The sequence below is a fragment of the Actinoplanes rectilineatus genome (assembly GCF_000962825.1).
Classification (GTDB): Bacteria; Actinomycetota; Actinomycetes; order Mycobacteriales; family Micromonosporaceae; genus Actinoplanes; species Actinoplanes rectilineatus.
This window is the reverse complement of the sequence record NZ_JZKF01000033.1, coordinates 55,112-97,556: the sequence shown is the minus strand read 5'-3', so window position 1 is coordinate 97,556 and position 42,445 is coordinate 55,112. Positions and strand designations below refer to the sequence as shown.

The 42,445-nt window shown below is 70.0% G+C and carries 32 protein-coding genes (1 of these 32 only partly in view); 14 read left to right on the top strand and 18 right to left on the bottom strand.

Going from position 1 to position 42,445, the window contains the following annotated elements:
- Positions 1-113: 113 nt before the first annotated feature.
- Positions 114-1,073: an Acg family FMN-binding oxidoreductase gene (locus WH85_RS24340; RefSeq protein WP_045744289.1), complete on the bottom strand. Its 960-nt coding sequence runs from the start codon at positions 1,071-1,073 to the stop codon at positions 114-116.
- 68 nt (positions 1,074-1,141) lie between these two features.
- Here WH85_RS24340 and WH85_RS24335 point away from each other — a divergent pair, with 68 nt between their 5' ends.
- The 5 genes from WH85_RS24335 to WH85_RS24315 all read left to right on the top strand — a co-directional run bounded on the left by WH85_RS24335 (position 1,142) and on the right by WH85_RS24315 (position 7,044).
- The gene (locus WH85_RS24335) at positions 1,142-1,696 is read left to right on the top strand and encodes a GNAT family N-acetyltransferase (protein WP_045744288.1); all 555 of its coding nucleotides are present in this window, start codon (positions 1,142-1,144) and stop codon (positions 1,694-1,696) included.
- A 46-nt stretch (positions 1,697-1,742) separates the two neighbouring features.
- Positions 1,743-2,720: a class I SAM-dependent methyltransferase gene (locus tag WH85_RS24330; RefSeq protein ID WP_045744306.1), complete on the top strand. Its 978-nt coding sequence runs from the start codon at positions 1,743-1,745 to the stop codon at positions 2,718-2,720.
- A 64-nt stretch (positions 2,721-2,784) separates the two neighbouring features.
- On the top strand, positions 2,785-3,903 hold the full coding sequence (locus tag WH85_RS24325; protein WP_245674072.1) for an NAD(+)/NADH kinase: 1,119 nt from the start codon (positions 2,785-2,787) through the stop codon (positions 3,901-3,903).
- 12 nt (positions 3,904-3,915) lie between these two features.
- A complete protein-coding gene (locus WH85_RS24320) occupies positions 3,916-5,574 on the top strand; it encodes an NAD(P)/FAD-dependent oxidoreductase (RefSeq protein ID WP_045744286.1) in 1,659 nt (552 codons plus the stop codon).
- A 3-nt stretch (positions 5,575-5,577) separates the two neighbouring features.
- A complete protein-coding gene (locus WH85_RS24315; protein WP_045744285.1) occupies positions 5,578-7,044 on the top strand; it encodes an ATP-binding protein in 1,467 nt (488 codons plus the stop codon).
- A gap of 172 nt (positions 7,045-7,216) precedes the next feature.
- On the opposite strand, the gene WH85_RS24310 is transcribed toward WH85_RS24315, so the two are convergent.
- The 5 genes from WH85_RS24310 to WH85_RS24290 form a co-directional block, all read right to left on the bottom strand.
- Positions 7,217-7,720 carry a mycothiol transferase gene (locus WH85_RS24310; RefSeq protein ID WP_083449225.1) on the bottom strand — a complete coding sequence of 168 codons (504 nt, stop codon included), beginning with the start codon at positions 7,718-7,720 and terminating at the stop codon, positions 7,217-7,219.
- A gap of 208 nt (positions 7,721-7,928) precedes the next feature.
- The gene (locus tag WH85_RS24305) at positions 7,929-8,879 is read right to left on the bottom strand and encodes a hypothetical protein (protein WP_045744283.1); all 951 of its coding nucleotides are present in this window, start codon (positions 8,877-8,879) and stop codon (positions 7,929-7,931) included.
- Positions 8,872-10,227, bottom strand: a complete 1,356-nt coding sequence (locus tag WH85_RS24300) for an MFS transporter (RefSeq protein ID WP_045744282.1) — start codon at positions 10,225-10,227, stop codon at positions 8,872-8,874. Before WH85_RS24300 ends, WH85_RS24305 begins: the two co-directional genes overlap by 8 nt.
- A gap of 275 nt (positions 10,228-10,502) precedes the next feature.
- Positions 10,503-12,629 (bottom strand): SulP family inorganic anion transporter, encoded by a 2,127-nt coding sequence (locus tag WH85_RS24295; protein WP_045744281.1) that lies wholly within the window; start codon positions 12,627-12,629, stop codon positions 10,503-10,505.
- Between the two features lie 178 nt (positions 12,630-12,807).
- On the bottom strand, positions 12,808-13,878 hold the full coding sequence (locus tag WH85_RS24290; protein WP_045744280.1) for an NAD-dependent epimerase/dehydratase family protein: 1,071 nt from the start codon (positions 13,876-13,878) through the stop codon (positions 12,808-12,810).
- A gap of 199 nt (positions 13,879-14,077) precedes the next feature.
- Between WH85_RS24290 and WH85_RS24285 the strand changes: the two genes are divergently transcribed.
- From WH85_RS24285 to WH85_RS24275, 3 genes are read left to right on the top strand one after another with little or no spacing between them, the layout of a single operon-like run.
- A complete protein-coding gene (locus tag WH85_RS24285) occupies positions 14,078-16,660 on the top strand; it encodes a carboxylate--amine ligase/circularly permuted type 2 ATP-grasp protein (RefSeq protein ID WP_045744279.1) in 2,583 nt (860 codons plus the stop codon).
- Between the two features lie 23 nt (positions 16,661-16,683).
- Positions 16,684-18,450 carry an N-acetylglutaminylglutamine amidotransferase gene (locus tag WH85_RS24280; protein ID WP_045744278.1) on the top strand — a complete coding sequence of 589 codons (1,767 nt, stop codon included), beginning with the start codon at positions 16,684-16,686 and terminating at the stop codon, positions 18,448-18,450.
- Between the two features lie 9 nt (positions 18,451-18,459).
- Complete coding sequence (locus WH85_RS24275) at positions 18,460-20,382, top strand: S9 family peptidase (RefSeq protein ID WP_045744277.1); 1,923 nt, start codon at positions 18,460-18,462, stop codon at positions 20,380-20,382.
- 315 nt (positions 20,383-20,697) lie between these two features.
- Here WH85_RS24275 and WH85_RS24270 read toward each other — a convergent pair whose 3' ends face one another.
- From WH85_RS24270 to WH85_RS24240, 7 genes are all read right to left on the bottom strand, one after another.
- Positions 20,698-21,645 carry an endonuclease domain-containing protein gene (locus WH85_RS24270; RefSeq protein ID WP_045744276.1) on the bottom strand — a complete coding sequence of 316 codons (948 nt, stop codon included), beginning with the start codon at positions 21,643-21,645 and terminating at the stop codon, positions 20,698-20,700.
- Positions 21,646-21,925: 280 nt separating this feature from the next.
- Entirely contained in the window at positions 21,926-25,198 is a 3,273-nt protein-coding gene (locus tag WH85_RS24265) for a CARDB domain-containing protein (protein WP_045744275.1), read from the bottom strand.
- Positions 25,199-25,256: 58 nt separating this feature from the next.
- Positions 25,257-26,789, bottom strand: a complete 1,533-nt coding sequence (locus tag WH85_RS24260; protein WP_083449222.1) for a glycoside hydrolase family 13 protein — start codon at positions 26,787-26,789, stop codon at positions 25,257-25,259.
- An 11-nt stretch (positions 26,790-26,800) separates the two neighbouring features.
- A complete protein-coding gene (locus tag WH85_RS24255; RefSeq protein ID WP_045744273.1) occupies positions 26,801-27,670 on the bottom strand; it encodes a carbohydrate ABC transporter permease in 870 nt (289 codons plus the stop codon).
- The gene (locus WH85_RS24250) at positions 27,667-28,611 is read right to left on the bottom strand and encodes a carbohydrate ABC transporter permease (protein WP_045744272.1); all 945 of its coding nucleotides are present in this window, start codon (positions 28,609-28,611) and stop codon (positions 27,667-27,669) included. The genes WH85_RS24255 and WH85_RS24250 overlap by 4 nt, the downstream gene beginning before the upstream one ends.
- A complete protein-coding gene (locus WH85_RS24245) occupies positions 28,611-29,984 on the bottom strand; it encodes an ABC transporter substrate-binding protein (protein ID WP_045744271.1) in 1,374 nt (457 codons plus the stop codon). The genes WH85_RS24250 and WH85_RS24245 overlap by 1 nt, the downstream gene beginning before the upstream one ends.
- A gap of 181 nt (positions 29,985-30,165) precedes the next feature.
- Entirely contained in the window at positions 30,166-31,155 is a 990-nt protein-coding gene (locus WH85_RS24240; protein WP_045744270.1) for a LacI family DNA-binding transcriptional regulator, read from the bottom strand.
- Positions 31,156-31,320: 165 nt separating this feature from the next.
- Here WH85_RS24240 and WH85_RS53795 point away from each other — a divergent pair, with 165 nt between their 5' ends.
- The 5 genes from WH85_RS53795 to WH85_RS24215 are packed head-to-tail and all read left to right on the top strand — an operon-like array spanning position 31,321 to position 35,408.
- Positions 31,321-31,800, top strand: a complete 480-nt coding sequence (locus WH85_RS53795) for a methyl-accepting chemotaxis protein (RefSeq protein WP_045744269.1) — start codon at positions 31,321-31,323, stop codon at positions 31,798-31,800.
- 14 nt (positions 31,801-31,814) lie between these two features.
- Positions 31,815-32,222, top strand: coding sequence for a YchJ family protein (locus tag WH85_RS24230; protein WP_045744268.1), 408 nt, complete (start codon positions 31,815-31,817; stop codon positions 32,220-32,222).
- Positions 32,223-32,233: 11 nt separating this feature from the next.
- The gene (locus WH85_RS24225) at positions 32,234-33,085 is read left to right on the top strand and encodes a tryptophan 2,3-dioxygenase (protein ID WP_045744267.1); all 852 of its coding nucleotides are present in this window, start codon (positions 32,234-32,236) and stop codon (positions 33,083-33,085) included.
- Entirely contained in the window at positions 33,082-34,308 is a 1,227-nt protein-coding gene (gene kynU / locus WH85_RS24220) for a kynureninase (RefSeq protein ID WP_045744266.1), read from the top strand. The genes WH85_RS24225 and kynU overlap by 4 nt, the downstream gene beginning before the upstream one ends.
- Positions 34,305-35,408: an amidohydrolase family protein gene (locus WH85_RS24215; protein WP_245674071.1), complete on the top strand. Its 1,104-nt coding sequence runs from the start codon at positions 34,305-34,307 to the stop codon at positions 35,406-35,408. The genes kynU and WH85_RS24215 overlap by 4 nt, the downstream gene beginning before the upstream one ends.
- 567 nt (positions 35,409-35,975) lie before the next feature.
- Here WH85_RS24215 and WH85_RS24210 read toward each other — a convergent pair.
- Positions 35,976-36,995, bottom strand: a complete 1,020-nt coding sequence (locus WH85_RS24210; protein WP_045744265.1) for a Gfo/Idh/MocA family protein — start codon at positions 36,993-36,995, stop codon at positions 35,976-35,978.
- Between the two features lie 223 nt (positions 36,996-37,218).
- Here WH85_RS24210 and WH85_RS24205 point away from each other — a divergent pair, with 223 nt between their 5' ends.
- Positions 37,219-38,052: a methyltransferase domain-containing protein gene (locus WH85_RS24205; protein WP_052720764.1), complete on the top strand. Its 834-nt coding sequence runs from the start codon at positions 37,219-37,221 to the stop codon at positions 38,050-38,052.
- On the opposite strand, the gene WH85_RS24200 is transcribed toward WH85_RS24205, so the two are convergent.
- The 4 genes from WH85_RS24200 to WH85_RS24185 form a co-directional block, all read right to left on the bottom strand.
- Positions 38,042-39,529 carry a glycoside hydrolase family 130 protein gene (locus WH85_RS24200; RefSeq protein WP_045744264.1) on the bottom strand — a complete coding sequence of 496 codons (1,488 nt, stop codon included), beginning with the start codon at positions 39,527-39,529 and terminating at the stop codon, positions 38,042-38,044. The genes WH85_RS24205 and WH85_RS24200 overlap by 11 nt on opposite strands.
- A 1-nt stretch (position 39,530) precedes the next feature.
- Positions 39,531-40,613 carry a glycosyltransferase gene (locus WH85_RS24195; RefSeq protein ID WP_211275433.1) on the bottom strand — a complete coding sequence of 361 codons (1,083 nt, stop codon included), beginning with the start codon at positions 40,611-40,613 and terminating at the stop codon, positions 39,531-39,533.
- Positions 40,610-41,767, bottom strand: coding sequence for a glycosyltransferase (locus tag WH85_RS24190; protein ID WP_045744263.1), 1,158 nt, complete (start codon positions 41,765-41,767; stop codon positions 40,610-40,612). The genes WH85_RS24195 and WH85_RS24190 overlap by 4 nt, the downstream gene beginning before the upstream one ends.
- A gap of 130 nt (positions 41,768-41,897) precedes the next feature.
- Positions 41,898-42,445, bottom strand: partial view of a glycosyltransferase family 4 protein gene (locus tag WH85_RS24185; RefSeq protein WP_045744262.1) — the 3' portion only. It continues 460 nt past the right edge of the window; only the last 548 of its 1,008 coding nucleotides appear in the window; the start codon falls outside the window, past its right edge; it ends in the stop codon at positions 41,898-41,900.

Here is a 42,445-nt window from a genome sequence, read left to right as displayed (position 1 = left end):
GGCGCGCTGGACGCCCCAAATCACCACGCTGTTGTGGGTGTGGTGAATTCGGGCGTGCTGAGCGCCCGAAATCACCACAGAGGCAGACCCTGACTGCGAAAGGTGTCCAGCGGCTAGGCGACGACCTCGATGACCTGGTCGGTGTCGAGGCGGGGGGTGTGCGGCGGGGCCGACTCGGCCGGGTCGAGCACCCCCAGGCGCAGGGCCAGGAACGGGTGGCCGATGCCACCCAGCATGCGGCGCAGCTCGTGGCGGGTGAACGGGATCTCCACCGGACCGCTCAGCGGGAGCAGGTTGACGGCCTTCTCGGTGGCGGCCAGCCAGAGGCGGCTCAGCGCCTCGCCGCCGCGCAACCAGTCGGCGGCTTCGTCACCCGTACCGTAGAGAACGCCGTAGGCCGCACCCCGGCCGTGCCCCTCGCCGGCCTTGAGTGTCCCGCTGGTCTGGAAATCGCGTTCGGCGACGGTGGAGAGCGGGACCTCCTCGGGCAGTACCGAGGCCGGGATGCCGGTGCCGTCCGGGCGTTCGCCGCCCACCCAGGTCGCCAGTTCGGCGCGCAGCCGCTCGTCGGTGTCCTCGGCCTTCTGCGCCCGGTCGACGGCCGCCGCCAGCTCCAGGACCTGGTCGGCGCCGAGCAGGTGCAGCGCGGCGCCACCCTGTTCGGTCTCGGTCACCAGGTGGCGCAGCGTCTCCTCGGGAACGGTCTCGTCGGTGACGATCCGCCGGTCGGTGCGCCGCACCCGCAGCATCTGGAAGTGCCGGGTGGCCTCCGCGGGCGCCGGCTGCCGTCCGGTGATCCGGATCACCGCGATCGGGTCGCCGGCCGGCCGCTCCACCTCGTGCTCCCAGCCCTCGGCGGTCAGCGCCACCCGGGCGTGGTGCAGGGCGGTCCCGCAGCTCAGCAGCAGCATCCGGCCGTCCGGGTCCTGTTCGCGCAGTTGCCGCTCGGCGACGCCGTGCAGCTCCAGACGGTCGCCCCGGACCACCCAGCGCCACGGCTGGGTGTTGTGGATGGAGGGGGCGAACCGGGCCGCGTCCGCCGCTTGAGCCAATGCCCGTGCTTGTTCGCTCATGATTTCATCGTGCCCGGTACACGCCCGGTCATGTACGGCCTTTCGCCCCTAGGTCCTAGGCTTCGCGCATGTTCTCGATCTCTCTGGGTGGGGGCGCCGAGCTGCGCCCGCTGGAACCGTGGAACGCCGTCGAGTTTCTGGAACACATGGACCGCGCCCGGGCCACCGTCGACCCGTGGATTCCGTGGGCGAGTGTCAGCACCGACCTGCCGAGTGCCACGGCGACCCTCCAGCGGTACGCGGACAAGCGTGCCGCGGACACCGGTGGCCTGTTCGGCATCTGGCTGGACGGCACCCTGGTCGGCGGCACGATGTTCACCTCGTTCGACACCGGCTCCGGCAACTGCGAGGTCGGCTGCTGGCTGGAGCCGGCCGGCACCGGCCGCGGACTGATCACCACGGCGGTCCGGGTCCTGATCGACTGGGCGATCCGGGAGCGGGGCATGCACCGGGTCGAGTGGCTGTGCGATCCGGACAACACGGCCAGTGCGAACGTGGCCCGCCGGCTCGGGATGACCGCCGAGGGACGCAAGCGGGAGTCGTACCCCTGGCAGGGACGCCGTCGGGACACCGAGATCTGGGCGCTGCTCGCACCGGAGTGGTTGGCGGACAAAACAGTCTAAAAACCAGGCGTTGCGCGGGTCACACCCGTCCCGGCATGCTGTGGGCGTGCCGGAACGCATCGCCGAAGTCACCGCATTGCTAGCCGAGGTGCTGGCGCCGCGGGCCCCCCTCACCGTGATCGTGGACGGAGGTGATCCCGGCGCCGCCGCGGTGTTCGCCGCCCGGCTGGCCGCCGCCTTCCCGCCGGCCGCGCGGGCCTGGAGCGTCGACGCGGTCCTCGGTCTGAGCGGCCCCGGCCGCGGTGGCTTCGACTCCGCGCTCAACGTGCTCGAGCCGGCCACCGACCGGGTCCTGGTCTACCTGCGCGGCGGCCCCCGGCACCGGTTCGCCGAGGGCGACGGCGAGCGCCGCGCCCAGGTGGTGATCGACCACCGGGACCCGGAGTGGCCGGTGATCCGGCACCTGCACCCCGACCTCGCCGACCCCGACCGGTGGTATCTGTCGGAGAGCCGGGCGTTCTTCACCGCCCGGGCCGCGGGCTGGGACAGCAGGTTCGGCGACGACATCCCGCGATACACCGAAGCCGTTCGGCTGGCCGGCGTCCGCCCGGGGCAGGTCGTGCTGGACGTCGGCTGCGGCACCGGCCGGGCGCTGCCCCCACTGGCCACCGCGGTCGGGCCGGCCGGCCGGGTGTTCGGGTTCGACATCACCCCGGACATGCTGGACGCGGCCCGCAAGGCCGGCCGCGGCGACTACGCCACCCTGGCGGTGGCCGACGCCCGCCGGCTGCCGGTCGGTGCCGGCAGCGCCGATGTGATCTTCGCCGCCGGACTGGTCCACCACCTGCCCGACCCCGCGGCCGGCCTGGCCGAACTGGCCCGGGCCACCCGTCCCGGCGGCACGCTGGTGATCTTCCACCCGACCGGGCGGGCCGAGCTGGCCGCGCGGCACGGGCGCACGCTGCGACCGGGCGAGCCGCTCAGCGAGGAACGACTGGGGCCGCTGCTGGACGGTTCCGGCTGGCGCCTGCGGTCGTACGAGGACGTCCCCGACCGGTTCCTGGCCCTCGCCGACCGCCGGTGACGGGCGGTTCTCGCCGATTTCATCGTCGCGTGCAAGGCTGACGGCCATGGGCATGGTGAGAGTAGTGGGACTGGTGCTGCATCCGCGGCGGGACTGCGGGTCGGCGGTCGACACCATCGTGCGCTGGGCGGCCGACCGGGACGTGACCGTCCTCGGACTGCCCGAGGAGATCACCCGGATCGACTGCAACGCGGTGCCGGTCTCCGCCGACGAGATGGTGGAACGGGCCGGGCTGCTGGTCAGCCTGGGCGGTGACGGGACCATGCTGCGTACGATGCGGCTGGTCGAGGGACGGAAGACGCCGGTGCTCGGGGTGAACGTGGGACGGCTCGGCTTCCTCGCCGAGGTGGACCTGCCGGACCTGCCCGAGTCGCTGTCGGCGATCGACGAGCACCGTTACACGGTCGAGTCGCGGACCGCGGTGCGGGTGGAACTGCCGGACGGCAAGACGGTCACCGCGTTCAACGACATCGCACTGGTCCGGGTGCCGGGACACGGTCTCGCCGCGGTCGGGATCCGGGTCGAGGGCCGCGGGTTCGTCAACTACGCGGCCGACGCGGTGATGGTCTCCACGCCGACCGGGTCGACGGCGTACAGCTTCTCGGCCGGTGGTCCGATCGTCTCGCCGAACGTGGAGGCCCTGATCGTCAGTGCCGCCGCCGCGCACTCGTCGTTCAACCGGTCCCTGGTGCTGGACACCTCCGAACACGTCGCCCTGGACGTGCTGCCGACCAGCGGGCGGCTCGCCATCGAGGTCGACGGGATCATCGAGGGCTACGCCGAACCCGGCGCCCGGCTCGAGATCCAGCCGCTGCCGGCCGCCGCCCAGGTGATCAGGTTCGGTCGCACCTCGTTCTACGAGCGGGCCCGCCGCAAGCTGCGGGTGGAGGGCAGCGCCCAGGTCGGTGCGGCCGACCCGGCCGAGGCGGTGGTGGTCGACAGCTTCGAGAGCCGGCGCTACGAGGTGCTGCTCGGCGGTGAGGTGGCCGGGTTCCTGCACTACGTCCGGCACGACGACCGGCTCGAACTGCTGCACACCGAGATCGATCAGGCCTTCTCCGGCCGAGGGCTCGCGAGCCGGCTCGCCGCGGCCGCCCTCGGCGACGCCCGGTCCCGTTCCCTGCCGGTCGTCGCCACCTGCCCGTTCGTGGCCGGATATCTGGAACGCCACCCCGAGAGCTGAGGACTTTCAAGCATGGGACACCCCGCGATCCTGACCGTCGACGACGACCCCTCCGTCTCCCGGGCCATCGCGCGCGACCTGCGCCGCCGTTACGGCGACAGGTACCGGATCGTCCGGGCCTCTTCGGCATCCGAGGCGCTCGACGCGCTGCGTGAGCTGAAACTGCGCGGCGGCCGGGTGGCCGTGATGCTCGCCGACTACCGGATGCCGCAGATGAACGGCATCGAGTTCCTCGAGCAGGCGATGGACCTGTTCCCGCACGCGCGGCGGGCGCTGCTCACCGCGTACGCGGACACCGACGCCGCCATCCAGGCGATCAACGTGGTCGACGTCGACCACTACCTGCTCAAGCCCTGGGACCCGCCGGAGGAGAAGCTCTACCCGGTGCTGGACGCGCTGCTCGACGCGTGGCAGGCGACCGGTGACAAGGAGATGCCGGACATCCGGGTCGTCGGCCACCGGTGGAGCGAGCCGTCGTTCCAGATCCGCGACTTCCTGGCGCGCAACCTGGTCCCGTACCGCTACTTCGGCGCCGACGAGCCGGAGGGACGCCGCCTGATGGAGGCGGCCGACGCCGGGCCGGAGGCGATCCCGCTGGTGGTGACCGCCGACGGGCGGGCGCTGGTCCGGCCGACCGTGCAGGAGGTGGCCCAGGCAGCCGGCCTGTCCACCAGCCCGGACCGGGACTTCTACGATCTGGTCATCGTGGGCGGCGGCCCGGCCGGTCTGGGCGCCGCGGTCTACGGCGGATCGGAGGGTCTCAAGACGCTGCTGGTGGAACGGCAGGCGGTCGGCGGGCAGGCCGGCCAGAGTTCCCGGATCGAGAACTACCTGGGTTTCCCGGACGGCATCTCCGGCGCCCAGCTCACCGACCGGGCACGCCGGCAGGCCGACAAGTTCGCCGCCGAGACGCTGAACACCCGGGAGGTCACCGGGCTGCGCACCGACGGCTCCGCGCACACCCTGATGTTCTCCGACGGCAGCGAGATCTCGTCGCGGGCGGTGCTGCTCTCGACCGGCGTCTCGTACCGTCCGCTGCTCGCCGACGGCGTGTCCGGGCTGACCGGTTCGGGGGTCTTCTACGGCTCGGCGTCCACCGAGGGACCGGCGTGCGCCGGCACCGACGTCTACATCGTGGGTGGTGCGAACTCCGCCGGTCAGGCCGCGCTCTTCTTCTCCCGGTACGCCCGGAAGGTCACGTTGCTCGTCCGCGGCGACTCCCTCGAGGCGTCGATGTCGTACTACCTCATCCAGCAACTCGCGCGGATCGACAACATCGCGATCCGGACCCGGTGCGAGGTGGTCGGGGCACACGGCGACGGCCACCTGCAGGCGATCACCATCTGTGACAGCAAGGACGGCACGAAGGCCACCGTCGAATGCGGTTATCTCTTCGTGTTCATCGGGGCGGAACCGCGGACCGAGTGGCTCGGCGACGTGGTGGCCCGCGACGCGAAGGGATTCATCCGGACCGGCTCGGATCTGCTCGCCAACGGGGAACGCCCGCGGGGATGGGATCGCGACCGGGATCCGTTCTATCTGGAGAGCAGTGTCCCCGGCATCTTCGCCGCCGGCGACGTCCGGGCCAACTCGATCAAGCGGGTGGCCTCGGCGGTCGGCGAGGGAGCCATGGCCGTCGCGCTGGTCCATCGCTACCTGGAAGCGGAGTAAACCATGCCCGACACCGAGGAGATCCGGCTCGAACCGTGCGAGCCGGGCGCGCTCACCACCGAGGAACTGCGCGGTCTCTTCCTCTTCGAGAAACTCACCGACGACCAGCTCGCCTGGATCGCCGCACACGGCTGCACCATGCGGGTCCCGGCCGGTGGCCTGGTACTGCGCGAGGGCGACCCGGCCGAGAAGTTCTTCGTGCTGCTCAGCGGGACGATCGCGCTCACCCGGCGGGTCGGCGCCGACGACGTGGAGACCAACCGCACCGAGCAGCGCGGCGTCTACATGGGCGCCACCCAGGCGTACATCCGTGACGACGGGGTGCCCCGCACCTACATGCAGTCCATGCGGGCGCTCTCCGACAGCGAGTTCTTCGTGCTCTCGTCCGCCGACTTCGGCGCCCTGATGCGCGACTGGTTCCCGATGGCCATCCACCTGCTGGAGGGCCTCGCTCTCGGGATGCGCAGCTCGCAGGCGGCGATCGGGGAACGCCAGCGGCTGGCGGCACTCGGCGCGCTCTCCGCCGGCCTGATGCACGAGTTGAACAACCCGGCTGCGGCCGCCTCCCGGGCCACCGGTGCGCTGCGTCAGCGGGTCGCCGCGATGCGGATGAAGCTCGGCAAGCTGGCGGCCGGCAAGGTCGCCCCGGACCGGCTGACGGCCCTCCTCGAACTGCAGGAGGAGGTCATCGAACGGGCCGCGAAGGCCCCGGTGCTGACCGCGATGCAGACCGCCGACCTGGAGGACGAACTCGGCGACTGGATGGAGAGCCGCGAGGTCACCGCGCCCTGGGACGTCGCCCCGGTCTTCGCCCAGGGTGGCATCGACGTGGACTGCCTCGCCGAGATCGAATCCCGGCTGGCCTCGCCGGAACTGCTCGATCAGGCGATCCACTGGATCGGGTACGCCCTGGAGACCGAACAGCTGATGAGCGACATCGAGGACGCCACCAGCCGGGTGTCGTCGCTGGTCCTCGCCGCCAAGCAGTACTCGCACGTGGACCGGGCCGCGCACCAGTGGATCGACGTACACACCGGCCTGGACAGCACCCTGGTGATGCTGTCCCACAAGATCGGCGACGGGGTACGCGTGGTGAAGGAGTACGACCGTTCCCTGCCGCAGATCCCGGCGCACCCGGCCGAGCTGAACCAGGTGTGGACGAACCTGATCGACAACGCGATCCAGGCGATGGAGCACACCGGCACGCTGACGATCCACACGTCCCGCGAGGGCGATCATGTGCTCGTCTCGCTCCGGGACACCGGCCCGGGGATGACACCCGAGGTGCGCAAACGCGTCTTCGAGCCGTTCTTCACCACGAAGCCGGTGGGGCAGGGGACCGGTCTCGGCCTCGACATCTCCTACCGGATCGTGACGAACGGGCACGGCGGTGACATCACGGTCGAGTCGGCGCCGGGGGACACCCGTTTCCTGGTCCGGTTGCCGCTCACCGAGCCGTCGTCGGCCTGATGCCGGTCAGGGGCGGTCGGCGATGCGCGGCCCGGCGATCAGCCTCCGAACGCTGACCCGGTCGGCACCGCCGTCCGCCTGATGAATTCCTCCGGCGTCTCCTCAACCCCGCAACGGCTTGGGGGAGAGGGGCACCTGCTGTCATCCGGACGGCGGGCCGGTGTCCTCCGGGTCAGAGCAGGCCGCGGACGTAGGCGGCCTGGCCTGCGTGCTGGGCGTCGTCGTCGATGACGCTGACCAGGCGGACGGCTACCGTCACCGGGGGATCCCACGCCTTGTCGATGATGCGGTCGAGGTCGGGTTCGGTCAGGGACTCGAGGTAGCCGACCGTGCGTTCGTGGACCGCCGTGTAGTAGTCGATGAGCACGGTGTCGGATTCCGGAGCGACCGCGGCGACCTGCTCGGGCGTGTGCGCGTAACCGGTGTCGTCGGGCTCGGGCTCCAAGCCGAAGCGGGGCGCCCAGCCGCCGGACAGGTAGACCTGGTCCGTGCCGTCGATCATGTCGGTCAGGTGGTGGTCCTGTACCCGGGTCAGGTGCCAGACCAGCCAGCCGATCGGGTTCGCACCCGGGGCGGGCGCCCAGCGGAGCTGCTCGGGAGTGAGGCCGCGGACGGCGGTCTCCACCAGCTCGGGCAGCCGCCCGTGGGCCTCGATGAGGATGTCCTTCGCGTCCATGAAATCACCCTTCATGCAGAGAAACGATGTCCGACCTGAAAGTGGATCAGTCCGGACGATGACGCCGGGCCCGGACGGACCAGCCCAGAGGTGGACGATTCCGGGTGCTGGCACCGCCGGGCCCGGACGGGGCCAGCCCAGAGGTGAACAATTCTGGGTGCTGGCACCGCCGGGCCCGGGGTGGTTCGTTCCTTAGTGATCAAGCAGGTCAGTTCTCGGCGGAGGAATCGGACGAACCGGTGGAGCGGTTGGAGCTGTTGGAGTCGGAGTCGGTGGAGTTGGAGTCGGCGCCGCTCGAACCACTACCTGTCGAGCCGGTGTCGCTTCCACTGTCGGTCTGGTCCTGGCCGGAACCGCCGTCGGACGTCTCCTCCTCGGCGGGAGCCTCGGTCGGCTCGGTGGCCTCGGTCGGCTGCTCGGTCGGGCCGGTCTCCGCCGGGTCCGGGTCGGTGGTCGACTCGGTGCCGGGCTCGACCGTCTCCGTCGTCCCCGCGGTGTCGCCGGGTGCCGGAGTGGTCGTCTCGTCCGGGGACGGGGTGGTCTCCTCGTCGTCGGGCGAGCCGGAACCGGGATCGGACGAGTCCGACGAGTCCGACTGGAAGAGGATCGTCGGTGACCCGCTGTCCCGTCCGCTCGTGGCGTCCGCCGCCGAACGGCCCGCGAACAGTTCCGCCGCGGTCAGCGTGCCCATGCCCAGCACGAAGAACGCGCCCGCCACCAGTGCCACCCGCTTCCACCGGATCTTGGTGACCCCGGTCGAGGTGGATGCCGAGGAGTGGACGGCCCCGCCGGCGGCCGCCCCGGACACCACGGCACCGCCGGTGGAATCCGGAGAAGTGGAAGCCCCGGGAGCAGGCGCCCCGGAGACCGGAGCCGACGACGGTGAGACGTCGGCGGCAGCCACCACCTCGGGAGTGCCCACCGCGGCGGGCGCGGCGGTGAACGCACTCTGCAGGCGTTTGGTGCCCTTGTCGATCGAACGGTGGTAGATCTCGGTGCCCACCGAGCTGATCAGGCTTGCCACGGCGGCGCCGATGATGGTGCCGGCGACGCCGAGGAAGGATCCGACCACCGCTGCGGAGACTGCGGCGAGCGTTCCCGCGATGGTCTTGGGAATGTCGATACCGGACAGGAGCCGGGATTGCGCGTGGTCAGTCATGTGCCTCCTCTCCATCGCGCAAGCTCTCTGCCTTTACCTCACGGCCGGTCGTTAAACCGACCAGAACCTGACGGAGGGGGCGGAACTCGATGCCCTCCTCCGCCGTGATCTTGCGGCGGGCCAGGCGGCGGGTCCGCAGAATGCCTGCGACACCGATGGCGGCGACGGCGAACTGCACCGACATCGCGGCCCGGAAATCGGAGATGTGATAGTCGGCACTGCCGCCGGTGCGGGCGTCCAGGATCAGGCCGATCAACTCGATCGCGAGCAGCGACGCGACGAAACCGCCGACGTTGACGACCCCGGTCGCGGTGCCGAGGCGGCTCGGTGGGTTGAAGGTGCGGGCGAAGTCGAACCCGATCACCGAGCCGGGGCCGCCCAGCCCGATGGCGATCACCAGACCGATCAGCAGGGACATCGGCGCGCGGCCGGGCCAGGCGATCACCACGGCCCAGGCGATCATGTTGAGGGCGACGATGCCGAGGACCATCCACGAGCGCCGGAGCGGGTGCCGCTGGGTGAGCAGGCCGAGGAACGGGCCGGACACCATGCTGGTCACCACGAACAGGATGAGCAGTGAACTGGCCTGACCGCGGGTCAGACCCTCGCCGGCGATCAGGAACGGCACACCCCACATCAGCGCGAAGACCGTGCCCGTGAACTGGGTGGTGAAGTGGGTCCACAGACCGAGACGGGTGCCCGGGTGCCGCCAGGCCGCGCCGACCTCCGCGCCGAGATGCTGCCAGCTGATCGGCGGACCGCTGTTGAAGCGGCGTTCCGGGGTGTCGCGCAACGCGACGAAGATGACGATGGTGGCGAGGACCCCGACCCCGGCGGCACCGGCGAACGCGGTGGTCCAGCCGGGTCCGGCGAGAAGAGCAGCGAGGGGCACGGCCGAGAGCAGCTGACCGAACTGCCCCATGATGCCGGTGACCTGGGTCAGCACCGGCACCTGCCGGGCGGGGAACCAGTGCGGCACCAGGCGCAGCACGCTGATGAACGTCATCGCGTCGCCGGCGCCGACCAGAACCCGGGCGATCACGGCGCCGGTCACCCCGTCGGCGAAGGCCATCAGGGTCTGCCCGGCGGTCATGAACAGCGCGCCGGCCAGCACCAGGCGCAGTGATCCGAACCGGTCGAGGAGCAGGCCGACCGGGATCTGTAGAGCGGCGTAGACGAGCAGTTGCAGGACGGCGAACCCGGCCAGGGCACTCGCGCCGACGTCGAAACGGACCTGTGCGTCCAGCCCGGCGACGCCGAGGGAGGTCCGGTGCAGCACAGCGACGATGTATGCGGCGAGGCCCGCGGCCCACACCGCCCAGGCCCGGGCTCCGGGACGCAGCGGCATGGCTCGGCCTTTCGGATTCTTCGGGGGATCTGCCCCTTACCTTTCTCCGTGCCGCAGGTGACCTGCAACGTGCGCTCCCTCACGAGCAGACGAAGCACGAACGGACGGACGAACGGACGAACGGACGAACAACGAGCGGGCGAACAACGCGCGGACGCGTGGGATGAGCGGCCGAGGGCGGAAACAGCGCGGCCGGGCGGAAACAGCGCGGACGAAGGCGGAAACAGAAAGGTGGGGAGTGCGCACGCGCACTCCCCACCTGGAGAGGAGAAGGATCAGGCGGCGGGGATCGTCGACACCGGCCGCGCGTCACCCAGCAACGGGTCGATCTCGTACATCCGGGCCTCGGCCAGGTCGAAGAACATCCCGGTGATCCGGAGACGGCCGGCCGCCTCCGCGTCCTGCACGGTCGGATAGGTCCGCAGGTTGGCCAGCTGCTTGAGCACGTTGTCGGTGCAGCAGCGCTCCTCGTCGGTCACGTCGGTGAAGCCCACGTGCGAGTGCTCCAGCCATTCGCCGAGCGCCGAGCCCGGCCGCGCGGCCCCGTTCATCAGGGCCCGGACCGCACCGCAGCCGGAGTGGCCGCAGACCGTGATGGTGCCGACGCCGAGAACGTCCACGGCGTACTCGATCGCCGCCCCCACCGAGGAGTCCCCGGTGCCGTGCGCCGGCACGATGTTGCCGACGTTACGGACGCAGAACAGGTCACCCGGACCGCTCGCGGTGATCATGTTGGGGACCAGCCGGGAGTCCGCGCAGGTGATGAAGAGCTGCTGCGGGCGCTGTCCTTCCCGGGCCAGGGTGGCCAGATGCGGGCGGACCAGGGGCGCGACCGTACGCTCGAACTCCGCGATCCCGATCGCCATCGCGTCCCGGCGCTGCTGGTCCATGTCCTGCCAGCGGCTCCACGATCCGAGCACCCGCGGCGACCGTTTGCCGCTGCCGAGCCGCCCCGAGGTGGCTTGATGGAACCAGGAGTCGTGCACTTCGCGGATCTGGACGTGACCGCCGGCCCGCTCGTACCCCTCCTTCCATTCCCGGATCGTCTCGAAGGCACCGTGGTCGAGGTAGTCGAGGTGCAGTTCGACGTCGACGTCCGCCTCGGGCGGCAGTTCGCCGAACTCCCGGGTGAGCCGGGCCGACTCGACGAACGCCAGGGTGCCGGTGATCGTGACCAGCCACTTGCCGGGCGCGGTCTCGGTCCGGTGGATCTCCGAGCGGGTGAGCCGCCAGAGGATCATCAGGGCGGCGGTCACCATGCCGAGGGCCACCCCGGTGAGCAGGTCGACGAAGAGCACGCCGAGTGCGGTCACCACGTACGTGGGCAGTTCCCGGTGCCGTGCGTAGGTGCGGATCTGGGCCAGGCTGACCAGCCGGATCCCGACCACGATGAGCACCGCGGCGAGCACCGCCATCGGAATGGCCTCCAGCACGTTCGCGAAGAGCAGCACGAACGCCGCGATCCACACGCCGTGCAGGATGGCGGACGCGCGGGTCTTCGCCCCGGCCGCCACGTTGGTCGAGCTCCGCACGATCACTCCGGTGACCGGCAGGCCGCCGAGCAGGCCGGAGAGCGTGTTCGCGGCGCCCTGGCCGACCAGCTCGCGGTTGAGGTTGGCGCGCGGCCCGTTGTGCAGCCGGTCCACCGCGACCGCGGAGAGTAGTGATTCGACGCTCGCGACCAGGGCGATCGTCATCACGGCGACGAAGATCGAGCGGATCGGGGCGTCCGGCCAGACCGGGCGGATCATGCCGGCCAGCGGGTCGTCGGGCAGGTCGACCCGGGCCACGCCGTCGCCGATGAACATCGCGAGGACGGTCATCGAGGCCACCGCCACCAGCGCGGGCGGCAGCAGGGAGAAGCGGACGAGACGGGGCCAGAGGATCAGGATCGCCACGGTGAGGACGCCCAGCAGGGCGGAGGTGCCGTGGTGGGACACGATCTGTTGCGGCAGGTCGATCAGGTTCTGCCAGGCGGCGCTCTGTGCGGCGCCACCGAGCATGACGTGGATCTGGCTGAGGGCGATGGTCAGGCCGATGCCGGCCAGCATGCCGTGCACGACGGCGGGTGAGAGGGCCAGGGCCGCGCGGCCGAGGCGGGAGACGCCGAGCACGATCTGGACCAGACCGGCCATGGCGACGATGGCGGCGGTGCCGGCGAATCCGAATTCGGAGACGGCACCGGCCACGATGACGGTCAGGCCGGCGGCGGGGCCGCTGACCTGAAGGACGGAGCCACCCAGGGCTCCGGCGACGATGCCGCCGACGACCGCGGCGACCAACCCCGCCAGGAGCGGGGCCCCGGATGCCGCGGCGATGCCGAGCGACAGCGGGATGGCGATGAGGAACACGACGATGGACGCCGGCAAGTCCCGGCGCAAAGACTGCGTCAAGTCGGACATTTCGTAAATGTAGCTCAAGTGCGGTTAACGGGTGATTACCCACCCGCTCCTTACAGGTAAAACACAGCAAGTTAGGGTTATTCGCCCAGAAATCCGATAACGCCAATAATTACCGGAAACAACGACGAACGGCCGCGCGGCGAAACGCCGCACGGCCGTCGAAACGAGAAAGTGGAGGTCAGGCCTTCCAGATGTCCTGGTTCGCCTCGTACATCTCGCGCAGGATCGCCGGCACGTCGTACGTGTGCTTCCAGGTCGGGTAGTGCTCCTGGAACCGGGCCGTGTCGCTGATCCACCACTGGTGGTCGCCGGTCCGGTTCTGGTCGACGTACTCGGTGTTGGCGGGCACCCCGGCGATCTCGGAAGCGAGCGTGAACGCCTCCAGCACGCTGCAGTTCGAGAACCGGCCGCCACCGATGTTGTAGATCTCGGCGATCCGCGGCGCCTTGTGGAACGCCTCGAACGCGGACACCAGGTCACTGGAGTGGATCGCGTCCCGGACCTGCTTGCCCTTGTAGCCGTAGATCTTGTAGAGCCGCTGTTCCATGACACAGCGCATCACGTACGCGAGGAAGCCGTGCAGTTCCGCGGCGGAGTGACCCGGACCGGTCAGCGTGCCGCCCCGGAACACCGCGGTCGGCATGTCGAAGTACCGGCCGTACTCCTGGACCATCACGTCCGCGGCGACCTTGCTCGCGCCGAAGACCGAGTGCAGGCTGCTGTCGATCGACATGGTCTCGTCGATGCCCTGATACCACTTGTGGTCCTCGGGCAGCTCCCAGCGGGTCTCCTGCTCGATCAGCGGCAACGAGTTGGGCGTGTCGCCGTAGACCTTGTTGGTCGAGGTGAAGATGAACGGCGCCGTGATCGAGTGCCGGCGGGTGGCCTCGAGCATGTTGAGGGTGCCGACCGCGTTCACGTCGAAGTCGGTGAACGGCTCCTTCGCGGCCCAGTCGTGGCTCGGCTGCGCGGCCGCGTGGATGACCAGGCCGACGTTCCTGCCGAGCGAGGCGAAGAGCTTGTCCAGCCCCTCGCGGTCGCGGATGTCGATGCTGTGGTGCGTGTAGCGGTCGCCGATCTCCTTGGTCAGCCGGTCCAGGTTCCACTTCGTGGAGCCGTCCTTGCCGAAGAAGTAACCGCGCATGTCGTTGTCGACACCGACCACGTCCATGCCCAGCCCGGCGAAGTGCCGGACCGACTCGGACCCGATCAGACCGGCCGAACCGGTGATTACGACGACGCTGCTCATCAGGACCTCCGAGTGGTGTGGGGCGCCACGGGCCGAGATTACACACGGCATGCATGTCCGGGATGGGGCGGTCGGCAGTGTCGCCCTTGTCATGTTCGGCGAGAGCAGGAAACGGGCACGTCACAGGTTCGCTACATCAGCTGGGAAGGCTTCCGTGATCCGGCCCGGCGTGAGACGACAGATGTGAAGGCGGTTCTTGATGACGGAGTCGCTCCAGGCGCCCACCACCCCCGCGCCCGACCTGGGCGCCCTCACTCTCGGTGTGGAGGAGGAGCTCCATGTGGTCGACCTCGGCACGCGGGAGCTCGTACCCCGCGCCCCGGAGATCTTGGATCGCCTGGACGGCGCCCATTTCTCGGCCGAACTGCATCGCTCCGTGGTGGAGACCAACACCCCGGTGAGCACCACCCTGGACGGCCTGCGCGACGGCATCGCCCAGCGGCGCAGCGCGGCGATCGCGGTCGCCGAGTCGCTCGGACTGGGGCTGGTCGCCTCCGGAACCGTGCCACTGGTCGATCTGGACACCCTGCCGGTGACACCCACCTCGCGGTATCACCGGATGCTCCACGAGTACCAGATGCTCGTCCGTGAGCAGCTGATCTGCGGCACCCAGGTGCACGTCGGCGTGCCCGACCGCGACGAGGCGGTGGCGGTCGCCCAGCGCGTCGCGCCCACCCTGCCGGTGCTGCTGGCACTCTCCACCAGCTCACCCTTCTGGATGGGCGAGGATTCCGGGTACGCGAGCGTCCGCTCCCTGGTCTGGATGCGCTGGCCCACCGCCGGCGACAGCGGCGTGCTGCACTCCGCCGCCGAACACGAGGCCCTGGTCAGCGACCTGATCGCGTCCGGGACGATCAGCGACCCGAAGATGGTCTACTTCGACGTCCGGCCGTCCGCGCACGTGCCCACCGTCGAGCTGCGGGTGACCGACGCCAGCCCGGACACCGAGACCGTGGTGCTGATCGCCGGTCTCTTCCGCGCGCTGGTGCTGCGCGCCCAGCAGGAGCACCGGGCCGGGGCGCCGCTGCCGCCGGCCCGTCCGCCGCTGCACCGGGCCGCGATGTGGCGGGCCGCCCGGTCCGGCCTGGAGGGTGACCTGCTCGACCTGCCCCGGTCGCCGGTTCCGGTGCCGGCCGCGGTCGCGGTGGAGCGCCTGGTCAACGAACTGCGCCCGCAACTGGAGGAACTCGGCGACTGGGACCAGGTGTTCGACCTGACCGTCCGGGCGCTGAGCCTGGGCAGTTCGGCGTCCCGGCAGCGGCGGGCGCTGGCCCGCCGCGGCCGGCTCTCCGACGTGGTGGACCTGCTGGTGGCCGAGACCCGCGGCGGCACCACCACGACGGCGACCGCCGATACCGCCGCGCCGGCGAAACTCGGCGCCTACCGGGCGGACGGCGACGAGGCCTTCCCGGGCGGGACGGTGGCTCCGGCGTACACGGGCATGATCTCGGTTCTCAGTGACCTGGGCGCGACCGGTCTGCGGCAGCGCGAGGACGCCCGCGACGAGGAGCAGCGGGCCCGCGGCATCACGTTCAGCGTGGCCGGCGAGGCGGCGACCCGGCTGTTCCCGTTCGACATGGTGCCGCGCATCGTGCCGGCCCGCGACTGGCAGCGGCTCAGCGAGGGCCTGATCCAGCGGGTACGCGCCCTCGACGCGTTCCTGAACGACGTCTACGGCGAGCGTGCCGTGGTCGCCGACGGCATCGTCCCGGAGTGGGTGATCAACGGGTCGCCGGAGCTGCGGGCCAGTGGCGCCCTGATCGGCCGCAAGGCGGTCCGCACCCAGGTCGCCGGGGTGGACCTGGTCCTCGACTCGGCCACCGGCCGCTGGTGCGTGCTGGAGGACAACCTGCGGGTGCCGTCCGGGATCGCGTACGCGATGCAGAACCGCCGCCTGACCTGGAGCATCCTGCCCGAGCTGCCCCGCCCGTCCGGCCTGCTGTCGGTGGAGGAGACACCGCACCTGCTCAAGCGGGCGCTGATCGAGGCGGCCGGCCCGTCCGCCGGGGACGACCCGGCGCTGGTGGTGCTCAGCCAGGGCCCGGACGACTCGGCCTGGTTCGAGCACCGGATGCTCGCCGAGGCGATGGGTGTCCCGGTGGTCCGCAGCGCCGAACTCTTCGTCGACGAGGGCCGGGTGTGGCGTCTGCGGGACGGCAAGAGGTACCCCGTCGACGTCATCTACCTGCGGATGGGCGAGGACAGCCTGGTGCACTCGCCGGGCGCGGACGGCATGCCGCTCGGTCCGAGCCTGGTGGCCGCGCTGCACGCGGACACCGTCGTGCTGGCCAACGCGCTCGGCAACGGCATCGGTGACGACAAGGCGGTGTACGCCTACGTCCCCCGTTTCATCGAGTACTACCTCGGCGAGAAGCCGCTGCTCGCCGACGTCCCCACCTATCTGTGCGGGATCGCGGAGCAGCGGACCGAGGTGCTGTCCCGCCTCGACGAGCTGGTCTGCAAGCCGGTCGACGGGTACGGCGGCGACCGGATCGTGATCGGGCCGCACGCCTCCGCGGACGAGCTGGACGCGCTGCGCCGGCAGATCCAGGCCGCCCCGCACCGGTGGGTCGCGCAGGAGGTGGTCAGCCTCTCCACCCACCCGGTCTTCGACGGTCACCGGCTCGCCCCGCGGCACGTGGACCTGCGGGCGTTCGTCTTCACCGGCACGAGCCGCTCGGTGGTGGCGCCGGCCGCGCTGACCCGGGTCGCCCCGGCGGGCAGCATGATCGTCAACTCCTCGCGGGGCGGTGGTTCGAAGGACACCTGGCTGCTCGGATAACCCGATTCAAGGAGGTCATGTTCATGTGCGGAATCGCCGGAGAGATCTGTTACGGCGAACGACCCGCGGACATCGACGCCGTCCGGAGGATGCTGCCCTGCATGGAGTCGCGGGGGCCGGACGGTGACGGGCTCTGGGACCGGGGGCGGATCGCCCTCGGTCACCGGCGCCTGAAGATCATCGATCTGTCGGAGAACGGCGCCCAGCCGATGACCGACCCGGAGCTGGGCCTGACCGTGGTCTTCAACGGCTGCATCTACAACTACCGGCAGCTCCGGGACGAGTTGCGCGGCCACGGGTACACCTTCTTCTCGACCTCGGACACCGAGGTCATCCTGAAGGCGTACCACCGGTGGGGCGCCGACTGCGTGGACCGGTTCCTGGGGATGTTCGCGTTCGCGATCGTCGAGCACGACAGCGGGACGGTGACGCTGGCCCGGGACCGGCTGGGGATCAAGCCGCTCTACCTGGCCGAGTCGCCGGGGCGCCTGCGGTTCGCGTCGACGCTGCCGGCGCTGCTGGCGGCGGGCGGGGTGGACACCACCATCGACAAGGTGGCGCTGCACCATTACATGACGTTCCACTCGGTGGTGCCGGCTCCGCGGACCATCCTCGCCGGGGTGCGCAAGCTCCCCCCGGCGACGGTACGCGTGATCCGAGCCGACGGGACGTCCACGGAGCGGGTCTACTGGGAGGCCTCCTTCACCCGCGAGATCGCCGCGACGGACTGGACCGAAGCGGTCCGCGAGAGGCTCCGGATCGCGGTCGAACGGCGGATGGTCGCGGACGTGCCGGTCGGTGTCCTGCTCTCCGGGGGACTGGACTCCAGCCTGATCGTCGCGCTGCTCGCCGAGCAGGGGCAGAACGGGCTGACCACGTTCAGCATCGGGTTCGAGGCCGGTGGCGGGGAGCGGGGCGACGAGTTCGAGTACTCCGACCTGATCGCCCGCAAGTTCGGCACCGAACACCATCAGATCAGAATCGGTCCGGACCGGTTCCTGCCGGCGGTGGACCGGACCGTGGCGGCGATGAGTGAGCCGATGGTCAGCCACGATTGCATCGCGTTCAACCTGCTCAGCGAGGATGTGGCAAAGCAGGTCAAGGTCGTACAATCGGGGCAGGGAGCCGACGAGATCCTCGCCGGCTACAGCTGGTATCCGCCCCTCGCCGGTGTGCCTCGGGAACAGGCCGTCGAGGCGTACGCGAAGGAGTTCTTCGACCGGCGACACGCCGACCTGGCCCGGCAGCTCAACCCCGGATGGCTGCCCGACACCGACGTCAGCAGCGAATTCGTCGCCGCGAGCTTCGGACGCCCGGGTGCCACCACCGCGGTCGACGCCGCACTCCGGCTCGACTCCCAGGTGATGCTCGTCGACGATCCGGTCAAACGGGTCGACAACATGACTATGGCGTGGGGCCTGGAAGCACGCGTACCGTTCCTGGATCACGAGCTGGTGGAGCTCGCGGCGGCCTGCCCGCCCGAGCTGAAACTGGCCCGCGACGGCAAGGGCGTACTCAAGGACGCGGCCCGTGGACTCGTCCCCGACGAGGTCATCGACCGCACCAAGGGATACTTCCCGGTGCCCGGCATCCGGCACCTGGAAGGCCCGATGCTGGCGAAGGTGCGCGACACGCTGCACGCCCCGGCCGCCCGGAACAGGGCACTGTTCCGGCCGGAGTACGTGGACGCGCTCCTCGCCGACCCGAACACCCCGCGCACCACGCTCGGGGCGAACCAGTTGTGGCAGCTCGCGCTGCTGGAGATGTGGTTGCAGGACAACGGAATCTGAGGAGGCCGGATGAGTGGTCAGCTCCATCGCGTCGACGTCACCGTGCTGCCGGTCGGCTGGCACAGTCCCGACCCGCGCATCGAGTCCGAGGTGGCCGGCAACTGGTCACCCAGTCTCTCGCCGGACGGGCGGCACGTGGCGTACGTCTCCGACCGGGGTGGTGTGCCCGCCGTCTGGGTGCAACCGGCCGGCAGCGAGCTGACCTTCCGGGTCGACACCGGACCGGAACCGGTGTCCGCGGTCCGCTGGTCCTCCGGGGGAGGCTGGCTGGCCTGCCAGATCGCCCCCGGAGGCGCGCCGCGCCACGAGATCTGGCTGGTCCGGCCGGACGGGACACAGCTGCACCAGGTGGCCGGGTTCGGCACCGGCACGGCGGACAACATGCGCTGGCTGCCGGGCCGTCCGCTGCTGGCGTTCACCGAGAACCTGACGACGGCGGTGCTCGTCGACGCGGTCACCGGAACACGGGCGGTGGTCACCGACGGTGAGCTGGTCACCCTCCTCGACGTGGACCCGGCCGGGCGCTTCGCGCTGCTGCGGTACGGTCCCCGCGGGAGTCGCGACATCGTCCTGCGGGACCTGTCCACCGGCAGCGAGAAGCCGGTGACCAGCGGCGAACAGGCGATGTTCAGCCCGGGTGGCGGTTGCGTGTACGCGTTGAGCCTGGACGGCGAGTTCCCATCCTTGCTGCGGGTCGCTGGAGACGCCGTCGAGGTACTCGCCGGCGGCCCGGGTTCGGACCCCGGCCCGGGTTCGGACCCCGGCCCGGGTTCGGACCCCGGCGCGGGTTCGGACCCCGGCCCGGGTGACCTCGGTGCGGACGGGGCGGACGCTGATGGCGGGACCACCGACCCGGCCGGCGCCCTCGGCACGCTCTCCGGGGAGATCGAAACTTTTGCGGTGACGGCCGACGGGCGTACCGCAGCGGTTCTGTGGAACGTGCGCGGCGGTGAGTCGGAGGTCGCGCTGATCGGCCTGGACCACGACGGCGACCGCGTCCCGGCGGTGATCGCGCCGCTGCCCGGCCCGGTGGTCAGCGACCTCGCGTGGAGCTTCGACGGCTCGACGCTCGCGTTCACCGCCGAAGGCCCCGGACAACCGCACGGGGTCTGGACGTATGCGTCCGGGACGGTGTCCCGGGTGGCGGCGCTGCCCGCGGCGGACGACGCGGTCCGGCCGACGCTGCGGACCTTCCCGGCACACGACGGCCTGTCCCTGACCGGCTGGCTCTTCACACCGCCGACACCCGGGCCGCATCCGACGGTGCTGTGGCTGCACGGCGGACCGGAGGCGCAGGAACGACCCGGCCACGGACCGTTGTTCCAGTCGCTGGTCAACTGCGGGATCGCGGTGTTCGCCCCCAACGTGCGGGGTTCCAGCGGTTTCGGCCGATCGTTCGTGGACGCGGACAACGGGGCGTTACGCTACGGGGCGATCGCCGACGTGCGGAGCTGCGTCGACTACCTGCGGTCGGCCGGTGTCGCGGGCCGCGTGGGCATCATGGGACGGTCGTACGGGGGGTACCTCACCCTTGCCGCGTTGACCACGTTCCCCGGGCTGTTCGATGTCGGGATCGACGTGTGCGGCATGTCCAACTTTTCCACGTTTTATCAGCACACGGAGCCGTGGATCGCGGCGGCGGCGGTCAGCAAGTACGGCGACCCGGTCCACGACGCCGACCTGCTCCACGACCTCTCCCCGATGACCCGCATCGACCAGTTGCGGACACCGCTGATGGTCGTCCACGGCGAGAACGACTCCAACGTCCCGCTGATCGAAGCCGAGCAGGTGGTGGCTGCCCTGTCCGCGCGCGGCGTCCCGCACCGCTACCTGCTGTTCCCCGGTGAGGGCCACGAGTTGCTGCACCGCGATTCCCGGGCGGTCTACCTCCGCGAAACGATCGACTGGCTCTCCACCCACCTGCTCCCCTGACCGCCCCTCAACGCATGTCGAGTTCGGGCGTGGTGTCCGCCCAAACTCGCCACACTCCCCAGCCTGTGTTGATTTGCGGCGTCCACGACGCCCAAATTCGCCACGCTGCTCGGGGTGTGTTGATTTGTGGCGTCCACGACGCCAAACTCGCCACACTTCTCGGGGTGTGTTGATTTGCGGCGTCCACGACGCCCAAACTCGCCACGCTGTTCGGGGTGTGTTGAGTTTGGGCGTGGTGGGCGCCCGAAATCGCCACGGAGTTTGGGGTGTGGTGAATTCGGGGGCTGTGGGCGTGTGAGGTCACCGTGATGTGGGTCAGCTGCGCCAACCTGCTGCCTCGAGCGCCGCGCGGAGTTGTCGGATGACGACTTCAGGCCGGGAACGGAGAAGCCCGGCCGGAAACCGGAGCACCCGGTCGCCTCTGATCCAGACCTCGTTCTGCCGGACCATGTCGTCGCTCCAGTGAGTGGCCTCCATGTGATGAGAACCGTCGATCTCCACGTGGAGGCGCCAAGCCTTCCAGTAGAAGTCGAGGAAGCGCTGTCGTCCGGATGAGTCGCGCCGCCTCTCCTGCCGGCTCGGGGAAGGGAAGCCGTACATTCGGCACAGTTCGAGGAACTGCAGTTCGGACAGGGCTTGACTGCCGCCGGCGACGTCGATCAACGTGCGATTGATCATGGAATGCCGGGGTGATCCGCGACGTGTCGCGAGTACGGCGAAGATCTCTTCGGGCGTCACCCGGCGCTGCTGACATGCCGCCGCGATGATCGTCCGGGCGGCGTCGGCGCTGGACGCCCACGAAGCGCCGTCGATGACAGCACGGGCCGTGATGACACGCGGCGGGCTTCCCACCTGGCGGTGTTCGTCCGGCAGGAATCGCGTACGGGTGATGCGGATCGGCGGCATGTCGGTCGGCATCCTGGGCAGGCGGGTGGACCGTTGACGTTCCGCGGGAACGAGAACACACAGCGCGCTTTCGCGAAGGCCGCGGACGCCGGACTCCAGAAGGGCTGTCGTTCCACTGAGCGCGGCGCCGGGGCCTGCCGCCAGGAAGGCCACCCACAGTTGCTGAGGCCGAAGCAACCCGCCGTTGGTGGTCGCGACGATTCCGCGGCAGACGCGACGCCACCGGCCTGCGGTCAGACTGCCGCGGACCAGGTCCCGGCTGCCAAGGGCGGTCGCCTGAGCGGTGGTCAGGATGCCGGACTGCCGGAAGGCGGTCCATGTGAGCTCGTCGTCGTCCGGTCGGGGAGTGGCGGTCATCGGCACACGGTCGCAGGTCCGCCCGATCCGTGACGGGGCCCCTGTGGACAGCCGCCCACCGCGCCCGAAGTCACCACACCCCAAGCGGTGTGTTGATTTCGGGCGTCCAGCGCGCCCAAATTCAACACGCCTCCCAGGGTGTGGTGATTTCGGGCGTCCAGCGCGCCCAAACTCAACACGCCATCAGGGGTGTGGTGATTTCGGGCGTTCAGCGCGCCCGAAGTCAACACGCCTCCCCGGCGTGTGTTGAGTTTGGGCGCTTAATACACCCTGGAGGAGGTCAGTTGCGGGTGATGGTGAAGGTGGTCGTCGGGTTCTCGATGTCCCGGTAGTTGTCGGACAGGCGGAGGTTGGTGAAGGTCGCCGCGCCCACCGCCGGCCCCTGGCCCGCCTCCGGCAGCGGGTTGGCCCAGACCGCGTAGCCGGACTTGGCGTCGTACTGGTCGCCGCTCCGGTGGGCGCCGGTGATCGAGATGTTCGTCAGGACGGTGTCCTTGATCGGGTTGACCGGCTGGCCGCCGATGTACTGGGTCTGGAACATGATGCCGGCGTAGGTCGGGTCGACGATGTCCACATTGTTGACGCGGATGCCCTGGAAGACCTTCGAGGCGCTGAACAGCCAGATCGCCGGGAAGACCTGGTCGCCCCAGAAGTGGCCGCCGGCGCGGACGATCGAGATGTTGTCGAAGGTGGTGGGCGGGGAGGCGCCGAAGCCGTTCATCGGGTACCCGAAGTCGAGCGAGCTGATCGTGATGCCCGAGTAGACCAGCGTGTCGGCGATGTAGATGTTCTTGAAGGTGTTGGCGTAGCCGCCGTAGACGGCGATACCGGCCGCCCGCCACGTCAGGATCGTCGTCAGGTTCGAGAAGACGTTGTTGATCTCGTCGGCGCCGCCGGCGTCGATCGCCGAGAACAGGGCGAAGCTGTCGTCGCCGGTGGCGCGGGCCTCGTTGTTGTCGACCAGGTTGTCGGTGCTGCCGTTGGTCATGTTGACGCCGTCGGCGAACGTGTTCCGGATCCGCGAGTTGGTGATCTTCATGCGGTCGGTGTTGGCGCCCCAGTAGAGGCAGACCACGTGTTCGGCCCAGATGCCGTCGATGGTGATGTCGGCGACGTTGGCGAAGTCGAACACCTTGCCCGGCCCGTCGATGCGGATCGTGTAGTTGCCGAAGAAGGCGAAGTTCGCGAACGTCGACCCGTTGGCGGTGGCGTCGGCCCGGAAACCGGCGTCCGTCTCGGTCTGCGCCGACGGGGTGAAGAACCGGGTGTACCAGGGTCCGGCGCCGATCACGCGCACCGATCGCCCGTACACCTGGAATTTGGAGCTGGTCTGGTAGTCGCCGGCGGGCAGGTAGACGCCCAGCTTCGAGGTGTCCTGCCGGGCGGCGTCCAGAGCTGCCTGAACCGCCTGCTGATCAAATCCATTCGGCACGACATATCGTGAAATGTCGGGATTGGGGGCAGCGGCCACCTGCTCCAAGTTGATGAAGTCGATCGCAATCGGACCGGTATTCGCCGCGTCCTTCTGCAATCGAAGAGTGCTACCGGCAGGATACGACGCCGGCAACAGTATGTTCGCCTCATCGTAAATGTGCCGTGGCCCGGTCCCGGAATTCTGCGGCGCGCTCTCACTGCCGTAGAGCCAGGCGAAACGCGAGGTCAGTGGCAACGACCGGATCATGGTCCCGTTGACGTACACATTGATCGAGCTCGTCGTGTTGTCCGGGATGGAGAACCGGGCCACCACGGTGTTCGTCGCCGCCCGCGTCGTCCACTGCACCGAGGCGCCGGTCTGGTTCAGCGTGACCGCCTTGCGGCCGGACGCCTCACCGGCCAGGTCACCGACCGTGCGGTTCGGCCCGACGACCGCCGCCCCACCTGCGACCTGCCCGTCCTCCGCCTCGTAGAAGTCGAACGGCATGTTCGCGCCGCGCCCCACGAAGAACGACTTCTCGCTGGTGTTGTTCGCCTGCTTGACCGGCAGTTCGTTGGTGTCGTTCGCGATCACGGTCCGGACCGTGTAGCGGCCGTTCACCGCGGTCCACGTGCCCAGGGTGATCGCCGGCGAGGACGCGCCGGCTGCCAGCGTGCCGGTCCACGATCCGGTCAGGGTGCGGACGACCGTGCTGCCGTCGAGGACGGTCAGCGTCACATTGTGGGCGCCGCCCGCCGAGGCCGCCGAACCCTGGTTCTTCAAGGTCACCCCGAACGTCACCGTGTTGCCCGCCGCCGGGGTGCCCGGGGACCAGGTGACCGCCGAGGCGACCAGGTCGGAACTGCTGACCGGGGTGACGACGAGTGCCGTCGGATGGGTCCACGCGTTGTTGGCCTCGTTGGTCTCGGCGACCGAGCCGGACTCGTCGACCTTGGCGGACAGCTGGTAGCTGCCCGCCTCCCGGGTTCCGATGGTGGCGGACACCGTCGTGGAGGCGCCGGCCGCGAGGGCGGGGACCGCCACGGTGCCGGCGCGAGTCGTACCCGTATAGAAGTTGATCTCGGAGGATCCCGATGCGGCGGTGCCGGCGTTGCGCACGGTGGCCGACGCCGTGATCGTGTCGGTCTCGATCGGGGCGCTCGGCGTGAACGAGGTGGCCGTGATCGTCAGATCCGGGTTCGGTGCGAGCGCACCGAACGCCTGCACCTCCGCCACCTGGCCGCCCGGCGCTCCCGTGTTGGCGGTGAAGGAGAGGCGCAGGTCGGCGAGGGTCGCGCTCACCGGGACGGTCACCATGTTGCCGGTGGCCGGATCGAAGGTGTACGCCGCCGAGCCCACCACCGTCGCGAAGGAGGACGACGACTGCTCCCGTCCCAGGACCGCGAACGTCTGGGTCCGGGTGGCCCAGGCGCCGTTCGGGTTGAGTTTGACGACGACCGAGGTCAGGGCCGCGTTGGCACCCAGCTTGACGGTGAGGTTCGCCGGGTGGGCGCCGCTCTCCCAGTAGGTCGCGGTGTTCCCGTCGTTGGCGTTCGTCGCGACGAAGCCGCCGACGGTCGACGACGCTTCGGCGGGTTTCTGGGCGGCCAGATCGTTTCCGGTCGGCGGCGGCTCGGAACCCCCGGTGCCGTAGACCTCGAGTTCGGACAGTTGGGCCGCGGGCCAGCCGGTGTTCGCCGAGAAGCTCAGCCGTACGTAGCGCACCGAACCGGACACGTCGATGCTGACGGTGTTCGCGCTCGCCGGGTTGAAGACGTACCCGGCGCTCGCTTTGAGGGTGCTGAACGTGGAGCCGTCGGTGCTGCCCTGCACGGTGAGGGTCTGCGTGCGGGTGGTCCAGTCGGTGGCGGGCGGCAGTTTGAGCACGGTCCGGTTGATCGCGGCGGTGGCTCCGAGATCGACCTGCAGCCACTGCGGGAAGGCGTTGCTGCTGCTCTCCCAGTAGGTGGCGGCGTTGCCGTCGCCGGCGTTGGACGGTTGGTAGACGTCGTTGCGGCTGGCGGCCGTGAAGGTCTTTCCGGCGGCCAGGTCGGTGTCGGCGGCGTTCGCCGCGGCGGGAGCGTGAAGGAGAGCTGCCACGGTGATCGCGACGACCGCGAGCACCCTTGTTCGAGACATGGGAGCGCCTCTCTGACAGGGGATGGGGGTGGTGCGCGCCGGGACGGACCCGGACGAATCAGCGGCGGAGCCAGACGGCGGTGTCGGGGGGCAGCAGGTCGCCGTCGAGGGGTGCGCTGGTCAGCAGCACCGACGTGTGATCCGGGAGTGCGACCGCACGTTCGGACAGGTTCAGGGCGACGACGAGGTCAGGACCGCGGGTGTACGCGAGAACGCCCGCGCCCGTGCCGACCCAGTCCATCGGCGCGTCCCGGAACCCGCGGCGCAGCCGGATCGCGGTGCGGTACAGCTCCAGCATCGAGCCGGGGTCGCCGGTCTGGGCCTGCACGGTCAGGCCCTTCCATTCGGCGGGCTGGGGCAGCCACAGTTCGACGGCGGAGCCGCTGAACCCGAACGGCGCCTCGTCACCGGACCAGGGCAGCGGCACCCGGCAGCCGTCCCGGGTGTGCCCGCGCCGGGCGAACATCGGGTCTTGGACGAGGTCCTCCGGGATCCCCTCGTGTTCGCCGAGTCCCAGCTCCTCGCCCTGGTAGACGTAGGTGGCCCCGGGCAGCGAGAGGGTCAGCAGCGCGGCCGCCCGGGCCCGCCGGGTGCCCAGCGCCAGGTCGACCGGGGTGCCGTCGAGGTTGTTGTCGAAGCTGAACGTGGTGTCGGCCCGGCCGTACCGGGTGACGTGCCGGGTCACGTCGTGGTTGGAGAGCACCCAGGTCGGCGGGGCGCCGACAGTCGCGTGCGCGGCCAGGGTGCGGTCGATGCAGGCCCGCATCAGGGTGGCGTCCCAGGCGCAGCCGAGGAAGTCGAAGTTGAAGGCGGCGTGCAGTTCGTCCGGGCGCAGGTAGTTGGTGAACCGTGTGACGTCCGGCATCCACACTTCGCCGATCAGGGCTTTCTCCGGGTACGCGTCGGCGATCCGCCGCCACGAGCGGTAGATGTCGTGTACCGCGTCGAGGTCGTGGAACGGGTGCGGTTCGCCGTCGACGACCTCGGGCAGGGCCGGGTCCTTGACGAGCAGGGCGGCCGAGTCGATCCGGATGCCGTCCACGCCCCGGTCGAACCAGAACCGCAGGATGCTCTCGAATTCGGCTCGGACTTCGGGGTTGTCCCAGTTGAGGTCGGGCTGTTCCGGGGTGAAGAGATGGAGATACCAGGATTCGTCCGGTAGCCGTGTCCAGGTCTTCCCGCCGAACTCGCCGGTCCAGTTCGTCGGCTCGTTGCGGAACCAGAATCGGTCGCGTCCCTCGCCGGCCAGAGCCTTCTGGAACCAGGGATGCTTACTGGACACGTGATTCGGCACAATATCGATAATTATCCGGATATTTGCCTCGTGGGCCTCCGTGATCAGCGCCGACGCCTCGGCCAGCGTGCCGAACACCGGGTCGATGTCGCGGAAGTCCGCCACGTCGTACCCCGCGTCGGCCATCGGCGACGGGTACCACGGGCTCGTCCAGATCGCGTCGACCCCGAGATCCCGCAGGTGACCGAGCCGGGACCGGATGCCGGCGATGTCACCGATCCCGTCGCCGTCCGCATCCGCGAAACTGCGCGGATAGACCTGATAGATGACCGCATCACGCCACCAAGCTGTGGACACCGATACCTCTCTCAACCCTTCAGCCCACCCGAGGTGAGGCCGGACATGATGTTGCGCTGGAAGATCAGGAAGATGACGACGGTCGGGATCGCCGCGATCACCGACGCCGCGATCACCACGTTCATCGGGGTGCCGCCGGCGAAGGCGTAGATGCCGACGCTGACCGTGCGGGTGTCCGGGTGCGGCATGACCAGTTTCGGCCAGAGGAAGTCCTTCCAGACCGCGGTCACCGCGAAGATCGAGACCACCCCGAGGATCGGTCGCGCCATCGGCAGGATGATCGAGGCGAGGGTACGCAGCGGACTCGCCCCGTCCACCTGAGCGGCCTGCACCAGTTCGTCGGGTATCGCGTCGAAGAACCGCTTGAGCAGGAAGATGTTGAACGCGTTGGCGACCATCGGCAGCCAGATCGCAAACGGCGAGTCCAGCAGGTTCAGGTGCACGACCGGCAGCTCGATCACGGTGACGTACTGCGGGACGATCAGCACCATCGCCGGGATCATCAGGGTGGCCAGCATCGATCCCAGGATCGCGGTGCCCAGGACCGGGCGCAGCTTGGAGAGCGCGTACGCCGCCGCGGTGTCCAGCACCAGCTGGAACACCACCGCCCCGGCCGCGTAGTAGAACGTGTTGAACAGCAGTTTGCCGAGGTTCAGGTGGTTCCACGCGTCGGCGTAGTTCTGCACCCGGGGGTCCTGCGGGAACAGCGTCGGTGGCGTCTGCGCGATCTCCTGTCCGCTCTTGAGCGCGCCGGTGACCATCCAGTAGAGCGGGCCCAGGAACACCAGGGTGAACACCGTGACGACGACCGCGAGCAGCGTCCAGTAAACGACCCGGCCCCGCTTCACCTGTGTCGAGGAGATCAGGGTCCGGCTGCTCATGCATCGTCCTTCCTGGTGGTCAGCCGCACGTAGTAGGCGGAGAAGACGGCCAGGACGAGCAGCATGATCACGCCGAGGGCGGCGGCACCGTTCAGATCGTTCTGGAAGAACCCGTGCTGGTAGATCAGGTAGGCGACCGAGACGGCCGAGTCCTGCGTCCCGGCGCCGTTGGCCAGGATCAGCGGCTCGATGAAGAGCTGCATGGTCGCGACGATCTGCATCATCGCCAGCAGGGCCAGGATCAGCCGGGTCTGCGGGATCGTGACGTGCACGATCCGCCGCCAGACGCCGGCCCCGTCGAGTTCGGCGGCCTCGTACAACTCGCCGGGGATGTTCTGCAGCGAGGCCAGGTAGATCAGGACGGCGCTGCCCATGTTCATCCAGGTCGACGCGATCACCATGGCCGGGATCGTCATCCGCGGCGACTGCATCCACTCCGACGTCGGCAGGTGCACCGCCGTCAGGATCGCGTTGAACAGTCCCGCCTCGCTCGGGTCGTACGCGTAGTACTTGAAGAGGAACAGTGCCGAGGCCGGCGGCAGCATCACCGGCAGGTAGACCAGGATCCGCAGGTAACCCGTCGCGTGCCGGAACTCGTTGAGCAGGATCGCCACGAAGAACGGCAGCGCGTACCCGAGGACCAGGGCCAGGACCGTGAAGACGAACGTGTTCTGCCAGGCCGTCCAGAAGCTCGGGTCGGCCACGATCCTGGTGTAGTTGTCCCAGCCCACCCAGGTGGTCTCGCCGCGCCGGGTGCGCTGGAAGCTCATCACCACGCCGCGGATCATCGGGTACCACATGAACAGGGCGAAGCAGAGCACCGCGCCGATCAGGAACGCGTGGCCGGTGAGGTCGTCCAGGATCCGGCGGCGTCGCCGGGACCCGGCCGGGTGCACGGTGACCTCCTCGTGCACCCGGGCCGCAGCGGTGAGGACGCTCATCAGCTGCCGGCGGCCAGCAGCTGATCGACCTTCTCCTGCGCGGTCCCCAGGAGGGTGTCGACGTTCGCCTTCGGGTCGGTCAGCACCCCGGACATCGCGCCGTCGAGCACCGCGTAGATCGCCTGCGCGTTGCGTGGCTCGCCCTGGATCGGGACCGGGTTGTTCTCGAAGGCCGCGAAATTGCCGGTGTCCACGTTCGCGTTCGCCTTGCGCAGCTCCAACTCCTGCTTCTGCGCGTCACTGCCGTTGGCGAACAGCAGCGGCTGCGGCAGGCCGACCGGGTAGTTCTGCGGCTTGGCCCGGACGTAGTCGAGCTGACCCTTGCCGGGGGTGAGCTTCTGGTACGCGATCCACTTCAGGCCGGCCTCGACCTGCTCGGGGCTCAGGTCCTTCTTGAAGAAGTAGCCCTCGCCGCCGCCGAGCGTGCCCTTGGCGGGACCGTCCTGGCCGGGCAGCGGACCCATCGCCCAGTCCTCGTACTTCCCCTGGAACTGGCTGACGATCGCCTGGGTGGCGTCCGGGGCGCCGATGAACATGCCGACCTTGCCCGCACCGGCGCTGGTCAGCAGGTCACCCCACTGGAGCAGCTGTCGGTCGCCCATGCTGTCGTCGGCGTACCGCATGTCCTTCAGGTTCTGCAGGACCTGCCTGCCGAGCGGGTTGTTGAAGTCGGCCTTCTTGCCGTCCTCGCTGAGGACCCGGCCGCCCTGCGAGTAGAGCAGCGAGGTGAAGTGCCAGCCGCCGGTGTTGCCGGCGCTGTACTCGGAGTATCCGGCTATGCCGTCACCGAGCGCGGCGATCTTCTTGGCCGCCGCGCGGACCTCGGGCCACGTCGTCGGCGGGTTCGCCGGGTCCAGGCCGGCCCTGGTGAACAGCGTCTTGTTGTAGACCAGGCCCATCGAGTAGTTCTTCACCGGGACCGCGTAGAGCTTGCCGGAGTCGGTGAAGACCTCCTTGAGTGCCGGGTCGACGCTGTCCCAGGTGGGGACGGTGCTCGCCGACACGGCGGACGTGATGTCCAGGGCTCGGCCCGAGTCGAGCACCTGCTGCAGGTCGGTCATGTACCCGTAGAAGACGTCGGTCATCGTGCCGCCGGCCAGCCGTGCGGTGAAGTCCGGCGGGTTGTTGCACTGCTCGCCGACGCTGACGCTCTTGATGGTGATGTCCGGATTCGCCTGCTCGAAGGCCGCGACGTCGGCGTTCCAGTTGTCGAGCAGCTCCTTCTGGGCGCCGACCGGCTGGCAGTCGACCGTGATGGTGACCGTGCCATCGGTGTCGGTGCCCGAATCGTCGCCCTTGGTGGAGCAGGCCGTGAGGGTGGCGCCCAGACCGGCCACGAGCAGGATGCCGAGCGCTTTTCTGGTGTCGAGCATGGGGGACGTCCTTCCCTAGACGCACCTATGGCCTGGAGTCAGATGTGATCTGGCTCTCGCATGTTTCGTGGCTGTGACGATACAAAGACGGACTGTGTCGCGCAAGAACTCGACTTGATCGAGAAATTTCTAGACACACAAAAAGGGCGAGCCGTTCGGCTCGCCCTTTTGCCTGGTTACGTCAGCGTTTGGGTGCGGGGCCCGTCGATCCGCGGACCACCAGCTCCGGCTCGAAGAGCAGCTCGTCCGGCTCGACGCCGCCACCCTCGATCTGGTTGACCAGCAGGTCGACGGCCGCCTGCCCCATCGTCTCGATCGGCTGGCGGACCGTGGTCAACGGCGGATCGGTGCAGGTCATCAGCGCCGAGTCGTCGAAGCCGACCACCGAGACGTCGGCCGGCACGTCCAGTCCGAGGCGGCGGGCCGCCCGGATCGACCCCAGCGCCAGCACGTCGCTCGCACAGATCAGGCCGGTCGCACCGCGCTCGATCAGCTTGGTCGCGGCGAGCCGGGCGCTCTCCATCGAGAAACTGGTGCGCTCCACCGACCAGCCGGCCCCGGCGATCCGGGTCAGCGCCTCCAGCTTGCGCCGCGACGGCATGTGATCCTCCGGCCCCATCACCATGCCGATGTGCTCGTGGCCCAGCGAGCGCAGATGACCGTACGCCTGCTCGACCGCGACCGCGTCGTCGGTGGAGATGTGCGGGAAGCCCACGTCCGCCCCGGCGTTGACCATCACGACCGGCATGTTCCGGTCGATCAGCGCCCGGTAGTGCGCGTGCTCCGCGTTGGCCAGCGCGTAGGCGCCGCCGGCGAAGACCACCCCGCTGACCTGGTGATCCAGCAGCATCTCGATGTAGTCGCGCTCGGGCACGCCACCGATCGTGCGGGCGCACAGCGCCGGGGTGAAGCCGCGCTGCGCCAGCGACGCGGTGACCACCTCGGCCAGCGCCGGGAAGATCGGGTTCTGCAGCTCGGGGAGCACCAGGCCGACCAGCCGGCCCCGCTCGCCGCGCAGTTTGGTGGGGCGCTCGTAGCCGAGCACGTCGAGCGCGGTCAACACCGACGTGCGGGTCGCCTCGGAGACGCCGCTGCGCCCGTTGAGCACCCGGCTGACGGTCGCCTCGCTGACCCCGGCCTTCTTCGCCACTTCGGCGAGACGTTTGGTCACGTCGGAATCTTACGTCGGATCCTTGCAAGAAATGAACTTCCTTGTTGCGTACGCGGACCCGGCTCCGGCTGTGCTTGCAGACATTTGCAGGCACGGGGAAATCGCCGCGCCGCCGACGGTCCGGTGGGATGTTGGTGGCGAACGGCAGAAAGGGGCCACCCCCACATGACCGACTGGGAGCAGAACGACGACTGGTCGGCGCAGGACCGGCAGCGCGACTCCGTGCACCGGCTCGCCAGCGTGAGCGACGACATGGCCACCGCCACCCGGTCCGCGGTCCGCGCCGCCGAGACCGCGGTCCAGGTCATCCAGCGGTTGGAAGCGAGCAGCACCGAGATCGGCAACGTGGTGCAGCTGATCGCCACCATCGCCCGCCAGACCAACCTGCTGGCACTCAACGCCACCATCGAGGCGGCCCGCGCCGGCGAGGCCGGACGCGGCTTCGCCGTGGTCGCCAGCGAGGTCAAGGACCTCGCCAACGAGACCGCCACCGCCACCAGCCAGATCGGCAGCCAGGTCGACGGCATCCGGTCCGGCACGGGCGACGCCGTCTCCGCGATCGAGGAGATGCGCAACCTCATCGAAGAACTCGACCGCTGCCAGAAAGTCATCAGCGGGATCGTCGTGGAGCAACAGGCGCACTGAGCGAGGATGGGCGGATGCCTCGCCCACGCCCCCCGCGTCACGTCGCCGACCTGCCGTGCCCCTGCGGCGGCGGATCGTACGCCGCCTGCTGCTTCCTGCCGCACGACGGCAAACCCGCCGCGAACCCGGAGACGTTGATGCGCTCCCGGTTCAGCGCCTACGCGCAGGACCGCCGTGCCTACCTGCTGCACTCGTGGCACCCCGACACCCGCCCCGCCGACGTCACGCCTGAGCCGGGCCTGCGCTGGGTACGACTGGAGATTCTGGGGACCACCGGCGGAGGACTGTTCGACGCCGAGGGCACCGTCGCGTTCCGCGCCCACTACACCGAAGACGGCCGGCCCGGCGTGATGGAGGAGAACAGCCGCTTCGTCCACCACGACGGCCGGTGGGTGTACTGGGGACCCGTACCGAGCCTGTGAGGGAGGGCGTCATGGCGTCACAACGACCGATCGAGGACGGGATCGTCAAGGACTTCCACGTCAACCTGTCGTACGGCGAATACCTGCACCTGGACGAGATCCTCGGTGCACAGCACCCGGTGAGCGTGCCGGAGCACCACGACGAGCTGCTGTTCATCCTGCAGCATCAGACATCCGAGCTCTGGCTCAAACTGATCATCCACGAGTTGCGCGCGGTGCAACGGCACCTGGCCAAGGACGAGCTGCGGCCGGCCCTGAAGGGACTCGCCCGGGTCAAGCACATCCAGCGCACCCTGACCGAACAGTGGTCGGTGCTGGCCACCCTGACCCCCACCGAATACGCCCAGTTCCGCAGCTTCCTCGGCACCTCCTCCGGCTTCCAGTCCTACCAGTACCGGGCCGTCGAGTTCCTGCTCGGCAACAAGGACCGCCGGATGCTGAGCGTCTTCGACGACGCGCCCGCCGCCCGGGAACTCCTCGAGGACGCCCTCGGCAGCCCCAGCGTCTACGACGAGTTCCTGCACTTCCTGGCCCGCCGCGGGCACGCCGTCCCGGTCGAGATCCTGCAGCGCGACGTCACCGAGGCGTACGACTACCAGCCCACCCTGGTGCCCGTGTTCCGCGAGATCTACGAGAACGCCGACCAGAACTGGGACGTCTACGAAGCCTGCGAGGAACTCGTCGACCTGGAGGAGAACTTCCAGCTCTGGCGGTTCCGGCACCTCAAGACGGTGGAACGGACCATCGGCGTCAAACGGGGGACCGGCGGCTCCAGCGGGGTGTCGTTCCTCAAGGCGGCCCTGGACCTCACGTTCTTCCCGGAACTGTTCGCCGTGCGTACCGAGATCGGAGTTCCTCGTTGAGCGACCTGCTCGCCCGCGCCGCCGCCCTGGACGCCGCCGACCCCCTCGCGCCGCACCGGGACGCGTTCCTCACCCCGCCCGGCAGCGACCTGCTGTCGTACCTGGACGGCAACTCGCTGGGCCGGCCCCTGGAGGCGACCGCCCGGACGGTCGAGGAGTTCGTCCGGGAACAGTGGGGCGGCCGTCTGATCCGCGGCTGGACCGACGGCTGGCTGGAATGGCCGCTCACCCTCGGGGACCGGCTCGGCGCGATCGCCCTCGGTGCCGCGCCCGGCCAGACGGTGATCGCCGACTCGACGACCGTCCTGCTCTACAAGCTGGCCCGCGCGGCCGTCGGCGCCCGCCCCGGCCGTCGCAAGGTCGTCCTGGACACCGACAACTTCCCCACCGACCGGTACGTGCTGGAGGGCATCGCCGCCGAACGTGACCTCACCCTGGTCTGGATCGAGACCGACCCGGTGACCGGGATCCACCCGTCGCAGGTCGCCGCGGCGGTCGACGAGGAGACGGCGCTCGTGCTGTTCTCACACGTCGCCTACCGCTCCGGCTGGCTCGCCGACGTCGCGGAGATCAACCGGATCGCGCACGCGGCGGGCGCGCTGACGCTGTGGGACCTGTGCCACTCCGCCGGATCCGTGCCGGTCGCGCTGGACGACTGGGGTGTGGACATCGCGGTCGGCTGCACCTACAAATACCTCAACGGGGGGCCGGGGGCGCCGGCGTTCGCCTACCTGCGCCGGGAGCTGCACGAGACGGTGCGCCAGCCGATCCAGGGCTGGATGGGCCACCGGGCGTCGTTCGAGATGGGCCCGCGATACGAGCCGGCGGCCGGGATCCGTGCCCTGCTCAGCGGGACCCCGCCGATCCTGGCGATGGTGCCGCTGCACGCCAACCTGGACATGCTGGAATCGGCCGGCATCGAGGCGGTCCGGACGAAATCGTTGCTGCTCACCGACTATGTGCTGGAGCTGGCCGACACCTGGCTGGCGCCGCACGGCGTCACGGTGGTCAGCCCACGCGACCAGGACCGGCGTGGCGGCCACGTCACCCTGCGACGACCCGGATTCGAGCGGCTGCTGGAGCCGTTGTGGAATGGCGGCGTGATTCCCGACTACCGCCGCCCCGACGGCCTGCGCATCGGCCCGGCGCCGCTGAGCACCGGCTTCGCCGAGGTCCACGACGGCCTGGCCCTGCTCCGCGACCTGGTGGAGAAGCACCGGTGAGCATCGAGGAGGAACCGGCTGCCGGATGTTGCGGCGGGGCCTCGGGCGGCTGTGCGGTGGCCGCGCTGCGCCGTACCCCGTGTACCGCGACAGTCACGCGAAGCGCCGTCCAGCCCTCTGCGACCTGGCTGCTGGCCGACTCCGTCTGGTGGGGTGGGCGGCTGCGGAACGGTGTCGCGCTGCGGGTCGACGGCGGTGGCCGGGCCAAGCCGATGCCGGCCGAGATGGCGCCCGCCGACAGCCGCAGCCTCCCCGGAACGCTGCTACCCGGCCTGATCGACGCGCACGTGCACTCAGCGCTGGTCGACCTCGCCGCGGTGCGGGCCGGTGGCATCGCCGCGGTCTGGGACCTCGGCGCCGACCCCGCGGTCGTCGCCGACTTGGCGGCGAAGGCACGGGGGCTTCCGCTGATCCGCTATGCGGGACCGTTCCTGATCGCTCCGGGCGGCTATCCCAGCGACCGGTCGTGGGCGCCCGCCGGCAGCTGGCGGGAGATCCACTCCGCGGCGGACGGGGCCGATGCCGTCACGGAGGCCTCCGGGCACGGTGCCTCGCTGATCAAAGTGACCGCGCACGCCGGAGGGCCGATGCTGCCGCAGGGCACCCTCGACGCCGTCGTGACGGCCGCGCACGCGGCGAGGCTCCCGGTCGTCGTGCACGCCGAAGGGCCCGGCACGGTTGCCGCGGCGTTGGCCGCCGGTGCGGACATGCTGGCGCACACACCCTGGTCGGAGCCGCTCGACGACGGCCTGCTCCGGGAGAGTGCCGAGCGGATGCGCTGGATCAGCACGCTCGACATCCACGGCCGGGGACAGACCAACCCCGCTGTCGAGACCGCGCTGCGCAACCTGCGGCTCTTCCTGGGGTACGGCGGAAGCGTCCGTTACGGGACCGACCTCGGCAACGGTCCGCTCCCGGTCGGCGTCAACGCCCGCGAGATCCGGCTGTTGCAGTCGGCGGGCCTGACCCCTGACGACATCCTCACCGCGATGACCGAATCCGACAGCCCTGCCCTGTCTCTGGTCCCGGGCGGGCTGGACCGCGAGCCGACAGCGTTCGCCGACTCGCTGGCCACCGCGCAGGTCATCCCCCGCGGCTAGACACCTTTCGCAGTCAGGGTCTGCCTCTGTGGTGATTTCGGGCGCTCAGCACGCCCGAATTCACCACACCCACAACAGTGTGGTGAATTCGGGCGGCCAGCGCGCCCGTATTCACCACACCACCAGGGGTGTGTTGATTTGGGGCGTCCAGCGCGCCCGAAGTCCCCACACCACCAGGGGTGTGTTGATTTGGGGCGTCCAGCGCGCCCGTATTCACCACACCGCCAGGGGTGTGGTGATTTGGGGCGTCCAGCGCGCCCGAAGTCACCACGCGGATGGGCTTCGCACCCTGACCACGGAACGTGTCTAGACACGTTCCGTGCTCGACATCCGCGTGGTGATCGGGGCCGCAGGGAGGGTGAGCGTGGGCTCCCGCCGCGCTGGTGGCGGCGGGAGGTGTGGTGCTCCTGGGTGCAGCTCGGCGCGTACCCCCGAAGCGGCCTCGGCGCGTACCCCCGAAGCGGCGTGCGAGATCCGCCCGCCGGGACCGAACGTCGGCAGGGCCACGACGAGCAGGCCGCCGCCTGCCGCCGATCTCAGCGAGTCCGCCCGGATCTGCCCCTCGTGTCAGAGAGTGACGGAAACGCCGGTGGTGGCGCTCTGCCGGGCGGCGTCCAGGATCTCCATGTTGCGGACGGTGTCCCAGGGATCCACCGGCAGCGGCGCACCGGTCAGGATCGACTCGGCCACTGCTGGGTAGAACGTGTCCCAGCGACCCCGGCAGCTCTCCACGGGGGCGCCGGTCGCGCCGCGGTGCAGGTGACCCCAGTTGCGCTCCGGCTCGACACCCCAGCGATCGGCCAGCTTGGCCGGGGTCTTGCCGGCCTTGAGCAGCGTCTCCTGGTGGTCCAGCTCGGGGGAGATGTACGTGCTGAGCGTGCCGGTGACGCGGAACCGGGGTCCCGGGCCGGGCTGGCGCCAGCTGCCCCAGAGGTGCGACTCGACGCCGCCGCTGTGGTGCAGGGCGATGAAGAAGTCGTCGTCGAGCGGCGCGCCGCGCATCTCGGCGTGCACGCGGGTGACCGGTCCGTGCAGCTGGACGGCCTGGTCGACGAGGTGGGAGCCGAAGTCGAGGAGGGTGCCGCCGCCGGCCGCGGGAGGCTCGCGGTCGGGCGCCCAGCGTTCCATCCGGGACTCGAAGCGCCGGACGTCGCCGAGGGAGCCCTTCTCGATCAGTTTGCGCAGGGTGAGGAAGTCGGAGTCCCAGCGCCGGTTCTGGTAGACGGTGAGCGGCACACCGGCCGTCTCCGCCTCGGTGACCAGCTTGCGGGCGGACTCGGCGTCGAGTGTGAAGGGCTTGTCGACGACGGTGACCAGACCGGCGGCGATGGCCTCGCGGGCCAGCGTGGCGTGGCTGTCGGCGGGCGTGGAGATCGCCACGGCCTGGGCGCCGGCCTCGGCGAGCGCGGCGACCGAGTCGAAGGTGGCGACGCCGGGGTGGTCCTCGGCGACCTGTGCCCTGCGCTCCGGCGACGTGGTGACGACGCCGACGAAATCGACGTTCAGGGCTGAGGCGATGAGCGGTGCGTGGAACACGCGTCCGCCGCTGCCGTAGCCGACCAGTCCGAACTTCACCCGCTCGATCATGTCCGGAAGTTTTTCACATGGATTGCCATCCTGTTGCATGCCAATCGGCCCGTGACGGTGTGATGCGTACCCCATTACCGTCCGTGCGGATGCCGATGGGCGGAAAACGTTGTAGTACGCGCGCCGGAAAGTGGAACGGATCAAGAGAAAGGCCAGGTACCGCGCCTGTCGGATGGATGACGACATGGTCGGTTCGGGCTGTGCGCGATGTTCAATCGGATCCATGGAACCCGCTCAGAAGGACCGTACGCCGTTCGCCGACATCGACGGCCTGTCAGCACAGATGTCCGCGATGGTGTTGGCGGCCCTGACCGAGATGGGGCAGCACCCGGAGATCCGCCGGGTGCGCCGCACGGCCTACGAGCAGCTGCGCCCCGCCCCGGGACAGCGGCTGCTCGACGCCGGCTCCGGCAGCGGTGAGGTGGCCCGGCTGCTGGCCGCCGAGGTCGGCACGTTCGGCGAGGTGGTCGCGGTGGACCACGCCGCGTCGGTGACCGCGGCCGCGGTCGGCCTGCACGACGGCTCCAACGTGCGGTACCTGACCGGCGACGTCTGCGCGCTCGACCTGCCCGGCGGCGGATTCGACGGGGTCTGGTGCGAGCGGGTCCTGCAGCACGTCGACGACCCCGACGTGGCCATCGCCGAGATGATCCGGGTGACCCGGCCGGGCGGCCGGATCTGCCTGATCGACACCGACTGGTCGTCGCTGGCGTTCGACGGGATGCCGTCCGGGCTGGGCGAGGTGGTGCTCGACCACGCCTGCGGGCACTTCACCCCGCGCCGGCTGGACATGGGCCGCACCCTGCGCCGGCGGATGGTCGCCGCCGGTCTGCGCGACCTCAGCGCCACCCCGGTGACCTGCCTGTTCGGCACTCCCGAGTCGGCCGCCGTGGTGCTGCCGATGGTCAACCCGAGGGTGCCGGAGGACAAGTGGCCCACCCCGCCGGGCGTCCGCGACGAGTGGCTGGAGTGCGTGGCGGCGGCCGGCGCGAGCGGGACCTTCCTGGCCGTGCTGACCATCTGGGTGGTGGCCGGCACGGTCGGCGTCAGGACGTGACCGGCTGCATCCGGTCGAGCAACTGGTCCAGCGGCATGCTGGCGAAACCGATCCGGACGTCGCTGTGCGCGTACGGCAGCCAGAACCGGCCGTCGTGCACCATGCCGCCGCAGGAGTAGAGGACGTTCGGGACGTACCCCTCCCGTTCGGTCTCGTCCGGGTCGAGCAGGCCCTCCGGCAGGTCGGCGATCACCCGCTCGGGGTTCTCCAGGTCGAGCAGCATGGCGCCGATCGCGTACCGGCGCATCGGGCCGACGCCGTGGGTGAGCACCAGCCAGCCGGCCTCGGTCTCGATCGGCGAGCCGCAGTTGCCGACCTGGATCAGATCCCAGCCGCGGTGCGGGACGAGCAGCGGACCGGCCGGCTGCCAGCGGTGCTGGTCGTCGCGGACGGCCAATCCGAGGGTCTCGCCGTCGGAGCGGCAGAGCGCCATCTTCTTCCCGCCGATGTATCTCGGGAACAACGCCATGCCCTTGTTGCGGGCGGCCGGCCCGTGCAGCGTGGTCACCTCGAAATGCCGCAGGTCCCGGGTGTAGATCACCCGACCGGAGATGTTGAACCCGTCGTACGCGGTGTAGGTCGCCTGGTACGCCGGGCGCCCGTCCGGGTCGACCACCTGCACGAACCGGGCGTCCTCCATGCCCCGGCTCTCGCTCGGGGTGGCCGGCCAGAGCACCCGCTGGTGCAGGGGCATGGCGGCCGGGAAGGTCACCGCGTAGTCGTCGTGCACGATCCGCCGGAGCAGGTCGAGCGTCATCGGCGTGGTCGGGCGGGCCTGCAGCTCGTGCGGGATGTGGCTGAGGACGTCCTCGAACTCCTGGTCGTCGAAGCGTTCCGGGAGGGCGTTCAGGACGTACGCCGAGGCCTCGTTGTCGATGTCGTCGTCGCCGAGCGCCGCGAACAGCTGGTGTCGCATGTGCTTGGCGCCGACCCGGGTGCCGATCGCCAGCGGCCCGTCCCGGTCCTCCAGCCGGATCGTCGCCCCCGGCCCGAGGATCACGCTGCAGAAGCCGACCGAGGAGATGTGCCCCTCGCCGATCTGCCGCAGGCTGACCGCCGCCCGCAGCTCACCGGCCGCGAGCCCGATCTGGTCGGGGTGCGGGACGATCGACGGGTTGCAGAGGGCGGCCGCCTCCACCGAGAACTCGTGACTGAAGTACGCCCCGATGAGGCTGCGCGCCGACGGCGACAGGTCGGCCTCCGGCGGCACCCGGTGCTGGACGACCTCGTAGTGGTGCTGGAACACCGCCAGGATGTCGTGGTGCCGCCCGGAGAAGCGGGTCAGCACGTCGTCGAGCATGCGGGTGATGTCGGCCTCGTCGAGCTGCAGGATGCGCTCGATCAGGCAGGAGGCCCGGTTGTGGGGTGAATTGGCGTCCTCGCCGGGCACGAACAATTTGATCACCACGCGGCGCCCGTCGGGGGCCATGGTGATGGTGTGCCGGGTGATGTCGGTCGCGTTCATCGTTGCGGTCATGCTAAGCCGCCCCTGACGGTCGGGTCGCGCTCCGGATCGCCAGCGTGCGGGCATGCTGCAGCGTGGAGACGAGCGCGAGGGTGGATTCGGCTCCCTGATTCAGATTAGGACCTTCCGCCGTCAATCCGTCATAACATCCGCCAGTATCCGGGTCCCACATCACCGATCCGCCGTCGTTGTCGCCGAGGAACCAGGTGATCGCCTGGAACAGCGGGGCGTCCCAGCGCTCGTCGCCGGTCACGGCGGCGGCGGTGGCGCAGGCGTCGGCGGTGGCGGCGGCCTCGATCGGCTGCTGGTCGAACCGGGCGAGCGGCTCACCGGGACGCCAGCCGGCTACCGGGACGGTGGAGAGCCGGCCGTGGTGCTCCTGCATGCCGCACAGCCAGGCGAGCATCCGCAGGCCGTCGCCGAGCAGCGCCTCGTCGCCGAGCAGATCACCGGCCGCGATGATCACCTCGGCGAGGGCCGGGTTCGCGTACGTCAGCTCGCGCTCCGGCCACACCCAGTCCGGATCCGAGCCGGGCACGCCGATCACGGTCGCCGCGTCACCGAGCAGTTCGGCTGCCCCGCTGTCGTGCGGGTCGGCGCGCAGCAGCTCGGCGGCGCCCAGCCCGGCGAACGCCATCGCCCGCGGCCACGGCGACCGGCGGCGGGCGCCCTGCCGGAAGGCGGTCAGGGCCTCCCGGCGGATCCACGGCGCCCCGGATCGGGACGCCGCGGTGCCCAGCCCCCACAGGGCCCGCCCCCACCAGTCGCCGGCCGACGGCTCGTCCAGCCACCGCCGGTCGTAGCCGAGCCGGTTGCGGAAACCGCCGTCCGGTCCCTGGGCGTGGGTGAGGAACGCCAGGTAGCGCTCGGCCAGCCTGATCAGATCCGGTCCGGGGTGCGGTTCGCGGGCGATCACCAGCAGGCCACGGGACACGTCGTCCACGCAGTACCCGTGCTCGCGCCGGACGATGGCGTAGCGGGCGTGTTCGAGCAGCCCGGTGTCGTCGGAGAGCCGGTGCACGTGGTCCCAGCGCGGCGCCGGGACGTCGGTGATCCGGATCGGCGGCGGCAGCAGCCTCAGAGATCCGGTGGTCATGCCGGGATGGTGGCCGCGGCGGCGAGAGGAAGACGATCGGCGAGCAGGCGCCCGGCCAGGGCCTGATATCGGGCCGCCACGGCAGGCCAGCGCAGAGTCGGCCCGCCGGCCAGGCCGGTGAGCCGGCCGGTCAGCCCCGGTTCGGTGATGATGTGCCGGATCGCCATCGCCATCGCCTCCGGGTCCTGGTGCGGGACGAGCAGCCCGGGACCGTCGGCGAGCAGTTCCACCGCGTGTGGGAACTCGGTGGCCACCACCGGCACGCCTGCGCCGACCGCCTCGATCAGCACGCCCGAGGTGACCTGTTCGGTCGAGTCGTACGGCAGGACCACCGCGTCGGCCGACCGGATCAGCCGGGACAGGTCGGCGGGTTCCATGTAGACGTCGGACCACTGCACGCAGTCCTCGACGTCCAGTTCGGCCGCCAGCTCCTTCAGCGAGTCCCGGTACGCGTCACCCCACTGGTCGAGCACCTTGGGGTGGGTCCGGCCGGCCACCGTGTAGAGCGGCCGGGGCTCGACGTCGTCGAGGAAGGCGAGCGCCCGCAGCGCCCACTCGATGCCCTTGCCCGGTCCGAGCAGTCCCCAGGTGAGCAGGTGCGGCCGGTCGTGACTCTCGCGGGGCACACCCAGGTGCGAGCCGGCGCCGTGCGGGATCACCGTGATCTTGTGCGGGTCGACGGCGTAGAGCTCGGTGAGACGCCGCCGGGCGGTGTCGGTCATGGTGATCACGGCGTCGGCGGTCCGCACGATCTGCTCCAGGACGGTCCGCTGCATCTCGTCCGGGTGGGTCAGCACGGTGTGCAGGACCACGATCGACGGGATCCGCAGCGCCTGGAGCACCGGCAGCACCTCGGTGCCGGTGTCACCCGGGTAGATGCCGTACTCGTGCTGCACGATCGCCACGTCGAAGCGGTTGAGCGCGGTGGCGGCCGCGACCCAGCCGCCGGGACGGTCGGTGTGCCAGGTGTGCACGACTCGCGGCGCGGACCGGTCGAGCGCGATCCCACCCCCGGTGGTGTCGTCGCCGGCGAGCAGCCGTACCACTCCCGACCCTCCGGTCCCACTGAGGTGGGTGGCGAGCGCGGCATTGAATGTCGCCAAACCGCATTGGGTCGGGGGATAAGTGCTCAGGAACCCGTAGGTCGCGGGCATGACAGGCCTTTCTTCTCGGCCGGCCGCCTCCCCGCAGGCCGGACTCAGCGCTGTGTGAACAGCGCAAAGACAGCCGAGTAATGATGCCCGTTTAACGCGCAATTCACATTGTGACGTTAACAAGATCTAACTAATGACCGGCTATCTTCCGGTAAATCTCCAAGTAGTCGGACACCATGCGCTCGGCGCAGAAGCGTTCCCGGGCACGAGCGGAGCAGGCGGCACGGTCCAGTCGTGGGAGGCGCGCGACGGCGAGTACCGCCTCGTCCACCGTGTCCACCAGGAAGCCCGTCACACCCTCGTCGATCACCTCCGTCATCGAACCCTTCCGGTACGCCACCACCGGCGTCCCGCAGATCATCGACTCCACGACGGAGAGCCCGAACGGCTCGGCGAACCGGATCGGGTGCAGCAGCGCGGCGCCCGATCCGAGAATCGCCGCCCGGCGGTCCGGCCCGATCGGGCCGAGGTGCACCACGGCTTCCCCGTCGACATGGGGTTCCACGCTGTCGGCGAAGTAATCCTGGTCCTGGACTATTCCGCAGATGAGCAGCCGCCGGCCGGCCCGCCGGGCGATCTCGATGGCGATGTCGGTGCCCTTGTCCGGATGGATCCGCCCGAACACGATCAGGTCGTCGCCGGCCGGGCGCGCGGTGAAGGGGAGGCCGGCGAGGTCGA

What these genes read in the sequence shown, in the direction of transcription:
- WH85_RS24340 (WP_045744289.1), bottom strand. Translation starts at nt 1,073, where the DNA reads ATGAGCGAACAAGCACGGGCATTGGCTCAAGCGGCGGACGCGGCCCGG.
- WH85_RS24335 (WP_045744288.1), top strand. Translation starts at nt 1,142, where the DNA reads ATGTTCTCGATCTCTCTGGGTGGGGGCGCCGAGCTGCGCCCGCTGGAA.
- WH85_RS24320 (WP_045744286.1), top strand. Translation starts at nt 3,916, where the DNA reads ATGGGACACCCCGCGATCCTGACCGTCGACGACGACCCCTCCGTCTCC.
- WH85_RS24315 (WP_045744285.1), top strand. Translation starts at nt 5,578, where the DNA reads ATGCCCGACACCGAGGAGATCCGGCTCGAACCGTGCGAGCCGGGCGCG.
- WH85_RS24310 (WP_083449225.1), bottom strand. Translation starts at nt 7,720, where the DNA reads ATGGACGCGAAGGACATCCTCATCGAGGCCCACGGGCGGCTGCCCGAG.
- WH85_RS24305 (WP_045744283.1), bottom strand. Translation starts at nt 8,879, where the DNA reads ATGACTGACCACGCGCAATCCCGGCTCCTGTCCGGTATCGACATTCCC.
- WH85_RS24300 (WP_045744282.1), bottom strand. Translation starts at nt 10,227, where the DNA reads ATGCCGCTGCGTCCCGGAGCCCGGGCCTGGGCGGTGTGGGCCGCGGGC.
- WH85_RS24295 (WP_045744281.1), bottom strand. Translation starts at nt 12,629, where the DNA reads ATGTCCGACTTGACGCAGTCTTTGCGCCGGGACTTGCCGGCGTCCATC.
- WH85_RS24290 (WP_045744280.1), bottom strand. Translation starts at nt 13,878, where the DNA reads ATGAGCAGCGTCGTCGTAATCACCGGTTCGGCCGGTCTGATCGGGTCC.
- WH85_RS24285 (WP_045744279.1), top strand. Translation starts at nt 14,078, where the DNA reads ATGACGGAGTCGCTCCAGGCGCCCACCACCCCCGCGCCCGACCTGGGC.
- WH85_RS24280 (WP_045744278.1), top strand. Translation starts at nt 16,684, where the DNA reads ATGTGCGGAATCGCCGGAGAGATCTGTTACGGCGAACGACCCGCGGAC.
- WH85_RS24275 (WP_045744277.1), top strand. Translation starts at nt 18,460, where the DNA reads ATGAGTGGTCAGCTCCATCGCGTCGACGTCACCGTGCTGCCGGTCGGC.
- WH85_RS24270 (WP_045744276.1), bottom strand. Translation starts at nt 21,645, where the DNA reads ATGACCGCCACTCCCCGACCGGACGACGACGAGCTCACATGGACCGCC.
- WH85_RS24265 (WP_045744275.1), bottom strand. Translation starts at nt 25,198, where the DNA reads ATGTCTCGAACAAGGGTGCTCGCGGTCGTCGCGATCACCGTGGCAGCT.
- WH85_RS24255 (WP_045744273.1), bottom strand. Translation starts at nt 27,670, where the DNA reads ATGAGCAGCCGGACCCTGATCTCCTCGACACAGGTGAAGCGGGGCCGG.
- WH85_RS24250 (WP_045744272.1), bottom strand. Translation starts at nt 28,611, where the DNA reads ATGAGCGTCCTCACCGCTGCGGCCCGGGTGCACGAGGAGGTCACCGTG.
- WH85_RS24245 (WP_045744271.1), bottom strand. Translation starts at nt 29,984, where the DNA reads ATGCTCGACACCAGAAAAGCGCTCGGCATCCTGCTCGTGGCCGGTCTG.
- WH85_RS53795 (WP_045744269.1), top strand. Translation starts at nt 31,321, where the DNA reads ATGACCGACTGGGAGCAGAACGACGACTGGTCGGCGCAGGACCGGCAG.
- WH85_RS24230 (WP_045744268.1), top strand. Translation starts at nt 31,815, where the DNA reads ATGCCTCGCCCACGCCCCCCGCGTCACGTCGCCGACCTGCCGTGCCCC.
- WH85_RS24225 (WP_045744267.1), top strand. Translation starts at nt 32,234, where the DNA reads ATGGCGTCACAACGACCGATCGAGGACGGGATCGTCAAGGACTTCCAC.
- WH85_RS24210 (WP_045744265.1), bottom strand. Translation starts at nt 36,995, where the DNA reads ATGATCGAGCGGGTGAAGTTCGGACTGGTCGGCTACGGCAGCGGCGGA.
- WH85_RS24205 (WP_052720764.1), top strand. Translation starts at nt 37,219, where the DNA reads ATGGAACCCGCTCAGAAGGACCGTACGCCGTTCGCCGACATCGACGGC.
- WH85_RS24200 (WP_045744264.1), bottom strand. Translation starts at nt 39,529, where the DNA reads ATGACCGCAACGATGAACGCGACCGACATCACCCGGCACACCATCACC.
- WH85_RS24195 (WP_211275433.1), bottom strand. Translation starts at nt 40,613, where the DNA reads ATGACCACCGGATCTCTGAGGCTGCTGCCGCCGCCGATCCGGATCACC.
- WH85_RS24190 (WP_045744263.1), bottom strand. Translation starts at nt 41,767, where the DNA reads ATGCCCGCGACCTACGGGTTCCTGAGCACTTATCCCCCGACCCAATGC.